Genomic DNA, 55,334 nt, shown 5'->3' on the forward strand with positions numbered 1-55,334 from the left:
GCGGCGGACGCATAGGGGGAGAGAAGTGTCACCTATGTATCCGGTTCAAAGTGTTACCCATCTATCGGCTGGACAAGCCTGGCTGGGACAGCGCCAACGTCCGGAAAGATGGGGGGGAGCGCCCCGGCCGTAAGCGCAGGTCCTGCACGAAAACTGCACATCCCTGCGGAAAACCTCCTCCGCTCCGCCCCGCCGTTTCCATGCGAGCCCGCGACAACAGCGGCATGCAACAACGAGACGCTCACCTTTGGTCCCTGCCCTATCGCCTGCGCAGCGAAAGCTGGTGGTTGGTCGATCCGCCCCGGGCGGCGGCCCGCCCTTACCTGGAAGCGAGCCTGCTCCCTTTTATCCGCCCACCGGCCGAGCGGACCCAGCCCATCAGGAAAATCCGCGCATGACATCGTTTGCAAGCTTTTCCAGCCGCTTCGGCATCGCCGTCCTGCTCGTGGCGCTGGCGGATTTTTTCTTTTACGGCCAGCCCGCCGGGATCACGGTGCTGCTGTTTGCCATCCTGATCGCCGGCGCGGTGGTCGCTGTGCATCCTGCCGCACTGAATTCCACCCGACCCTGGCTCAAGCCGGCCGCTTTGTCCGTCGCGCTGCTGCCGCTGGCCGAGAACGTCAGCCCGCTGTCGGTGGCGATAGCTGTCGTGGCGCTGGTGGTGTTTGCGCTGTCCCTGTCCGGGCGGCTGCGGCACGGCATCGCCCGCATTGCCGGCCAGGTCGCGCTGTTCCTGCTGGCGGCGCCGCTGCGCCTTATCCGTGACTTTTTCCAATGGCGCCGCACGGTGCGCCGGCTTGGCGGCCGCCGCACCCACCTGGCGTCCATCATCGTCTGGGTCATGCCGGTGACGCTGGGCGCGGTGTTCCTGTTCTTGTTCGGCGCCGCCAATCCGGTCATCGAATACTGGCTGTCGCTGATCGACCTGATGAAGCTGCTCGATCTCATCCAACTGGCGCGGATCGTCTTCTGGCTGCTCGTGCTCGCCGGCGTCTGGGCTTTCCTGCGGCCTCGCCTGCCGCGTTTCCTGCGCCGCCTTCCACGCCGCCTTCCACCTTTGACGCCGTCTGCAGCCGTGGCCGCACCGGCCGCGACAAAATCCGCCACGACGATCGAGGCCGTCGTCTTCGGCAAGGCCGCGATCCTGCGCGCGCTGATCGTCTTCAACGCCTTGTTTGCGCTGCAGACCGGGCTCGACGCAGCCTATCTCTGGGGTGGGGTCGCCCTGCCGGACGGGTTGAGCTATGCCGCCTATGCCCATCGCGGCGCCTATCCGCTGATCGCCACGGCGCTGCTGGCCGCCGGCTTCGTGCTGGCGGCGCTGCGGCCGGGCAGCGAAACCTCAGGCGATCCGCTGATCCGCCGGCTGGTCTATGCCTGGGTGGCGCAGAACATCGTGCTGGTCATCTCGTCGATTCTCAGGCTCGATCTCTATATCGGCGCCTATGCACTGACCTACTGGCGCATCGCGGCTTTCGTCTGGATGGGGTTGGTGGCGTCAGGGCTTGTACTGATCATTGCCCGCATCGCGCTTGGAAAATCCAACGAATGGCTGCTCTCCGCCAATCTTGCGACGTTATCGGCGACGCTTTATGCCTGCTGCTTCATCAACTTCGCCGCAGCGATCGCCAACTTCAATGTCGACCATTCCCTTGAAATGACCGGCGACGGCACGCCTATCGATACCGAATATCTGCGCTCGCTCGGCGCTGCCGCCATGCCGGCGCTGGACCGCCTCTACATGCATCAATTCGGAAACCAAACCACCTGTCTGGCCGATCAAATGATGATCGACGACACTATCGCCGAGCAGAAGCAGTGGCGCGCCTGGAGCTTTCGCGGCTGGAGGCTCGTGCAGGTTCTCGACAAGAGAGGTCCGCTCGTGCTTCCTCCACCTACCCAGCCCTCGCAACCTTCAGTGCCGGACCGTTAGATCCATGCCGCATCAGATCCTGGTCGCCGACGACGATCCGCACATTCGCGAGATCATCTGCTTTGCGCTGGAGAGGGCCGGGATGAAGACGCAGGCCGTCGCTGACGGCGCAGCCGCCCTGCAGGCGATCGAGCGCCGCGTGCCCGATCTCGTCGTGCTCGACATCGGCATGCCGGAGATGGACGGGCTGGAGGTCTGCCGGCGGCTCAGACAACGCTCCGATGTGCCGGTGTTGTTCCTGTCGGCGCGTGACGAAGAAATCGACCGTATCCTTGGACTGGAGATGGGCGGCGACGACTATGTGACGAAACCGTTCAGCCCGCGCGAGCTGGTGGCGCGCGTCAACGTCATCCTGCGCCGCGCCCGCCCGGTGGCGCCCGACCCGGTCGACGACAAAAACTTCGCGCATGGCAAGCTCAGCCTGGTGCCGGCCAGCCACGGCGCCAGTTTCGACGGCAAGGCGCTGGCGCTGACGGCGATCGAGTTCTCGATCCTGAAGGGGTTTCTGGCGCGGCCGGCGCATGTGCTGGGCCGCGACCTGGTGGTCGCCAGCGCCTATGCCGCCAACATCCATGTCGCCGACCGTACCGTCGATAGCCACATCCGCAACATCCGCGCCAAGCTGGCGGCGGCGGGCTGTCTCGACGCCATCGAAACCGTGCATGGCGTCGGTTTCCGGCTCGGCCGATGCGGCGCCTGAGCGACGCCAAATGGATCGGCACCAAATGGCGGCCAAGGCTGGCCACGGTGGTCCTCGCCATCCTCATCATGGTGCTGGCGCTGCCGCTGGTCGGCCTGTTCTTCTTCCGGCTCTATGAAAACCAGCTGATCCGCCAGACCGAGGGCGAGTTGATCGCGCAAGGCGCCGTCATCGCGGCGATCTATGCGCAGGATATCAGCGACGCCGGCATTTCCCCGGACAGGCTCGGTGCGCCGATGAACGCGGAGAGCGGCGATGCCAGCCGTGGCGACGACTCGCCTTACCAGCCGATCGAGCCGAGCCTCGATCTCGCTTCCGACTATTTGCTGCCGACCCGGCCCGCCGGCATTGTTGGCGCCACCGATCCGGCCTTTGCGGCGATTGGCGCGCGGCTGTCCGGCATTCTCGACGCCACGCAGAAAACCACCCTGGCCGGCTTCAGGCTGCTCGACCCGCATGGCGTCGTCATTGCCGGACGCGATGAGGTCGGACTGTCGCTCGCCCATGTCGAGGAGGTGCGCACCGCCCTTGCCGGCCACTATGCCAGCGCCCTCAGGCAACGAATTCCCGATCAGCCGCCGCCGCCGCTCTATTCGGTCAGCCGCGGCACGAAAGTTCGTGTCTTCGTCGCCATGCCGATTGCGGTCGCTGGCCACGTCGCCGGCGTGATCTATCTCTCTCGAACGCCGAACAACATCGTCAAGCATCTCTATGGCGAACGCGGCAAGGTGACGCTGGCGGCCATCGCCATGCTGTTCGGCACGCTGCTGATCGCGCTGGTGTTCCTGCGCACCGTCAGCCGGCCGATCTACGCGCTGATGGAGCGCACGAGGCGCATCGCCGCCGGCGACCGCGACGCCATCCGGCCGCTCGACCATCACGGCACGCGCGAAATGGCCGAGCTGTCCGCGGCCTTTCTCGACATGGCCGAAAAGCTGCAGGCGCGCTCCGACTCGATCCAGACCTTTGCCACCCATGTCTCGCACGAGCTCAAATCGCCGCTGACGGCGATCCAGGGCGCGGCCGAACTCTTGCGCGATTCCGGCGAGGCGATGGACGCGGCAGAGCGCAAGCGGTTTTCCGGCAACATCGTCAACGATGCCGGAAGGCTCAATCTGCTGGTGCGGCGCCTGCTCGATCTGGCGCGCGCGGAAAACCTGGCGCCGAGCGGCGAAAGCACATCGCTCGATGCGGCGCTGGCATTGCTGCCGGTGGACGGCAGACTGGCGGTTCGCGTCGAGGCGGGCGGCGAAACCGGTCTGCGCATCTCGGCCGAGAATGCGGCGATCGTGCTTGCCAATCTGATCGACAATTCCGCCAGGCACGGCGCGACCCAGGTTTTGCTGGCGGCTGCCAGCGCCGAAGGCAAGGTGACCATTGCGGTCAGCGACGACGGCACCGGCATCTCGCCGAGCAACAGGGCACGCATTTTCGAGCCGTTCTTCACCACGCGGCGCGAATCCGGCGGGACCGGCATGGGCCTCGGCATAGTGCTGGCCCTCCTGAAAGCGCATGATGGCACGATCGCGCTGGTTGACTCCGGGCGCGGCACGCGCTTCGAGATCATTGTGCCGGGGGCATGAAGGATGCCGGCGGCCGGATCGGAGAAAAACGTGCGCTACGACATCGTCATCATCGGCGGAGCCATCGTCGGCTCCTCGGTCGCCTACTACCTTCGCGAGGAAGGCTTTTCCGGCTCCATCGCGCTGATCGAGCGCGACCCGCAATTCGCCCATGCGGCAACGACGCTGTCCATGGCCTCGATCCGTCAGCAATTCTCGATTCCGGAAAATATCCGGCTGTCGCAGTTCACGCTAAACCTGTTCCGGCGGCTGAAGGAGACCTTCGGCACCGACGCCGATATCGGTTTTCGCGAAGGCGGCTATCTCATCCTGGCCGGCGAGGCCGGGTTGCCGATCCTGAAAGCCAACCACCAAGCACAGGTCGCCGAGGGCGCCGACATTCTGCTCGAGGATGCCGACCAGCTGGCAAAGCGCTTTGCCTGGCTGTCGACCGAAGGCATCAGCGCCGGCGCCTTCGGCCGTACCGGCGAGGGCTGGTTCGACGCTCATGCCATGTTGACGCTGTTTCGCAAGGCATTGCGTGACAGACAAATAGATTTCATCGCCGCCGATGTCACCGGCATTGAGAGGCAGGGCAACCGCGCCACCGGAGTGGACCTCGACAATGGCGAAAGACTGCAAGCCGGCATCGTCGTCAACGCCGCCGGGCCGAATGCCGGCAAGGTGGCCGGCATGGCGGGACTCGTGCTGCCCGTCGAGCCGCGCAAGCGCAACGTTTTCGTCTTCGAGGCGCGGGAAAAATACGTCGACATGCCGCTGCTGGTCGACCCATCCGGCATCTATGTCCGGCCTGAAGGCTCGGTCTATCTCACCGGCGGCGCCGAACCGGAGGAGGGCGATGGCCCCGCCGACCCCAGGGATTTCGACGTCGACTGGCCGCTGTTCGAAGAGGTGATCTGGCCCGTGCTGGCAACCCGCATCCCTGCCTTCGAGGCGATCAAGCCGACACGCGCCTGGGCCGGCCACTACGACTACAACACGCTCGACCAGAATGCGGTGATCGGCCCGCATCCCGAGGTCGGCAATTTTATCTTCGCCAACGGATTTTCAGGCCACGGCCTGCAGCAGGCGCCGGCCGCCGGTAAGGCGCTGGCGGAGTTGTTGGTGCATGGCGGGTATCGGACGGTGGATTGCTCGGCGTTTGGGTACGCCAGAGTGGCTGAGGGAAGGGCGTTCCGGGAATTGAATGTGATTTGAGGCGGCAAAAGCTCACTGTCGAGTTCCCGCCTACCCCCCTCTGCCCTGCCGGGCATCTCCCCCGCAAGGGGGGAGATTGGCAGCTTCGGCGAAGGCGCCATTCTTGCAACGTCGGCGATTGGCGAAAGCGGTCGCGGCATCTGATCTCCCCCCTTGCGGGGGAGATGGCCGGCAGGCCAGAGGGGGGTGCTGTCCCGCGAGAGTCTAAGCAACCATCGCACTGACAGCCATCGCGTTGCCCAGTGCATGCCCGGCGGCCGTGTTGTCGAAAATGCCCCAGACCTCTGCGCCGGAAACTGCCGCTGCTTCCACTTGCCGCGCAAACCGGTCGAGCGTTTCGGCATCGTAGCCCGAATAGTAGATGCGCGGCGCGCCGTGCCAGCGGAAATAGGCAAGGCCGGGCCAGCCACCCGGCCCTGCTGCCTCCGCAACCGGGGTCGGGTCAACGGCAACGCGCGTGATCCGGTTGTCGACAAGGAGTGCGTCGGCCTTGGCGCCGAACCAGCTGGGATGGCGCGGCTCGCATGCCAGCCTTGCCCGGATACGCTTGCCCAACATGTCGAAGAAACCGCCGGCGACCTCCGGCTCGAAGGGCAGGCTTGGCGGCAGCTGCACCAGAAGCACGCTCAGCTTTTCGCCGAGACCTTCGACCTGCCCGAGAAAGTCCTCCGTCAGCCCCTCGCAATCGGCGAGGCGATGCTCATGGGTCATGCTCTTCGGCGCCTTGACCGCGAAGCGGAAGTGCTCCGGCACGGCGTGCGTCCAGCGCTCATAGGTCTCGCGGCGGTGCGGCTTGTAGAACGAGGTGTCGATCTCGACGACCGGAAAGCGTTTTCCGTAACGTTCGAGATGCGACCCGGGCTGCGGAAAGTCAGCCTTGTATCGAGACGGAATTCCCCAGCCGGCGGTGCCTATGAGAGATCGGCGATTTCCCATGCTGGGGATGTGGACCGGATGAAGCGCGGATCAAGGGCGACAAGGAGGCGTTGCTCCGCGGGGTCCTGAACACCGTTCCGCATTGCCGAGAACCTTGCCCGCCTTGACTGCCCAACCCGATCGGCAATTGCGCTCGACGCTCGTCAGCCCTCGCGAGAGAACCAGAACGCGTCGGCCATTCGCGTCATGCCGATACGCTCATAGAAGCCGACTGCGTCGGGCATCGAGATCAGGCTGATGGCGACCGANTGGCGACCGAAGGCCCAAGCTGCCGGCGGGCCGCGTCCATCAGGCCCTTGCCGATACCGAGGCCTTGCGCAGATTGGGATACGGCGAGCTCTGAGACATAGCACACCCAGGAAAAGTCGGTGATGGCCCTGATAACGCCTATCAGCGGCCTGCCTTCGATGTCGAGCCGCGCCGTCAGCACCAGGTTCGCGCCCGAAAGCATCGCCTGCAGCCGGGCGTCGTCATCGACGGGGCGTGTTTCGCCGAGCGTGGATTCGACCAGCACGCGGCGGAATTCAGCGACGTCGAGCTCAGGCTCACTGGCATAGATAATATTCGATTGTGTGGTCATGGGCGCAAGGTGCACCAGCGGCGGCCGGTTTTAAAGACGTTTGCCGCCGATCTTTCGATCGGGCCGCGCACCAACAGTTGCCTTTTATTTGCCGGCGGCTTTGTGTAAACCGGGCGCAGCAAACCCTGACGCAACGAATTCGATCAAGAACGGGCAAAAGCCATGGAAAAATTCACCAAGCTCACCGGCGTCGCCGCACCGATGCCGATCGTCAATGTCGACACCGACATGATCATCCCCAAGGATTATCTCAAGACGATCAAGCGCACCGGGCTCGGCAGCGGCCTGTTCGCCGAAATGCGCTACAAGGACGATGGCTCGGAAAACCCCGACTTCGTGCTCAACAAGCCAGCCTACCGCAAGGCGCAGATCCTGGTCGCCGGCGACAATTTCGGCTGCGGTTCGAGCCGCGAACACGCGCCGTGGGCGCTGCTCGATTTCGGCATTCGCTGTGTCATCTCGACGTCGTTCGCCGACATTTTCTACAACAACTGCTTCAAGAACGGCATCCTGCCGATCACCGTCAGTCCGGAAGATCTGGAGAAGCTGATGGACGACGCCTCGCGCGGCTCCAATGCGACGGTTTCGGTCGACCTCGAGGCCAAGGAAATCCGCGGCCCCGACGGCGGCGTGGTCACCTTCGACCTCGACGACTTCAAGCGCCAATGCCTGCTGAACGGTCTCGACGATATCGGCCTGACCATGGAGAAGGCCGGCGCCATCGCCTCGTTCGAGAAGAAGAACGCTGCCGAGCGTCCTTGGGCCTGAGTGGTACGAGATAGCCCGGCCGCCACAAAGCCGGGTTCGTGGCGGCTGAACGGAGGGGACAGTCATGACACGTTTTCTTCTTGCCGGCGCCTGCGCGCTGGCGTGGATGCTGATGCCGGTGGCCGGCGCGCAAGCACAGACCGACACGGTCCTCGTGCCGGCAGAAGATCCGTCCGCCGCCGATCCGGGCGCGTCGAGCAATGCGGCCCTGGCGGACGATGACAGCCAGGGGCCGGTCCCGTTCGAGGGCGGGCAGCTGACCATCACCCAGCCGGAGCAGGATGGCGAAAAGGTGCTGGCCTATGACGGCAAGCAGCTGGCCAGCAATTACGACGTGTTCTTCGACAGAACAGTCAAGGTCGGCGGCGTCGACGTGGCGCTGGTCGATGTCGGCGACGGCGGCAACCAGTGCGGCCCGGCCAAGGTCATCGTCTGGAAGCCGGAAGGCGGCGAGATAGAAAGCCTCAAGGTCGAACAGGACGAATGCGGCGCGCCGCCGGCGGCGGTGGCCGACAACGCCATCTATTTCGTGCCGTATCTGTTGCCGGGCGATACGAAGCAAGCGCTGCAATGGTCACCCAGCGACGGGCTGACGATCTCGGGCGACCTGACCTACGCGCCGGAGCCGGGTACGGACTGGAAGGACGTCGATCCGGCCAAATACCAGAACATCATCGACGCCTTCCACAATGAGGCCGTCTACAAGGCGGCGCAGACGCTGCTCGGCGACACCATGCCCGACATGGCGACCAGCCTGCTGGTCGGCGGCGGCACCGAAAAGACGGCGTCGGGCGCCTTCTACGCCACCGGCTGCGTGCCGCACGCATGCGGCAGCAATGACGGTTTCATGGCGGTCGACCCGGCCAAGCACACGCTCTACTTCGCCCGGCGCGGCGACAATGGCGAGCCGCAGGCGTGGCCTGACGTGAAGACCTGGCCTGCGGATGTGAAGGAAGCAATGGACAAGGCGCAGGAGTCGGGGAACTAGGGTTCGCGGCAGCGCGGCGAACACTCGGTGTTCATGCTTGTTCCGTCGCGATCCGTCACACCCCCCTCTGCCCTGCCGGGCATCTCCCGCTCAAGGGGGGAGATCAGACGTCACTCTGGCTTTCGCCAATCGCAAATGTGGAAAGCGAGAAAGGCGTCCGAACTGCTAATCTCCCCCCTTGAGGGGGAGATGGCCGGCAGGCCAGAGGGGGGTGCTGTCCCGCCGACGACCAAGATTTGCACCTGACTTGGCCCATGGCCCGGCCGGCCCTTTCCCTGCAAAAGTGTCCGAAACCACAGCGAGGCTCCATGCGCACACTCATCTCCACCGGTTCGCCCTTCGAAAAAACCGCCGGCTATTCGCGCGCGGTGGTGCAGGGCGACTGGTGCTTCGTGTCGGGAACGACCGGCTACGACTATGCGACGATGACCATGCCGGAAACGGTGGAGGCGCAGACGCGCAATTGCCTGGCGACCATCGCGGAGGCGCTGAGGGATGGCGGCTTCGACATGGCCGATGTGGTGCGGGCGCATTACTACATCACAGACCGGGCCATCGTGGACGTCGTCTTCCCCATCCTCGGCGAGGCTTTCGGCGAGATCAGGCCGGCGGCGACGATGATCGTGTGCCAGCTCAACAAGCCGGAAATGAAGATCGAGATCGAAGTCACGGCGCTGCGGCGTACGGCTTGAGGAGGCAAAGCCATGACGGTCCGGCGCATCGTGGCCAATATCGGGACACCAGACGCGGCAGCGGCGAAACGCTTCTATCAGGACGTGCTTGGCCTCGATGTGCTGATGGATCAGGGCTGGATCGTCACCTTAGGCTCCGACGCACGGATGCAGGTGCAGATCAGCTTCATGGCCCAGGGCGGCTCCGGCACGCCGGTGCCGGACCTCTCCATCGAGGTCGACGATGTCGATGCGGCGCTGCAACGCATGAAGGCCGCCGGCTTTGCCATCGAGTATGGTCCCGCCGACGAACCCTGGGGCGTACGGCGGTTTTATGTGCGCGATCCGTTCGGCCGGTTGGTGAATATTTTGTCGCACAAGTGATTTGTTCCTCTCCCCCGCCTCTGGCCACGGCGAGGAACCCAGGTCTTGAGACGCGGGCGCCGTCGTAGCGTTCTTCATCCCCTTGCGCCGCAAGCTCTTGGCGTTTAGCAAGGCCGCGGTTTCTCCAAACAGTGTTGGGACGGTTCTCCATGGCTTCGAAAAATCTTCTCCTGCTCGCCGGCGACGGCATCGGCCCCGAGGCGATGGCCGAGGTGAAGAAGCTGATCGCGGCCATGAACGCAAAGCTCGGCAGCGGTTTTGCCACTGATGAAGGCTTGGTCGGCGGCTGTGCCTACGACGCGCATGGCGCGGCGATTTCGGATGCCGACATGGCAAAGGCGATGGCTGCGGACGCCGTGCTGTTCGGCGCCGTCGGCGGGCCGAAATGGGACAAGGTGCCTTACGAGGTGCGTCCCGAGGCCGGGTTGCTACGGCTGCGCAAGGATATGGAGCTGTTCGCCAATCTCCGGCCCGCCATCTGCTATCCGGCGCTGGCCGCGTCGTCCTCGCTGAAGCAGGAAGTCGTCGAGGGCCTCGACATATTGATCGTGCGCGAGCTTACCGGCGGCGTCTATTTCGGCGAGCCGAAGCAGATCATCGATCTCGGCAACGGCCAGAAGCGCGGGATCGACACGCAGGTCTACGACACGTTCGAGATCGAGCGGATTTCGGGCGTCGCCTTCGAGCTGGCGCGCACGCGCAAGAACCACGTGACATCGATGGAAAAGCGCAACGTCATGAAATCCGGCGTGCTGTGGAACGAGGTCGTCACCCAGACCCAGAAGACTCGCTATGCCGACGTCAAGCTCGACCACATGCTGGCCGATGCCGGCGGCATGCAGTTGGTGCGCTGGCCAAAGCAGTTCGACGTCATCGTCACCGACAATCTGTTCGGCGACATGCTGTCCGACATCGCCGCCATGCTGACCGGATCGATCGGCATGCTGCCGTCGGCCTCGCTCGGCGCGCCCGATGTGAAGACCAGGAAGCGCAAGGCGCTGTACGAGCCGGTGCATGGCTCGGCGCCCGACATTGCCGGACAGGGCATCGCCAACCCGATCGCCATGATCGCGTCGTTTGCCATGTGCATGCGATATTCCTTCGGCATGGTCGATGAGGCCGACAAGCTCGAAGGCGCAATAGCCGCCGTGCTCGACGACGGGCTCCGGACGAAGGATATTTTGTCCGAGGGCATGACCGAAGTCGGCACTGTCGCAATGGGCGATGCCATCATCGCCAAGTTCCTGGCTTAGCGGCCGACTCAGCGGATCTCGCCGGCCAGCCGTTTCAGCAGGCCGACGAGTTGCGCCTCATCCACGGTTGAGAAAAAAGCAGCGTCGGCGGCTTCGACGGCGACGATAGCGCGCTGGACTGCGGCCGTCCCCGTCGTGGAGACGCGGATCACCTTGGCGCGGGAATCCCGCGGGTCGGTGTCCCGCACAATCAGTCCCTTTGCCTCAAGCCGGGCGACGACGTCCGACGTCATCTTCACCTCGGTGCCGGCCTGCGCGGCGAGTTGGACCTGGTTGGGCGGCTCGCCATAGCGGCCGAGCCACATCGCCGAAGCCAGCAGCACGAACTGGACATGGGTAAGGTCAAGCGGGGCCAGCGCCGCCGTCATGACGCGCTGCCAGCGCATGGTGGTTCGCCAGAGCAGCAAGCCGGGGCTCTCGGATGGTCCGCTGAAGCGCGTGTTCAGATCCCCTTGATCAGCCACCGTTCGCCAACACCATTGCCTGCTCGAACAGTTTAGCCATCGAAGTGTCGAAATCGCCGCTGATCTGCGGCCCGAGCTCTGGTCCGACCTCGGCGGCCGATGGGCCGGAAATCTCGAGGCGATGAGTCACTTGAGTGCCACCCTCGACCGGCGTCAGCGTATGCCTGAACAGCAGTTTCGTGTCGCCGAAGAGGTCTCGTCGGCATAGGTTACAGCGTCGACGAGGTCGACGATCGTCGATTCGAAGGTGTCCTGCCCGACGGGCGTTACAGAGACGCGGGTGCCCTTGGCGAACGGGCCGTGCAGCACGAAGGTATCGGAGCCTTCGTAGGTGAGGCGGCCTTCGTGCAGCGCCTTGAGCGCGTTCCAGATGGCCTGCGCCGAAAGGGGGGAAATTGCGGTGTACTCGTTGGTCCACATTTGTCTTGGCTCCATCATCCGTTTTCGATCGTCGATCTGATGATTGCACAGATTGTCTGTGCACAGACTAAATGGCAAGAGAAATATTTCGTTCGTCCGGTCAAAACAGCAGCTGCCTTCCCGGCTGCGACCTAAGCCATTGTTATAGCACGGCTGTCCGCAAACAGCCGGCTGCTCATTTCTTGGCGCGGGTCTAGGCTCCGCCTCCTCCAGGCACCGGCCCCCACTGGTTTTCGTGGGCCTGGGTCGGGATCAATCCGAGTATCAGCGCGAGGATCAGCGTAGCCGGAGCGAACATGAAGGTGATTGCGAAGTAAGGTATTGCCAGCCAGCCGGTCAGGCCGATGTCGTGCAAGCGGCGCACGACGAGCCCGACCCAGGGCAGGAACGTCGCTAGCCAAAACAGCCCCCAGACGCCGATCATCACAATCGGCCAGTTGCCGGCATCGAAATTGCCGACGGCCTGGTCGGCGAGGGCGCCGGCAATTCCGACCAGGATGAAGCTGACGGTCCAGAACAGGCAGTAGCCCCAGAATTCCTTGCGGCGGGCGCGTTCGGCGAAGTTGATGTAGTTGCGCGTCACGCCTCGCCAGAAATAACCCGGCAGTCCGCTATCGCGAACCGCGCCGTCTTCCGCCAGGCGGCCGAAATGCTGTGGGGCGGCTGAAGCGGCAGCCGCCTTGGGCGGCGCGGCGCTTGCCGCTGGCGCAGCGGTGGCGGGACTGGCGGGCTGGGCGCGGATTGAAAAAACGTCGCGCGCCTGACCGCTTGCCGGCAGAAACTCGACCACAGCGCCGTTCGCGATCACGGTATCACGGCGCAGATCCTCGCGCGCGAAGGTGTAGCGGTTGCCGTCCGCCCCGGTGATGAAGCCGAAACCCTGGGCCTCGTCATAGTGAAGAACTTCGCCGCGCATTTAGCCTCGCCCCCGTGCAGGCACAGACTGTTCAAAGTTGCGGCGGACTGCAAGGGGGTGGACGAAATGGAGGGCGAACGGTTCAGGCATGAGTTGCTTTATTTTCCGGTGCGTTGGCGCTGCCCCTCACCTGCCTGCCGGCATCCTCTCCCCGTATAGTGGCGGGGAGAGGGGTCGCTGTTATCGACGATTCCACCAATCGCCAACGTTGCAAGAAGAGCGCCAAGGCTGCGGTCAGCCCTTTCTCCCCGTCACTATACGGGGAGAAACGCCCGGCAGGGCAATGAGGGGCAGCGCCTACATCTGTAATTGGCCGATAAGAGCCTCAAACCGGCCGCTTCTTCGGTTTCTTGTTCTTCGGCGGTCCAGCCTTGTCGAATTTCGGTTTCCCGGCCCAAGGCTTTGCATCGCCGGGGGGCCGTTCCCGCTTCTCGAATTTCGGCTTGTGTGCGCTTTGCGGCGCCTCGAACGGGCGCTTGCCGCGATGCGGCTTCTTGTCGGGCTTCGGCGCCTGGTAGCCGGCCCGCGACAGGTCGGGCGTGCCGTCCAGGCGCTTCACCGCAATGTTGCCCTGCAATTTCTTGTCGGGGCCGACGGCGGCGAGGAAGCGATCGGCCCAGTCGGCCGCGATCTGCACGTAGGTCTCATCCTGCTGCATCTTGATGGAGCCGATCTCGCGCTTGGAGATGTTGCCGGTGCGGCACAGCATCGGGATCAGCCAGCGCGGCTCGGCATTCTGCTTGCGCCCGATCGACAGCGAGAACCAGACGCTGTCGCCGAAATCGTCGCGGCGGCTGGGCGCTTCGTCGCGGCGTTCGAATTTTTCGCCCGCCGGTCTGTCTCGCGACGGCGTGAAGGCCGCGACCTCCGTCAGTTCCTCGGGCGCCGAGCGGCTGGCGCGGCATTGGCGCACGAAGGCGGCGGCCACCTGTTCCGCGCCATGCTTGGCCAGAAGCGCGTCGATGAAGCCGCGCTCGTCCTCGGCAATCGGCTCTTCGAAGGCTGGATCGGCAAGGATGCGCTCGTCGTCGCGCTTGATGACGTCGTCGGCGGAGGGCGGGCTCGCCCATGTCGCCTTCAGCCCGGCATTCTGCAGCAGCCGTTCGGTGCGCTTGCGGGCGCCGTTGGGCACGATCAGCGCGCTGACGCCCTTGCGTCCGGCTCGGCCGGTTCGGCCGCTGCGGTGCAGCAGCGTTTCGGGATTGGTCGGCAGATCGGCGTGGATGACCAGTTCGAGATTGGGCAGGTCGATGCCGCGCGCCGCGACATCCGTGGCAATGCAGACCTTGGCGCGGCCGTCCCGCATCGCCTGCAGCGCGTGGGTGCGTTCGTTCTGGCTGAGCTCGCCCGACAGCGCCACGACGGAAAAATTGCGGTTGTTGAAGCGCGCCGTCAGATGATTGACGGCGGCGCGGGTGTTGCAGAACACCAGCGCGTTCTTCGCTTCGTAAAACCGCAGCACGTTGATGATGGCGTTCTCGCGGTCGGGATAGGCGACATTCAGCGCCCGGTACTCGATATCGAGATGCTGCTTTTCCTCGCCGCCGGCCGAGATGCGTACGGCGTCGCGCTGATAGCCTTGCGCCAGCGTGGCGATCGAGCGCGGCACGGTGGCCGAAAACATCAGCGTGCGGCGCTGAGCCGGTGCGGCATCGAGGATGAATTCGAGGTCCTCGCGAAAGCCGAGGTCGAGCATCTCGTCGGCCTCGTCCAGCACCACGGCTTTCAGCGCCGACATGTCGAGAGAGTTGCGGGTGATGTGGTCGCGCAGGCGGCCGGGCGTGCCGACGACGATGTGGGCGCCGCGCTCCAGCACGCGCCGTTCGGAACGCATGTCCATGCCGCCGACGCAGGACGCGACGGTGGCGCCGGTCGGCGCGTAGAGCCATTGCAATTCGCGCATCACCTGCAGAGCGAGCTCGCGCGTCGGCGCCACGGCCAGCGCCAGCGGTGCGCCAGCCTGGTCAAAACGCTCGGCGCTTCCAAGAAGGGTCGGCGCCAAAGCCAGGCCGAAGGCGACAGTCTTGCCGGAGCCGGTCTGCGCCGACACCAGAGCGTCGGCCTCGCCGAGTTCCAGCACCGCCTTCTGCACCGGCGTCAGCTCGGTATAGCCGCGTTTTTCCAGCGCCTCTGCCAGCGCAGGAACGATACGTTCGAAATTGGACATCTCACTCTTTCGGAATTCGGGGCATGGGCTCATCATGCAGCACATGCCGGGGCTGGCGCCACGCCAGCCAAACACTATTTGGGCGTTCGTACTTCTTGCGGCCGCTATTGTACAGGGCAAGCGAGTGCCTGGCCGCAATTGACTCCTGACGCAAACCGCGTAAAAGCCGGCATCGAACGGGATCATTTTCGATGCGCGGCCTTCTGATGGCTCTTCTTGCATTCGACTTCCCCGGCCACAATCATGGGGCCGGGCGCGTTGGCGCGTCTTACCGTTCCAGCAAAACTATGGCCAAAACCACCACCAAAACGGTGTGATTCCCTTGGCCTAACCACCCTCTCCCGGGTCCGGCCCGGGGGACAAAACCCGCATTGGCCGGCGGGTTTTCTCCAAAAACCAAGCGGAGAGGGACAGGAGATTTCTGATGAGTTTCAAAGTTGCGGTAGTCGGCGCCACGGGCAATGTGGGGCGCGAAATGCTCAACATACTGGAAGAGCGCGGCTTTCCGGTAAGCGAAGTCGTGGCGCTGGCCTCGCGGCGCAGCCAGGGCACCGAAGTGTCGTTCGGCGACCGTTCGCTGAAGGTCAAGACGCTCGACCAGTATGATTTTTCCGACACCGACATCTGCATCATGTCGGCCGGCGGCAACGTCTCCAAGGAGTGGTCGCCGAAGATCGGCAAGCAGGGCTGCGTCGTCATCGATAACTCGTCGGCCTTCCGCTACGACCAGGACGTGCCGCTGATCGTGCCGGAAGTGAACCCGGATGCGATCTCGCTGTTCACCCGCAAGAACATCATCGCCAATCCGAACTGCTCGACGGCGCAGCTGGTCGTGGCGCTGAAGCCGCTGCACGATGTCGCCACCATCAAGCGCGTCGTCGTCGCCACCTATCAATCGGTATCGGGCGCCGGCAAGGAAGGCATGGACGAACTCTTTACACAGACCCGCGCGGTGTTCGTCGCCGATGGCGTCGAGGTCAAGAAGTTCACCAAGCGCATCGCCTTCAACGTCATTCCGCACATCGACGTCTTCCTCGACGACGGCTCGACCAAGGAAGAGTGGAAGATGGTCGCCGAGACCAAGAAGATGCTCGACCCCAAGATCAAGCTGACGGCGACCTGTGTGCGCGTGCCGGTGTTCATCGGCCATTCCGAAGCCGTCAACATCGAGTTCGAAAAGCCGATCACCGCCGACGAGGCGCGCGATATCCTGCGCGAAGCGCCGGGCTGCCAGGTCTTGGACAAGCGCGAGGATGGCGGCTACATCACGCCGCTGGAATCGGCCGGCGAGGACGCCACCTTCATCTCGCGCATCCGCGAGGATTCGACCATCGACAACGGCCTGTCGATGTGGATCGTCTCCGACAATCTGCGCAAGGGCGCGGCGCTCAACGCGGTGCAGATCGCCGAGCTTCTGGTCGAGCGCGGCCTGATCCAGCCGAAGAAGAAGGCGGCCTGACGGCTGGTTTGTTTTCGCTCACGGGGTTCGGCCTTCGGCCGATTCCGTTTATCGCTCACGGGCCGTATCGCCGCTGCCGCGGCTGGCCCTCCGCGGGGCGCCGGAAAGCCGGCGGCCCGTAGTCGCGGGCTCGGCCTTCGGCCGAAGCCTTCCTTCTCCCCGTTCACGGGGAGAAGGTCCCGGCAGGGGGATGAGGGCAGCGCTGACATCTGTTGAGAAACGCCTTTGAACGATCCCACCAAAATCGTGCTGCGCCCCGCCACGGCTTTGGATGCCGCGACCATCGCCATTGTCATGCGGGCCGCACTTGGCTCGTTCTCCTGGATGCCGGTCATCCACACGCCGGATGAGGATCTTGCCTTCATCCGCGAGATCGTGCTGTCCCGGCAGCAGGTGACGGTCGCCGAGGCCGGCACCGGCATTGTCGGCTTCATTGCCCTGAGCGGCGATTGGGTGGAACAGCTCTATCTCGACCCCGCCTGGACGGGGCAGGGCATCGGCAGCCGGCTGCTGGTGCAAGCGACCGCCGCGCTACGGATCGTTAAACTGCATTGCTTCCAGGCCAACACCGGCGCGCGTCGCTTCTACGAGCGCCATGGCTTTCGCCCCGAGGCGTTCGGCGCGGGCACCACCAACGAAGAAGGCCTGCCGGATATTCTCTACCTGCGTCGAGCTTGATATTCAGCCGGCGTTATCCTTGGCCAGTTGGCGCAATAACTCCATCGCTTCCTCGGCCCGCTCAGCGGGCACGAACAGATGGTCATGATAGAAAGCAGAGACCGGATTGACGCCCATGCCGGCGGCGGCAAGCCGGGCGGTGATGGCGGCGAGGAAGCCGACGGCTTCCAGCGAGGAGTGGACGTTCAGGGTGATCATGCGGCAGCGGAACGAAGCGGTCAGCCCGGCCGCCCGTGCCGCGTCCTCGGTCACGATCAGTGTCACACCCTCGCGCTCGCGAAAGACCATCACGGGATCGAGGCCTGCCTGCCGGCTGATTCCAGGTGTGAGCGTAGCGAACACGTAGACGTCCGGCAGCAGTTCCGGCGTCATCGCCGCCAGCAGCTTTTTCAGATCAGTCTCGCCGGCCATTCGCTCGTCTCTCGCCCAGCCCTATCAATAGCCGTGACTGGTGGATGTCGATAGTCCGTCAAGGTGGAGGGACAGCGCCCCCCTCTGCCCTGCCGGGCATCTCCCCCGCAACCAGGGAGATCGGCGGTTTCGATGCTCCGCTCATTCATGGAACATTGCCGAAGCGGTCGAGCGTGTAATCTCCCCCCTTGCGGGGGAGATGGCCGGCAGGCCAGAGGGGGGTGTGAAGGATCGCCACGCAGCGGCTTTTGCTTGCTGCTACCCAAAAAGAATCCGCACCCTGTAGGATCGCCGCCCCATCGCTCGTCCTTGGTCCGAAGCCAGCAAACGGCTCGAACCGCTTAGGAGGGAACACCCGTGAGTATTTCTCAAACCATGCCCGTCTCATCGGGCGCCCTGTGGACCGGCCGCGTGCTCAGCGGCCTCATCATCCTGTTTATGATCTTCGACGGCGTCATCAAGCTGCCGCCGCTCGATGTCGTCACCCAGACCATGGTGCCGCTCGGCTGGCCGGCCGATGTCAATGTCGCGCGCACGCTCGGCATTATCGGGCTGATCTCGACCGCGCTCTATGCGCTGCCCCGCACCTCGGTGCTCGGCGCCATCCTGCTCACCGGCTATCTCGGCGGCGCCATCGCCACAAACATGCGCGTCGGCAGCCCGTTGTTTTCGCACACGCTGTTTAGCGTCTATCTCGGCATCATCCTGTGGGGCGGTCTCTATCTGCGCGACCCAAGCGTGCGCGCCCTGATCCCGTTCAGCCTTAAGCGAGGAGAAAAACATGCTCAGCACCATTCTCATCATCCTGGTCGTCATCATCGCCGCCGTGCTCATCTATGCGGCGACGAGGTCGAATGATTTCGTCACCGCCCGCACCGCCAGCATCAAGGCCGCGCCGGAAGCGATCTTTCCGCTGATCAACAATTTCAAGCACTGGCCGGAGTGGTCACCCTACGAAAAGCTCGACCCCGAGATGAAGCGCACGCTGTCGGGCGCTGATGCCGGCAAGGGCGCCGCCTACGCCTGGGAAGGCAATGCCAAGGCCGGCAAGGGACGCATGGAGATCGTCAATTCCGTGCCATCCTCGCTGGTGTCGCTGAAGCTCGACTTCGAGAAGCCGTTCCGGGCCAGCAACAGCGTCGACTTCACCCTGAAGCCCTCGGGCGACACCACCGCAGTCACCTGGGCAATGCGCGGCAGCCGGCCCTTCATTGCCAAGCTGATGGGCCTGTTCATGAGTTTCGATACGCTGATCGGCAAGGATTTCGAGGCTGGCCTCGCCAATCTGAAAAAGGCAGCCGAAAGGTAGAAAAGCCTGGATTTTCAACAAGCTCGGCGGCGGTCGGCACGAATGTGACCGGCGTGGACACCGCGATCTCTCACGTCATCGGGATCAAATCAGCCGTCTGGGAGTTAGAGCCGTGGCGGCGAGGACGGCGATCCGCGTGAGAGAGGAACGATAATGAAAAGAGCGATGATCATTCTGGTACTGGCGACCGCACTGGGTGCGTGCTCGCAAACCGAAAAGGGTGCCGCGGTCGGCGGCCTCGGCGGCGCGGCGGTTGGCGCAGCTGTGGCAAATGATCCGGTTCAGGGCGCCGTCGTCGGCGGCGCCGTCGGCGCCGTAGCCGGCGCGCTGATCGGCCGTGCCAGCGAAAGCGGTCAATGTCGCTACCGCGGCCGCAACGGGCGCACCTATATCGCCAGCTGCCCCGACGGTTATTGAACACAGCCAGGTCCAACAGCGAAACCGGCGGCTATAGATCGCCGGTTTCGCTGTTGCCCAAGGCCGCTGGACCGTGGCTGCCTGCGCTACAGCAATCCCCGGATATGCTCCCAAGCCAGGCGGCCCAGGCGCGTGTCGGCGTCGTCATTGCCGCCATGGGCATGCAGCCTCGAGCGCGGCGTGATTTCGCCCGGCAGCAGAATGCGGTGGCCGGCGTCGGGCACTGAGACGAGGCAGGTGGTCATTGCGGTGTCCTGGCGACGCCGAACGATCGACTGGGCAAAATCCAGCGATGGCCATAGCGCGTCGTCGCCGCCCGCAACCAGAACAATGTCGGCTGAAATAGCTTCGACGGGAATGGCAGCCTTGGCCGCCGCGTTCTTGAAGGTTTGCAAGGCACGCTGGAAGAGCCCCCGGTAGGACACCAGACCGTCGACATACTCCGCGTTCCAATCGGGATTGCTTGGGACAAACGGGAAAGGAATCCCCTCGAGCGTCCACGACGATCGTTCCGGCCAGCTGACGCCGTCGCGGCCCGGCCCGATATTACCCCAGACCACCGATGTCGGGCTGATCGCAACCACGGCGTCAATGCGTGGATCATGAGCCGCCGCAAGCAGGGAGGCCTCGGCGCCTTTCGAGGTCCCGACATAGACGATGCGCCGGCATCCCATCTGGACAAGATAGTCGGTCGCCGCGAAAAACGTTTCGAGCGGGATCTCGCAAATGCCGGGCACCTGACCTTCGCCGCCAAACCATTGCAGCGCGAGAGCGGATGCTCCTTCCTTGGCAAAGAGCCGGGCGCGGGTGACGTCGATGCGGCCGCTCGATCCGCTGAGCACGACGACGCCTGTCGTGGCGCCGGCGCATCGCAACAGCGTTCCGGCTACGCCGCCGAAAAGGGTCTCTTCCGTGACGGTCCGCTCAGTCATCTTTCGTTCGAACGCATATGACATCGCCGCACATTAGCAAAACGGCGGGCACAGGCCCGCCGTTTTGTCGATGCGATGACGCGATGCTTATTCGGCGGTGGCGGCTTCCGCTTCGGCCGGGGCTGCAGCAGCGGCGGCAACGGCGGCGGCAGCGTCTTCCTGGGCCTTCTTCAGCAGAGAGGCGCGTTCCTGCGCCTTCTTGCCGGGCTCGGCCTTCTTCGGGTTGGAGCGGGCTTCGCGCTTGAGGAGGCCGGCCTCATCGAGGAAGCGCAGCACGCGGTCGGTCGGCTGAGCGCCGTGCGACAGCCAATGCTTGACGCGGTCGGCGTCGACCTTGACGCGCTCGCCGTCCTTGGGCAGCAGCGGGTTCCACGAGCCGATCGACTCGATGAACCGGCCGTCGCGCGGCGAACGGGCGTCGGCAATGACGACGTGGTAGTAAGGGCGCTTCTTCGAGCCCGCACGGGCCAGTCTGATCTTCAAGGGCATTTCATTTCTCCTAAATTTCTGATTTCAGTGTTGGGTTAATGGCTTTGTCTGGTGCAGGTCGTTGTCCCAAAACCGCTGCGCACTTTTGGGCGACATGCACTTTGTTAGCCGGTTTTGCTTGCGCCGTTGGACGCGGCGATCTGCTCGTGATGGCGGATCACTTCGCGGACGACGAAGTTGAGGAATTTTTCCGCGAAATCGGGGTCGAGATGAGCGTCCTTCGCCAGCTGGCGAAGGCGGGTGATCTGCTCCTGCTCGCGCGCCGGGTCGGCGGGCGGCAGGCCATGCTCGGCCTTGAGCACGCCGACCGCCTTGGTGCAGCGGAAGCGCTCGGCCAGCATATGAATGAGGGCGGCGTCGATGTTGTCGATCGAGGCGCGATAGCCGGCCAGGATGGTGCGTGCGTCGGCCATGTCTTTTTCTTCGTTCATAGCGTCCTCACTTCTTCTTTCCGAGGCCGGGCAGACCACCGCCGCCAAGGCCGGGAAGCTTCATGCCGCCGGGCAGACCGGGCAGGCCACCGCCGCTCGGGGTGGGCGGGCCCTTCATGCCGCCAAGGCCGGGCATCTGCTTCTGCAAGGCTTCGAGCTGCTTGGGATCCATCTTGGAGAGGTCGGGCATGCCGCCACCCATCATGCCGCCGGGGCCACCCGGCATCATGCCGCCGAGGCCCATCTTGGAGGCAAGGCCGCCCATCATGCCGCGCATCAGGCCGCCGCCTTTGCCCTTGCCGCCCATCGCCTTCATCATGTCGGCCATGCCGCGATGCATTTTCAAGAGCTTGTTGATCTCGGCCGCATCCGTGCCTGAGCCGGCGGCGATGCGCTTCTTGCGCGAATGTTTCAGCATGTCCGGATTGGCGCGCTCGGCCTTGGTCATCGACGAGATTATGGCGAGTTGGCGGCCGAACATCTTGTCGTCGAGGCCGGCGGCCGCCATCTGGTCCTTCATTTTGCCCATGCCGGGCATCATGCCCATGATGCCGCCCATGCCGCCCATTTTCGACATCTGCTGAAGCTGGCCGGCAAGGTCGTTCAGGTCGAACTTGCCCGACTGCATCTTTTTGGCCATCGCCGCCGCCTGCTCGGCGTCGATGTTTTCGGCGGCCTTTTCGACCAGCGAGACGATGTCGCCCATGCCGAGGATGCGGTCTGCAATACGCTTGGGGTGGAATTCCTCCAGCCCGTCCATCTTTTCGCCGGTGCCGATCAGCTTGATCGGCTTGCCGGTGACGGCGCGCATCGAAAGCGCGGCACCGCCACGGCCATCGCCGTCCATGCGGGTCAGCACCAGGCCGGTGATGCCGACGCGCTCGTCGAAGCTTTTGGCAAGGTTGACGGCGTCCTGGCCGGTCAGCGAATCCGCGACCAGTAGGATTTCGTGCGGGCTCGACATCTTCTTGATGTCGGCCATCTCCACCATCAGCGGCTCATCGATATGGGTGCGGCCGGCGGTGTCGAGGATGACGACGTCATGACCGCCGAGCTTGGCTGCCTGGACGGCGCGCCTGGCGATGTCGACCGGGTTCTGGCCCGCAATGACAGGCAGGGTCGCGACTTTGACCTGCTCGCCGAGCTGGCGCAGCTGCTCTTGCGCCGCGGGCCGCCGCGTGTCGAGCGAGGCCATCAGAACCTTCTTGTTCTGGCGCTCGGTCAGGCGCTTGGCGATCTTGGCCGAGGTCGTCGTCTTGCCGGAGCCCTGCAGGCCGACCATCATGATGACGACCGGCGCCGGCGCATTGAGGTCGATGGCGACGCCCTCGGCGCCGAGCATGTCGACCAACTCGTCATGGACGATCTTGACGACCATCTGTCCGGGCTTGATCGACTTGACGACGGCGGCGCCGACGGCCTTCTCGCGCACCTTGTCGGTGAAGGAACGCACCACTTCCAGCGCAACGTCGGCTTCGAGCAGCGCACGGCGCACCTCGCGCAACGCCGCCGAGACATCAGCCTCCGACAGCGCGCCGCGGCCTGTCAGGCCGTTCAGGATGGAGCCAAGGCGCTCCTGAAGTGATTCAAACATTGGTCAACCCGCCGCGCGAGAGCGCCTTGGATTCATGGTGATCCCTGTCGGGCCGATGGCCCTCCACGCCTCTTGTGCGCTCCTGCAGCGATTCAAACATTCCGTTTCCTTTTTCTCAGGCACCCCGATGGTGCCCGAGAGGTAGTGCGTTCGCGCCGCTCATCCAAGCAAAGCTCAAAACCAAAAAGCACCCGGGGGCGCTCAGCGCTGCCGGGTGTTGGCCTCCAGGATCTGTTTACAGCACCCACCTCAAAAGGTTTTGGCGTCCTGGTCGGCTTGCTCGGAGGGATACTCGTCGCGGATTTCGGGGCTGTAGACAGGAAATCGGCCGAAGAGTCAAGACAAGGGCGGCTTCCCGGTCTCTGGATCGGTCCCTGTTTAGTTCACCCTGCATCCCGAGGGTCGGCCGTAACCTTCAGCGGCGAGCGCGGGTGCAGAAGCAGCAGGATCGTCAGCAAGGTGCAGACGATACCGATGGCGGCGATGATGACGGCATCCGCCGTCGTCCAGCCCGGACCTTCCAGCGGCTTGGCGTTGAACAGGGCGAAGGAATTGTAGTTCTCCTGATGCGAGATCAGCAGGAAGCCGGTGAGATTGTTGCCGAGATGGGCGCCGAAGGCGGCGCCGAGATTGCCGGTGACATAAACCACCAGCGTCAACAGCAAGGCGAAGGCGGCGATCGAGGCCAGCACGCAGGCGTTGATGGCGGGGGTCGAGCCCGGGCTCCAATGCAAGGAGGTGAACAGCAAAGCGGGCAATAGCGCCCACACGTAAGGGCTCTCGAAGCGCCTGGCCAGGCCGCGCAGCAGATAGCCGCGAAACAGCATCTCCTCGGACGAGGTCTGCAGCAGGGTCAGCGCCACGATCGGGAGCAGGAACAGCAGCCAGGTCGACAGGTTGATCGTGCCGCGGGCGATTTCGGGCTGTAGCCAGTAGAGCAGGATTTCGGAAAGCGCCGATGTGATCAGCACCGCGACCAGGCCCTTGAGGAAGCCCGACAAGGACACGCGGCGACTGGCGCCGAAAAGCGCCGAGAGCGGCTCGCCATGGACGAAACGCATGGCAAGCCAGAGGCCGAGCCAGATGCCGGTAAACGAGGTGAGTGCGGCGAGTATGCCGATGGGCGAGGCCAGAAAGCCCTGAAGCGGCCCGCGCGGATCGTCCGGCAATACATGCCAGACGATCGCGACATAGGTGCCGCCAAGCACCACAACCAGGGTGATCGCCACCCAGAACAGGACGACGACCGCCGTTCCGATTATCAGCCGCGGCAGGTTCGTCTTTTCGGTGGCCGTGTTGCTATAGCGCTCGAAGGCGGCTGGATCTGATATCACGCGAGTTCCTCTGCCGAACGCATCGGGTCGCATGATCTAGGGGATCGTCGGCTCTCGCGCAATTGCTGCTGTTCAGCGACCCTTTTGCCGCCCTCAGCCTCGGCAGGAGGGCGGCACGAGTTCACTTGTCATTCTTTCCAGGCAAAATCAGCGCACGACGTACATGATGCGCCGTGTCTGCGGGTCGACCAGCGCCTGCTGGCCATTCACATAGACGTAGCGGTAGCGGTAGTCGGGGATTTCGCGCAGTTCGACCGTGTCGGGCAAGGTGGCACCGGTCACCACCTCGCCCTCGAGATAGACAGGATCGAGCCGGTGCGTGCTGACATAGGTGCCGACTTCCGCCGGTGGCCTGTCGATGGCGTCGACGGGGCCGTCGTCGGACAGAATCGCACCGGTATAGGTATCGGGATAATCATCCTGCGGCGGTGTAACCACGGTGATGGCGGCGTCGGCGGGGCGGCGTGTCAGAACGACCCGGTTGCCGCCGAAATCGGCCGTGACATAGTCGGAATAGACCCAGCCCTGGCCTCCGGCTTCGGCAATGGTGCACCATTTGCTGTTTTCGATGCAGCCATTGAGCGTCGCCGACTGGCCGGCGGCGAGCACGCCGATCACAGGATATTGCGGGCCGGGGCCGGCGCGCACATTAAGATCGGTGACGGCCGAGACGGCGGTATCGGCGAGTGCCGCACCCGACATCGCGACAAGCGCCCCGGCGACGGCCGGAAACAATATGCGTCTCATGGTTTCTCTCCCTTTCATGGTCCCTCGCGACACCAAACGAAACCAGAACGCATGCGTTCCGGCTAAAATACCGACGCCAGCTCACGATTTGTTCCGGTTTCTTTCGGCAAACCGGTCAAAAGCTCATGCACGAAGCTGAGTTTCTGCGCCGTCACGTCCGAAATGACGAAGGGATAAAGGTCGGGCAGGCCCATGCAGCGGTTGATCGAGTTGGAGGCTTCCGAGAGTACCAGCCAGCGGGCGAGAATCTTTTCGAAGGGCTCGGGCACGGCGTCAGGTTCCGCGGGCGCCGCCTGCAACCGGCCGCCGGTGTCGCCTTGCGGCAGCACATTGGTCTCCATCGTCTCAAGCTGGCCGAGTGGAAAATTCAGCGCGTGCACCATCTCCAGCGTGTCGGTGATGTGGAGATGGTGCGCCCAGGTCTCGGCCCAGTCTTCCCATGGATGCGACGTCGCATAGGCGGAGATGTGGTTCTGCTGCCAGTCGGGCGCAGCGCCATTGGCGTAATAGGCCTTCAGCGCCTGCTCGTAGTCGGGGCGTTCGTCGCCGAACAGCGCCCGGAAGGCATCGAGCCGTTGCGGCTCGTCGCGGATCAGCCGGTCCCAGTAGTAATGGCCAAGCTCATGACGGAAATGACCGAGCAGCGTGCGGTAATTTTCGCCCATCTCGACGCGACGCCGCTCGCGCTCGGCCGAGTCCGCCTCGGCGACGTTGAGCGTGATCAGGCCGTTGTCGTGGCCGGTAAGGATGCGTTCGCCGCCGGGACCGCCGCCGATCGGATCGGCAATGAAGTCGAAGGCGAGGCCGATTTCGTCGCCGTGCTTGTGCTTGGGCGCGACCGGAAGGCCGAAGGCGAGCAGCGAATAGACGGCGCGCTTCTTGGCCGCCTCGACGCGAATCCAGCGGCGGCGGTTGCCGTCGACGGAGAGGTCGGGGATCAGCTGGTTCAGCAAGCAGGCGCGGCAGTAGGTATGGCCCGGTTCGGCCATCCAGTTGCAGGCGCATTCATCCGCATTGGTGCAGTGGAAGATGCCGTCGACGTCAGACAAGGCAAAGCGCGCATGCTCGGGATCGTAAAGCACGAGACTCCCGCAATTCAGGCACTGCGCATTCTCGAAGTAGAGGCGGTGGCCGCAATGCGGGCAGTCGAACAGTTTCATGTCGATCTCGATGCGTCAGGCGTTGGCGTATGGCGTCAGAGGAGGAATATGGTGCGGAGCGGCGCCTCGCCCAAACGCCCGCCACGGGCCGCCGTTCCATGCCCCCGTCACCTCTTTTTACCCGAGCAGCGAATTCGCCTGCCCGGCGCCCGGGCGTTTCGGCCACAATAAGCACTTGATCGTAAGCAAATTCCGCTGCATTGGCCAGGGTAGCGCCGGGGGTACGGTGACAATGGCGCGTTTCGCTGGCAAGTTCGCAACCGGGACGTGATTCAGGCAATCAGGAGAAAAAGCATGGCATTGCTTGCCAAGGGAAAGATTATTGCTGCCGCGGTGGTCGCGGTACTTGCGCTGGCGACGGGCGCGCAGGCGGCGGCCAGCTGCGGCAAGACCGGCGCGGGCTTCGAAGCGTGGAAGCAGGACTTTGCCGCGCAGGCCAGGTCCGAAGGTGTTGGTGGGAAGGGTCTGGCTGCTCTGGCCGGTGCCAGCTACGCGACAAAGACAATCTCCGTCGACCGCGCCATCCACAAGGCGTTCAGCGGTTCGGTGGACGCCTTCATGAAGCGCCGTGGCGGAGCTGCGATCATTTCCAGGGGCCGTGCGCTGAAGAAGTCGAATGCGGCGATGTTCGACAGGATCGAGAGCAATTACGGGGTGTCGCCGGGCGTGTTGCTGGCCATCTGGGGCATGGAAACCGGCTTCGGAGCCTCCCTGGGCAACCAGAACACGGTCTCCGCCATTCTGACGCTTGCCTATGATTGCCGTCGCCCGGGGTTCTTTTACCCGCACGCCATTGCGGCGCTGAAGCTGGTCGATCGCGGCGCGCTGAGCGCCTCGTCGGTCGGCGCTGCGCATGGCGAGATCGGCCATACGCAGTTCCTGCCCGGCAATGTCCTGAAGTATGGCGTCGGCAACGGAAATCTGCGCGACAAGGCGACGGCCTTGGCTTCGACGGCCAACTTCCTCAAGGCTCATGGCTGGCGGGCGGGTGCGAGCGCGAGTGCGAATATGGGGGCCATCGCCGGCTGGAATTCCGCCAGCGTCTACCAGCAGGCCATCGCCCAGATCGCCGACGCGATCGACGGCGGCTGACAGAAATATCCAGATCGAAGAACGGAAAGCCCGGCCATGCGCCGGGCTTTTCTGCAAGGACTGGAGCTTTTGGCGGTCAAACCGTTCAGCAGCCAAGCGGCTACCCGCCTTTTATGACCTTCCAGATGTCCGTGGACTGGTCGAACTGGAGGCGGTTTATGTCGGAGAAGGTCAGCCGGCCGGTCTTCATGGCATCGACAAGGCGGCGGCACAGCAGTGGCGGCATGCGCTCCAGGGAAACGTCCATAAAAGCGGCGATCTCGTGTTTGGCCGATATATTCGATATGGCCACCTTGCTGACGCAGCGATCGAATGCCGCCTCGGGATCCTGACTCACTTGCTCCTGCCCAGTCTGGCAACCGGCCAGCATGACGACCATTGCAGGCAGGGCCACAAACCACGGCTTCATTGTCAGCTGCCCCCATCGATTGTGAGGAGGCTAGATAAGGGCCCGAAAAGATCAAGCAGGAAAAGCACTGAGTTCTTTGCCGCCGCTCTATTTCTTTGTTTTTACGCAGTTACGGACAAAGTCGGGCATGCTCTTTCTCGAATTGCTCGATCGTTGGCGCAAATGCCGGCTGAGCGCCTGGGCTCTCAATAATGTGCGTAGCCGCTCAACGGGCACTTCTGGGAAATAGGAACCTCGAAGGCGCCTTCAGTACCTTTGCAGCTCCGGAATTTGGAGTTGCGCAGCACCGGCGCGGCCCTGGCAGCCGCCTTTGACTTGCCCTTGATGACCAGCCATATCTCGGTCGGCAGGTCTAGCTGCACTCTGTTCAAATCGGAGTAGCTGATCCGCCCGCTGCGTACTCCTTCGGTGATGCGCTGGCAGAACAGGGCCGGCATGCGCTCCTGCGAGACGCCCATGAAAGAGGCGATTTCGTGCTTGAACGTGATGCTCCATAGATGGACGGCGGAGATGCACCCGTCCTGCTCGCGTTTTGCGGCCGCCTGCGAGGACTGGCATCCGGTAAAGACGATGGCCGCCGCAAGCATGAGAAAAATGGCGTTTTTCACGATCAGAATCCCTCCGTCCCGAGAAGGAATTTAGATGAGGCTTTTAAAAGGTCAAACGGAAACCATGTCAGCCAGCTTGGTCTCTTATATTAGAGGTACCAAATAAAAACCTTGCGTGACCGCCGGGTTTTCCTGGAACACTAGTTTGGTTCACCCTTGCGGCTCCTTGCCGCCAGCGTCCTCAGCCGCAGCGCATTGAGGCGGATGAAGCCGGCGGCGTCCTTCTGGTCGTAGGCGCCGCGGTCATCCTCGAAGGTGACCAGCGCGTCGGAATAGAGCGTCTTCTTGGATTTGCGGCCGGTGACCATGACATTGCCCTTGTAGAGTTTCAGGCGCACCGTGCCTTCGACGTCTTCCTGGCTCTTGTCGATCATCGCCTGGAGCATCAGCCGCTCGGGCGAGAACCAGAAGCCGTTGTAGATCAGCTCGGCGTAGCGCGGCATGAACTCGTCCTTGAGGTGGCCGGCGCCGCGGTCGAGCGTGATCGATTCGATGGCGCGGCGGGCGACGATCAGGATGGTGCCGCCGGGGGTCTCGTAGACGCCGCGCGATTTCATGCCGACGAAGCGGTTCTCGACCAGGTCTAACCGGCCGATGCCATTGTCGCGGCCAAGATCGTTAAGCGCCGTCAGCATGGCGGCCGGCGACAGCTTCTTGCCGTTCAGTGCAATCGGATCGCCCTTCAAAAATTCGATCTCGATCTCGGTGACCTTGTCCGGCGCCTCCATCGGCGAGACGGTGCGCTGATGGACGAATTCCGGCGGCTCGCTCCACGGGTCTTCCAGCACCTTGCCCTCGGAAGAGGAGTGCAGAAGGTTGGCGTCGACCGAGAACGGCGCCTCCCCCCGCTTGTCCTTGGCCACCGGGATCTGGTGCTGCTCGGCGAAGTTGATCAGGTCGGTGCGCGACTTGAACGACCAGTCGCGCCACGGCGCGATGACCTTGATGTCGGGATTCAGCGCATAGGCCGACAGCTCGAAACGCACTTGGTCGTTGCCCTTGCCGGTGGCGCCGTGCGCAATGGCATCGGCGCCGACCTCCTGGGCGATCTCGACCAGGTGCTTGGAAATCAGCGGGCGGGCGATCGAGGTGCCGAGCAGGTAGGTGCCTTCATAGACGGCGTTGGCGCGAAACATCGGGAAGACGAAATCCGAGACGAATTCCTCGCGCACATCGACGACGCGGATATCCTTGATGCCCATCATCTCAGCCTTCTGGCGCGCCGGCTCCAGCTCGCCACCCTGGCCGAGATCGGCGGTGAAGGTGACGACTTCGGCGCCGAGCTCGGTCTGCAGCCATTTCAGGATGATGGAGGTGTCGAGACCGCCGGAATAGGCGAGCACGACCTTCTTGACGTCTTTTGTCTTGGGCATTGCTGGGGACATTTTGGCGGTTCCGCGCGTGAGTTTCGCGGGCGAGGTATCACGGCATTTCCGGCCAGCGCAAGGGATGAACGGGCGCCGGCCGCCGCAGCCGCTGGACCAGATGCCCACGCCAGTCAGTTGCTGGCGTGAGCGGGGAGGCTGCGTTATAGACCGACGATCATTCGCCAGGGGCCGCCGATGTCCTTCATTCCCGACACCACGACGCTGATCCAGTTCGCCATCGCCACCATGATCCTGGCGATCACGCCGGGGCCTGATATGACGCTTTTCGTCTCGCGCACGCTGAGCCAGGGCCGCGCCGCCGGCTTTGCCTCGCTGGCCGGGGCGCTGTGCGGCACGCTGATCCACACAACTTTGGTGGCGGTCGGCATCTCGGCGCTGATCGTCGCCTCGCCAATGGCCTTCCTGGTGCTGAAAATCTTCGGCGCCGTCTATCTGGTGTTCCTGGCCTGGCAGGCGATGACCAAGGGCTCGGCGTTTTCACCGCAGAAGAAGAATGGCCCGCAGATTTCGCTGTTCCGCAGCTGGGCCGCCGGACTCGGCGTCAATTTGCTCAACCCGAAGATCATCCTGTTCTTCATGACGTTTCTGCCGCAGTTCGTCTCGGCTCACGATCCGAACGCGCCGGGAAAACTGTTCTCCCTCGGCCTCATGTTCATCGTGCTGTCGATCCCTGTGACGGCGCCGATGGTGTTTGCCGCGGAAAGGTTTTCGGCGGCGATGAAGGCCAGCCCGCGCGTAACGCGGGTCGTCGACTATCTCTTTGCCGGTGTGTTTTCGGCCTTCGCGCTCAAGATCCTGACCGCTCAGGCGAAGTAGCGGCCTGCCACCAGCTTCCGGCCCAGCGGCCGGCGCTTAGCCAGTAGAAGATGCCGCCGACCATGCCGCAGCCGATCACCGCGGCGATGGCGCGCGGTTCGGTGACGTCGAAATCCACGTTCTGGTGGACGAAGCCGAGGAAGGCCGCGGCCACCAAGCCGCCCGCGAGTGCATAGAACAGCCAGTCGCGGCGGCTGAGGACCTCGGAGATCAGGATTGCGACCACCGCCGGTATGAAAGCGAAATAGGCGACAAACAGCGCCACGAACGGGATCGAAAAATACAGCGCCGCGGCCGCCGCTGGGTGCGCATCGTCCGGCATATAACCGACGGAAGCCAGGAACAGCACGTTGAGAAAGGCGCTCGCCGCCAATGAGGCGACGACATAGCCGAACAGGATGACAGCGAAACGGAGGATATAGGCGAAGAGGCGGCTCACGCCTCGCCATGCCCCGCAATCATCATGGCTTCCAGCGCCAGGCGGTCGACCTTGCGCATGCGTTCGGAGTCGGATTTGAGCTGCCCGCAGGCGGCCAGGATGTCGCGGCCGCGCGGCGTGCGGATCGGCGAGGCATAGCCGGCATTGTTGATGTAGTCGGCAAACTTCTCGATCGTCTCCCAGTCCGAGCACTGATAGTTGGTGCCCGGCCACGGGTTGAACGGGATCAGATTGATCTTGGCCGGAATGCCTTTGAGCAGCTTGATCAGCCCCTTGGCGTCCTCGATGGAATCGTTGACGTCCTTCAGCATCACATATTCGAAGGTGATGCGCTTGGCGTTGGACAGGCCGGGATAGGCGCGGCAGGCCTCGATCAGTTCCTTCAGCGGATACTTCTTGTTGATCGGCACAAGCAGGTCGCGCAGATCGTCATTGGTGGCGTGCAGCGAGATCGCCAGCATGACCCCTATCTCCTCGCCGGTGCGGAAGATCTCGGGCACCACGCCGGAGGTCGAGAGCGTAATGCGGCGCTTCGACAGCGACAGTCCGTCGCCGTCGGAGGCAATCAGCAGCGCCTTCTTCACCGCCTCGAAATTGTAGAGCGGCTCGCCCATGCCCATCATGACGACGTTGGAGACTTTTCTGCCCTCGGCAGGGACGATGGCGCCGTCGGGTGTGTCGCGGTCGGGGAAATCGCCGAGCCGGTCGCGGGCGGTGAGCAATTGCGCCAGGATCTCTTCCGCCGTCAAATTGCGCACCAGCTTCTGCGTGCCGGTGTGGCAGAACGAACAGGTCAGCGTGCAGCCGACCTGCGAGGAGATGCAGAGCGTGCCGCGGCCTTCTTCGGGGATGTAGACGGTCTCGATCTCGACGGGACGGCCGGCACCGCGCGGCGGAAAGCGGAACAGCCACTTGCGCGTGCCGTCGGAGGAAATCTGCTCCTCGACGATTTCGGGCCGGGCGACGGTAAAATGCTTGTCGAGTTCGGCGCGCAGATCCTTGGAGATGTTGAACATGCCGGCAAAATCGGAGACGCCGCGCACATACATCCAGTGCCAGAGCTGCTGGGCGCGCATTTTCGCCTGGCGCTCGGGCACGATGCCGGCACTGACAAGGGCTTCACCGAGCTCGGCCCGGGTCAGGCCGATCAGCGACGGCTTCTCGGGCGTGGCGCGAGCGCGCAACGCGTCGCGTGCGCCCTCAGTGGTGAGATCGAAGGAAAGGGTCATATCAGCGCCAATATAAGCGAATTGCGGCCGATTTCATCCATCGTGCCGAAAAGAAGCGCGGCGCATAGCACAGGTTGCGGCGAGAGTCATGCGGCGGGAACCGCGCTAGCCTACTTGCACTTGGCGATCGACGTCAGCGCGGCCGAGATGCCTTTCAGCGAAAACACATAGGTCGTCGGATTGCCGCGGCCAGACTTCGCCGAGACCTTCATGTCGGTGCCGGTCTTCATGGCGGCGATCAGCACCGGCTCTTCGGCGGCGTTCTCGACCCAGGCCGACTTGCCGCGGGTGAACATCGAGAACGTCTTCTTGTCGATGGTGACGGTGGCCTTGGAGCCTTCCTGGAATGTGTAGCCGGCGATGAATTGCGGCTCGTAGGACACTTGCTGGCCCGGCCGCTGGCTGACGAAGAAGAACATGTCGCCGTGATCGAGCGTCGGCGGCTGCTTGTCGGTCGGCACGGTGAGCACATAGCAGACCTTGCCGCCCTGCGCCTGGTAGCTGTAGGTGCCCCAGGCATTGTGCTGGCCGATCTTGGTCGCCTGCTGCGCCAGCGCCGGCGCGGCAAAAGCCACCAGGACCAGGCTCGAGACTAGTGCAATCAATCCGCGCATCGCTTTTCCCGTATTCCAAATGGTGCGGGGCAGGCCGGCTTGGCGTCCTGCCCGTCGCTTCATTTTGATTTAATCTGGGTTACCAAACGGTGAATTTCCCTCGGAAAAGGACATTCACCCATGGAAACCACCGCCATTTCCGCGCCGCTTCTTGAAAAAACGGCTTTCGCAATGTCCCTGCGGCGACTTGGAGGCCACGAAAGCGGCAAGAGTTTGACTTTTCCAACGGCCGCAGCGGAACCCGAAGCCCAGCCGCTATCGTCCTGTTTGAGCGGAGGATTTCTTCTGAACCAAGTTGCCAACGCGACGCCGATTCAGCTCTTGTCGGCGATCGCCTCCTTGGCGGCCTTGCGGTGCGCAGGGGTGATATGGGCGCTTACCGTGGAGATCGCGGCGGTCAGCACGGCGATGTCGTCGGTGAAGCCGAGGCCGAAGACGAAATCGGGTATGACGTCGACCGGCAGCACGAAATAGCCAAGCGCTGCCAGCAATATGCCCTTGGCACGCAAAGGCGTCTTCCTGTCGAGCGCGCAATAATAGCCGGCGACGACCTCTTCCATGAACGGAATCTGCCGGGCGGCCTTCTTGGCCGTGCGCCAGAATTTGGCGCGCACTTCACTCTCGTCGCCGAGCTTGCTGCCGAAGCCGAAGAAATCAAAACCGGGCTGCTGCGCCATCAATCCTCTCCTTGCCGGCCGTCGCGCTACGCGTTGCGCGCGGCCGCCACGGAAAATGTGGTGAAAGTCCCGGTCCACTGCAAGAGGATGGCGCCGATTTGGCGTTGCCGCCCCAGCGTTCAGCCGCCAGCATACCCATTCATCTTCTTGGCCAGCGCGATGTCGAGCGCAGTGACACCACCGGCATCATGGGTGTTGAGCGTCACGTCGACAGTCTTGTAGACGTTCGACCAGTCGGGATGATGGTCCATCTTCTCGGCGGCCAGCGCGACGCGGGTCATGAAGGCGAAGGCTTCGGAAAAATTCTTGAAGTCGAAGCTGCGCTTGATGGAGGCGCCATCGGCTGCCTGCGACCAGCCGGCCAGTTCGGCCAGTGCGGCGGCGATGGCGTCCTTGCTGAGTTTCTCTCTCGTCATGATGATTTCCCGTGCTATCCCAGATATCGACCCTCACCATAATGCAAGTCGCCCAAAAGTCCTTTGCGTTTTGGGCTTCCAAATGCACGAACGGCGCATATCGAATGAGCGTAAAGCCGATAAATTCCATACTCTTCGTCTGCCTCGGCAACATCTGCCGTTCACCCCTGGCCGAAGGCGTGTTTCGCGCCGTGCTGGCGGAGCGCGGCCGCGACATGGTGCTGGACGATATTGTGCTGGACTCTGCGGCGACCGGCGGCTGGAACCTCGGCGAAGCGCCCGACCCGCGCTCGATCGCGATTGCGGCCCGCCACGGCATCGACATATCAGGGCAGCGGGCACGCAAGGTCGGGCCGGGGGATTTTCGCGCTTCGACCTGATCCTCGGCATGGATCGGCAGAATGTCCGCGACCTCAAGGCGTTGGCGCCGGCCGGTGCGCGCGAACGTATTCATCTCTTGGCAGAGTTTGCGCAGGGCAAAACCCGCGACGTGCCGGATCCCTATTATGACGGGGCCGAAGCGTTCGCTTCGGTCTACCGCATGATCCGCGAAGCGTCGGAGGCGCTGGCGACGAGATTGGTGGCGCGGGCGTCGACGCCGGAGAGCGGCCACGCCTCCTCGACAATGTAGGGACCGCCGCCGACCGAATCGCGCGACGACATCAGCACGAAGCGGCCGACGCGAAACGGTAGCGTCGCAAAATTGCCGCGCGCCGACAGGTACTGGGCGACGTCGAGCGGGCTCGAATTGCGCAAGCGTGCCAGCGTAACATGCGGGGTGAACTTGCGCGGGTCGGCGGGCAGGCCGAGCCGCTGGCAGATGCGGTCGATTTCGCTCTGCAGCGCCGAAAGGTCGGGCGAGGCGAAGACGCCGGCCCAGACGGCGTGCGGCTTCTTCTGGCCGAAAGCGCCAACTCCGGACAGGGTGAGCGAGAAGGATGGGCGGTGCACCCGGTCGAGTGCGTTGGCGATTTCGTCGGCGATATGGCCTTCGACGTCGCCGATGAAGCGCAGCGTCAGATGGTAGTTTTCGACATCGATCCAGCGGGCTCCGGGCAGGCCGCCCCTGAGCAGGGACAGCGAAAGAGCGGCGTCACGCGGTATTTCGAGGGCGGTGAAAAGACGCGGCATGGTGAGCCTCCCTTCCTCGAATCGAACTGTGCCCCTAGCGAATCATCGATAGTCAAACGGGGCAAGTGGTTTGTTGGTTGCAGGCATTTTTACGAACAGGCGACCCGGGCCCTCTGCAGCCCGGTCTTTTGTTTCAAGGTTCGCGCGAGGCGAACAGCGTCCTCTCTCTTGATGATAATGGCCATATGACCCTCCTTTTGGAGGCTATATGTCCTTTTTGGCCACACCGGTCAAAATGATCGCCGCGTGTTATTCTCGTCACGCCGGCGTTCAACCGCCACCCTGAACTGCCGCAATCGCCTTCTCCACGGCGGGCAGGATGCGCTCGACCATCGCTGCGACGCCCTTCGGATTGGGATGCAGGCCATCCTCCAACTGCAGGCCGGACTGCCCGGCGACGCCATCGAGAAAAAACGGATAGAGCGGCACATCGTATTTCGCGGCAAGCTTTGGATAGATCGCATCGAAGGCGTTCTGGTAGTCGGCGCCGAGATTGGGAGCGGCGCGCATGCCGGCCAAAAGCACCGCGATCTTGCGCGCTTTCAGCTTCGCCAGCATGTCGTCCAGGTTCTTTTCCGTAATGCTGGGCGAGACGCCGCGCAGCATGTCGTTGGCGCCGAGTTCGAGGATAACCAGCCTTGTCCCATCCGGCACCGACCAGTCAAGCCGCGCCAAGCCGCCGCTCGAGGTGTCGCCTGAAACGCCGGCGTTGGCGACGGTGACGTCATGGCCATTGGCGCGCAGCGCAGCCTGCAATTTGTCGGTAAAGCCATCGCCAGGCCCGAGGCCGAAACCGGCCATCAGGCTGTCGCCGAAGCCGACGATGGTGAACGTCTCGGCGCGCACAGACGAAATGGCGCCGCAAAGGGTGACGAAAAGGACGAGCCCTGCGGCATTCAAGCGTTTGAAAGATATCTTGCGTTTGAAAGACATGTGGCAGGCCCCATATACCCGAGGAATTCTTCCGGCGACGGCTTCCGGCAAGCAGAGCCTTCATCCTGATATAGGACGCTTTAATTGTGACAGAAGCCGTCATCGCGCTGAAAGACATATCCCTGACCCTGGGCCAAGGGGCTTCGTCCGTGCATGTGCTGAAAGGCGTCAGCCTTGACGTGACGCGCGGCGAGGCGACCGGCATTGTCGGCCCTTCGGGTTCAGGCAAGTCGACCTTGCTGATGGTGCTGGCCGGGCTTGAGCGGGTCGATTCGGGGACGGTGCGGATCGCCGGCGAATTGCTGAACGGCAAAAGCGAGGACCAGCTCGCCTCGTTTCGGGGCCGAAACATTGGCATCGTCTTCCAGTCCTTCCATCTCATTCCCAACATGACGGCGCTCGAAAATGTCGCGGTGCCGCTGGAACTGGCCGGCCATGCCGATCCGTTCGGCGTCGCCGCGCAGGAGTTGGCGGCCGTCGGCCTGAGCGACCGCGTCACCCACTATCCCGGCGAACTCTCCGGCGGCGAACAGCAGCGCGTGGCGATCGCCCGCGCGCTGGCGCCGTCGCCGCGCATTCTGATTGCCGACGAGCCGACCGGCAATCTCGACCAGGCGACGGGGCGGCAGGTCGCCGACCTTTTGTTCGCCAAGGCGGCCGAGCGCGGCATGACCTTGGTGCTGGTCACGCACGATCCGGCCCTTGCGGCGCGCTGCTCGCGCCAGGTGTCGATGCGCTCCGGCCGCATCGAGGATGCGCCGGTAGCGCAGGTCAAGGTGCCGGCCTGATGCCACTGTCGCAGACGCTGAAGCTCGCGTTCCGCTTTTCGCTGCGCGAGATGCGCGGCGGACTGTCCGGCTTCATGATCTTCCTTGCCTGCATCGCGCTCGGCGTCGCTGCAATCGGCGGGGTCAATTCGGTGGCGCAGGCGATCACCGCAGGCGTTGCCGACCAGGGCCAGACGCTGCTTGGCGGCGACTTGCGCTTCCAGCTCAACCAGCGCGATGCGACGCCAGCCGAAAGCACCTTCCTCGACCGCCTCGGCACTGTGTCGCACAGCGCCAATATGCGCTCGATGGCGCGGCTGGAAGACGGCTCCGACCAGGCGCTGGTCGAGGCCAAGGCCGTCGACGACGCCTATCCGCTCTATGGCGCGATCGAGACCGCGCCGCAGCTTGGCAGAAAGGATTTGTTCGGCGAGAAATCAGGCGTCTTTGGCGCCGCCGCGCCCGACCTGTTGTTCGACCGGCTGAATGTGGAGATCGGTGACCGGCTGAAGGTCGGCAGCGCGACATTCGAATTGCGGGCCAGGCTGGTGAGCGAACCGGATGCGGTGTCGGACGGTTTCGGCTTCGCGCCGCGGCTGATGGTCTCGACCGCGGGGCTTGCCGCGTCCGGGTTGATCCAGCCGGGCAGCCTGGTCGAGAATGCCTACAAGGTTCGGCTGCCGGCCGGCGCCAGCCAAGCCGATCTCAAAGCCATCCAGGATCGGGCGGCGAGCGATTTCCCTGAAGCCGGCTGGTCGATCCGCACGCGTTCCAATGCGGCGCCGGCGCTGTCGGCCAACATCGAGCGCTTCTCGCAATTCCTGACGCTGGTCGGGCTGACGGCGCTGGTGGTCGGCGGCGTCGGCGTTGCCAATGCGGTGCGCGCCTATCTCGACGGCAAGCGCGGCGTCATCGCCACCTTCAAGAGCCTTGGCGCCTCGGGCGGCTTCGTCTTCACCGTCTATCTCGTGCAAATCCTGATGATCGCCGGCCTCGGCATCGCGCTTGGCCTCATCCTCGGCGCCGCCATGCCGTTTGCAGCCAGCGCTGCGCTCCAGTCGGTCATTCCGGTGCCGGCTGAAGGCGGCTTCTATCCCGGTGCGCTGGCTCTTGCCGCGCTGTTCGGGCTGCTGGTGACGCTGGCCTTCGCGCTGTTGCCGCTCGGCCGCGCCCGCGATGTGCCGGCGACCGCGCTGTTTCGCGAAATGGGTTTTGAGGGCCGAGGCTTTCCACGCCTGCCCTATCTTGCCACGGCGGTCGGCATCGCGCTCGCTTTGGCGGCTTTGGCCATCCTGTTTTCCGGCGACCGGCGCATCGCCTTGATCTTCGTCGGCGCGACGGTCTTTGCCTTTCTGGTGTTGCGCCTGGTCGGTGCGCTGGTGCAGTGGGTGGCGCGCAAAAGCCCGCGTGTGCGCTCGGTCGCGCTCAGGCTCGCCATCGGCAACATCCACCGGCCCGGCGCGCTGACGCCGTCCGTCGTGCTGTCGCTGGGCCTCGGGCTGACGCTTTTGGTGACGCTGGCGCTGATCGACGGCAATCTCAGGCAGCAGATCTCCGGCAGTCTGCCGGAACGGGCGCCGAATTTCTTCTTCGTCGACATCCAGAATAGCGAGGTCGATGCCTTCTCGACACTGATCGGCAAAGAGGCGCCGAAGGGAACGCTGGTCAAGGTGCCGATGCTGCGCGGCCGGGTGATGGCGCTGAACGGCGTTAGTGTCGACAAGGCCAATGTGCCATCGGAAGGCGCATGGGTGCTGCGCGGCGATCGCGGCCTGACCTACGACGCCAAACAGCCGGCCAATGCGACATTGACCGAGGGCAGCTGGTGGCCGGAGAACTACAGCGGCGAACCGCTGGTCTCGTTCTCCAACGATGAAGGCAAGGCGCTCGGCCTGAAGCTCGGCGATACCGTCACCGTCAATGTGCTCGGACGCAATGTAGCGGCCAGGATCGCCAATTTCCGAGAGGTGCAATGGGAGACGATGGGCATCAACTTCGTCATGGTGTTCTCGCCCAACACTTTTGCAGGCGCGCCCCATGGCTGGCTGGCGACGCTGACCGAAAAGGATGCCACGGCAGCAGAGGATGCCCGCCTGCTCAACGCCGTCACCCGCGCCCTCCCGGCGGTGACGACAGTTCGGGTCAAGGACGCGCTCGACGTCGTCAACCGGCTGGTCGGCCAGCTCGGCACGGCGATCCGGGCGGCGGCCGGCGTGGCGCTGATCGCTTCGGTGCTGGTGCTGGCCGGCGCGCTCGCCGCGGGAAATCGCGCCCGCATCCACGATGCCGTGGTGCTGAAGACGCTGGGCGCCACGAGGCGCACGCTGATCGCGGCGTTTTCGCTGGAATACATGCTGATCGGCCTGGCCACCGCGGTGTTTGCGTTGGCTGCCGGCGGCATCGCCGCCTGGTACATCGTTGCCCGCATCATGACGTTGCCGTCGCATTTCATGCCGGAGGTGGCAGTGGCGACCTTGGTGTTTGCGCTGGTGATCACAGTCGGCATCGGCCTTGCCGGCACCTGGCGGGTGCTCGGGCACAAGGCGGCGCCGGTGCTGCGCGACCTCTAGGCCCCAAACGGCAAGGTTGGCCGAATCTGCCGTTTCCGATTAAATCTTGGTAATGTGCAGTCATGGAAGCCCAAGAAAACCGGCTTCCGGAGATTCACCAAGCGTTGCAGCCCGTTACGGTCTTGTTCTTGACGTCAAGAACCATCATATTTCGCCACAGGCAGGCTGGAGCCCCGCCAGCGGCGCCCAGGTCCGAAAGGGCCTGACACCGTACGGGGCAGAAGCAACAGAGGATTCCAATGGCTGAGCCCATTCGCAACTACCAGACTTCGGCCGTGCCGGGCGCGCGCGCCGACATCGACCAAGGCCTGCGCACTTACATGCTCAAGGTCTACAATTTGATGGGGCTTGGCCTCCTCATCACCGGCGTCGCCGCCTGGGGCGCTTTCCAGCTCGCCGTCACCGGCGACGGACAGCTGACCGCTTTCGGCACGCTGATCTATGCCAGCGCCTTCCGCTGGGTGGTCATCCTGGCTCCGCTCGCCGCCGTCTTCTTCCTGTCGTTCAGGATCCAGTCGATGAGCGTGGCCGCGGCGCAAACCACCTTCTGGGTCTATTCGGGCCTGGTCGGCCTGTCGCTGTCGACCATCTTCCTGGTCTACACCGGCGCCTCGATCACCCAGACCTTCTTTGCCACGGCGGCCGCCTTCGGCGCGCTGTCGCTCTACGGCTACACGACAAAGCGTGACCTTTCGGCCTTCGGCTCGTTCCTGGTCATGGGCGTGGTCGGCCTTGTGATCGCCATGCTGATCAACATCTTCCTCCAGTCGTCGGCGCTCGGCTTCGCCATCTCGGCGATCGGCGTGTTGATCTTCGCCGGCCTCACCGCCTACGACACGCAGACCATCAAGGAAATGTACTACGAAGGCGATCAGGCCGACGTTGCCGGCCGCAAGGCGATCATGGGCGCGTTGAGGCTATATCTCGACTTCATCAACCTGTTCATGTTCCTGCTGCAGTTCATGGGCGATCGCCGCTAGGCGGTCTTCCCATCAGGCAACTGGACCAGCTGATATCAAGAGGGCGGCCAACGGCCGCCCTTTTCTTTTGTGCCGGCCTTTGCTGTCATGGAGGGATGAATCGTCTGCATAAATCATGAGCACTATTTCCATCCGCGCGGCCTTGGAAGGCGACCTCGGCCGAATCACCGAGATCTACGCCGATGCCGTGACGCATGGCACCGCGAGCTATGAGCTGGAGCCGCCCAGCCGCACTGAGATGGGTGGGCGCTTCGACAGCCTGACGGCGGGGGGCTTTCCCTATCTGGTGGCGGAACGAGATGGCGCGCTGCTCGGCTACGCCTATGGCGGCGCGTTCCGGCCTCGCCCGGCCTACCGCTTCATCGTAGAGGATTCCGTCTATGTCGCGCCTGATGCGAAGGGCCAGGGCGTCGGGCTGCTGCTGATGCAGGCGCTGATTGAAGCCTGCCGTATGGCGGGCTTTCGCCAGATCATAGCTGTGATCGGCGACGGCCATGCAGACAGCGCCTCGGTGCGGCTGCATGAAAAGCTCGGCTTTCGCCATTCCGGTCGCCTGGAAGGCTCCGGCTACAAGCATGGGCGCTGGCTTGACACGGTGTTCATGCAGCTGTCGCTGAATGGCGGCGTAACGGTTCCGCCCGATCCGCATTCGCTGCCGGAGCGGAAGTTTCGTGAGAGCCTGAGGAGGGGAATTGAGGAGAACTGAAGAGAACTGAAGAATTGAGGATCTGAATAGCTGAGAACAAACCCGGCGGTATTTCGACCGTTACCTCCTCTTTTTTCAATTCTTCAGCTCTTCAATTCCCCAATTTTCAATTAGGCCTGGACAATCTTCAGCTTAGCATCGAAGACGTTGAGCACGCGACCGAGTTCCTGGCCGCGCTTGAGGATTCGGCCGCCGGCGGCGATGACGGCGAAGGCGCCTTGCCGGCGTGCCAGTTTCGGATCCTTGACGATCTGGAACAGCGGCACTTCGCTGGCCCGGCGGAAGACTGAAAACACAGCCCGATCAGACAGATGATCGATGGCATAGTCGCGCCATTCGTTGGCGGCGACCATGCGTCCGTACAGCCTCAGGATCTCGTCGAGTTCACGCCGGTCGAAACGGACCGGCTGGTCGAGGCGTTCGCGTCGCGCCTCGTGCAGCGGGATCAATATTGCGGATGCGTCCCCATCCTCCGTCCCACCGCTGCGATCGGTCATCCCGCGATCCCTTTGAAAATGAATCTCGCTTGCAGAAGTTGGCGTGTTCGCCGTGGAATTGCAAGGCCCGGCTAACCATCCCGGGACCGCGCTGTTTTCGCAACGTCCAGTCACTTTTATAAAACGCGGTGTTTGAATTGGTGATGCCTCGCCACATTTCCGCCATTTTTTATCCGCGCTCATGCCCCAATGTCCGACGAATTTACCGGCGTTGCCTGAGACGGTTCGGTCCGGCACCGGCTCGTAAACCCCAAGCCCCCCGCCCACGGGTCTGCGTCGGATCGAACCAACCTCGGACTTTCCTCAGGGAGAGACCGGGTGCGACGATCCCAAAACCTAAATGACCGACGTCAGAAGCAAGCTGACGTCGGTTTTTTTGTTTTTGGCTGCTTGAAGAATTTGCTGGAGGCTGCGGTGCCCAGTTTGCGGGCGCATCCCCTCACCCGGATTGCCAGCCGAATTGCAACAGCAATTCGGGCCAATCCGACCTCCCCCGAGCGGAGAGGAGTTCGCGCCAGCGCTGATTCAGCCTCTTCTCCCCTCGGGGAGAAGGTGGCCGAGAGCGGCCGGATGAGGGGGCCTCTTAAGGCTTGTGAATAAACGCCGCGCCCAGAATAGGCCCCGGCAGGCCGTCCTTGCCGACCGATTGCAGCAGCACGGCGCAGCCGCCTTTCTTGGCGATCTCGGTCATCGGCAATTCGTAGCGCTGCGCCTTGCCGTGCCACATGCCGGCGGTCTGGATGCCGGTGACGGCGTTCCAGTAGGTCATGCTGCGGCCGGTGTTCTCGCCCTTGGCGATGGTCACCGTCTGCGGTGGTTCGAAATAGACGATGACGACATGGGCGTCGCTGGGGCCGCTACCGGCGTCGCCGGCATCGATCATGACGCGATCGCTGGTGCGGCTGACCTTGACGCTGACCCGCATGCCTTCACCGGATTTCTCCATGCGGGCAAGCGCGCCGTCGACCTCCTTGCGGCTGGCGCCGTTGACATGGCTGCGACCATTGATGACGGCTTGCGGCGTGTAGACGGAGCGGGTGCCGAAGGCGCGCATATAGTCATATTGCCGGTCGGTATTGTCCTTGCTGCTCAGCGTGTCCTGCCAGCCGAGATAGTCCCAGTAATTGACGTGGTAGGCGAGCGCGACGACGTTGTCCTTGGCCGCCAGCTCGGCAAAGAAAGCGTCCGCCGGCGGGCAGGAATTGCAGCCCTGGCTGGTGAACAGCTCGACCACGCCCAAGGGCCTGTCAATCTGCGGTTTGTCGGTCTGGGTCGTTCCCGATTCCTCGGCGAACCCGGTCCCGGCAAGCGCCGAGAAGGCCAGCGCAAAAGCCGCAAGCCGGAGAGGGTGTCGAGGTGCCATGATCGTTCCGATTCCCGCCGGTGACGCCGGCCTTGTTCTGGTTGCCCAGATTTGTGGCAGAAGCGACAGTCAACGGGAAGTCACGTTGCGGTGAAATTTTTGCTGCCGCAACCATGGGTATGGCCATCACAGGGGGAGCACTTCACCGCCCGGTTCGATCGGGAGCATGGCATCAGGAGCGTGGGGCAGATCTTGCTGAGCCCAGCCGGTTTTTACTCCTGTCGGACAGGGCGGGGCTTCGATCGGGTCGGGCAATGCTTTGGAAAGACTGGGAGTAGGGAGTAGGGAGTAGGGAGTAGGGAGTAGGGAGTAGGGAGTAGGGAGTAGGGAGTAGGGAGTAGGGAGTAGGGAGTAGGGGATGTCGTTCCCCGCTACCGCCCAATCCCTACTGCCTAAGCCCTGGCCGCTACGCGGCCAGATCGCGCAGCACGTATTGCAAAATGCCGCCATTCTTGAAGTAGTCGAGTTCGTCCAGCGTATCGATGCGGCAGATGATCGGCACGTTCTTCACGGTGCCGTCGCCATAGGTCACCTTGGCGATCATCGTCTGGCGTGGCTTGATGGTGCTTATGCCGTCGATCTCGACCAGCTCGTCACCCTTGAGGTTGAGCGAGGCCCATGAGGTGCCTTCCTCGAAGACGAAGGGGATGACGCCCATGCCGACCAGGTTGGAGCGATGGATGCGCTCGAAGGACTGGGCGATGACGGCACGGACACCGAGGAGATTCGTTCCTTTAGCTGCCCAGTCGCGCGAGGAGCCGTTGCCGTATTCGACGCCGGCGAAGATGACCAGCGGCACGCCTTCCTTTTTGTATCTCATCGCCGCGTCGTAGATCGATTCCTCTTCCTTCGACGGGTAGTGGATGGTGTAGCCGCCCTCGCGGCCGTTCTCGCCCAGCATGTGGTTGCGGATGCGGATGTTGGCGAAGGTGCCGCGCATCATCACCTCATGGTTGCCGCGCCTTGTGCCGTACTGGTTGAAGTCGGCAACGCCGACGCCATGGTCGGTGAGGTATTTGCCGGCCGGGGAAGCGGCCTTGATCGAACCCGCCGGTGAGATGTGATCGGTGGTGATCTTGTCGCCGAACAGGCCGAGCACGCGCGCGCCCTTGATGTCGCCGATCTTGCCGAAACCGGAGGTCATGCCGGCGAAATAGGGCGGGTTCTGCACATAGGTCGAGTTGTCGTCCCAGGCATAGGTCTGGCCTTCCGGCGCCTTGACGTTCTGCCAGTATTCGTCGCCCTTGAAGACGTCGGCATATTTGCGGGCGAATAGCTCACGTGTGACGTTCTTCTCGATGAACTCCTGGATCTCGGCCGAACTCGGCCAGATATCCCTGAGATAGACCGGCTTGCCGTCGCGGCCTTCGCCGAGTGGCTCGGTGGTCAGGTCCTTGGTGACGGTGCCGGCCAAAGCATGGGCTACCACCAGCGGCGGCGACGCCAGATAGTTCGCCTGCACGTCAGGTGAAACACGGCCTTCGAAGTTGCGGTTGCCGGAGAGCACTGCGGCGGCGATCAGGCCCTTATCATTGATGGTCTTGGAGATCGGCGCCGGCAGCGGGCCGGAATTGCCGATGCAGGTGGTGCAGCCGAAACCAACCAGGTTGAAGCCGATCTGGTCGAGCTCCTTCTGCAGGCCGGACTTTTCCAGATATTCGGCGACCACCTGGCTGCCCGGCGCCAGCGAGGTCTTCACCCACGGCTTCTGCTTGAGGCCGAGCCGGTTGGCGTTGCGCGCCAAAAGGCCGGCGCCGATCAGCACGCTCGGGTTGGAGGTGTTGGTGCAGGACGTGATGGCGGCAATGACGACATCGCCATGACCGAGATCATGGTCGGTGCCTTCGACGGCATAGCGCTTGTGGATTTCGGCAGCCTTCTTGTACTCGGTTTCCATCGCCTTTGCGAAGCCGGCCGGAATGCCTTCGAGCGGAACGCGGCCTTCGGGGCGCTTGGGACCTGCCATCGACGGCACGACGCTGTCGAGCTCGAGTTCGAGCAGGTCAGTGAAGACAGGGTCGGCCGAGCCGGCGTCACGCCACATGCCTTGCGCCTTGGAATAGGCCTCGACCAGGGCGATGCGGCTTTCCTCGCGGCCCGACATTGTGAGGTAGCGGATGGTCTCGCCGTCGACCGGGAAGAAGCCGCAGGTGGCGCCATACTCGGGCGCCATATTGCCGATGGTGGCGCGGTCGGCCAGCGTCATGTTGGACAGGCCCGGGCCGAAGAACTCGACGAACTTGCCGACGACGCCCTTCTTGCGCAGCATCTGGGTGACGGTCAGCACCAGGTCAGTGGCGGTGATGCCTTCCCTCAGTTTGCCGGTGAGGCGGAAGCCGATGACTTCGGGCAACAGCATGGAAACCGGCTGGCCGAGCATCGCCGCCTCGGCCTCGATGCCGCCGACGCCCCAGCCGAGCACGCCAAGGCCGTTGATCATGGTGGTGTGCGAATCGGTGCCGACGCAGGTGTCGGGATAAGCGGTGGTTTCGCCGTCTTCCGTGTTGGTCCAGACGACCTGACCGAGATATTCGAGGTTGACCTGATGGCAGATGCCGGTGCCGGGCGGCACGACGCGAAAATTGCGGAACGCCTGCTGGCCCCATTTCAGGAATTTATAGCGCTCTTCGTTGCGCTCATATTCGAGCTCGACATTCCTGGCAAAGGCCAGTGGCGTGCCGAATTCGTCGACGATGACGGAGTGGTCGATGACGAGGTCGACCGGCACCAGCGGATTGATCTTCTGCGGATCCCCGCCGAGCGCCTTGAGGCCGTCGCGCATGGCGGCCAGGTCGACCACCGCCGGGACGCCGGTGAAATCCTGCATCAGGACACGCGCGGGGCGATAGGCGATCTCGACGCCGGCGGTGCCCTTGTCGGTCAGCCAGCCGGCCACAGCCTGGATAGAGTCCTTGGTGACGGAGCGGCCGTCTTCATTGCGCAAAAGGTTTTCCAGCAGCACCTTCATCGAATAAGGCAGCTGGGCAATGCCGGTGAGGCCGTTCTTCTCGGCCTCGACCAGATTGTAATAGACATAGTCCGCGCCACCCACGGTGAGGGTGCGGCGGCAATTGAAACTGTCGAGGGATTTTGACACGTGCGGTCCGTCCTTGTCTGTTCAGCCTGAAAGGGAACGGACGCCGATGGGCATGCAATCACGCGCAAAGGTGCGGGTACGGCCATTTCCGCTGTCCGTTCCCAGCCAACCCGAGCCGTTCAAGGCGGCGCGTGCGCTGGTTCGGCGCAAATTCTGTTCCCGTGCCGACCGCTGGCACGGATGTTCCGCATATAGAGAATTTTCTGGAATAGTTCTAGACAGTTGCGGAGCAAATTTGTGCGATGCGGCAGCTATCGCGCGGTAAAGTTTTCGGGACGAGCAGGCATGCGGCTGATTGCCGAAAATCTGGGCGGCGAACGCGGCGGCGAGACGGTCTTTTCCGGCATCGGTTTTGCGCTCGACAAGGGCCAGGTGCTGGTCGTCACCGGGCCGAACGGCTCGGGCAAATCGACGCTGCTCAGGGTCATCGCCGGGCTGCTGCCGAAGGCACAAGGCGATGTGCGCATCGAGGGCGGCGGCGAGACGTTTCCGACGACCGCTTCGGCGGTCCACTATCTCGGCCACCTCAATGCAATGAAGACGGCGCTCAGCGTGGCGGAGAATCTGCGCTTCTGGCACGATTTCAACGGCGACGGGCAGTCGGGTGTGGGGGAGGCGCTGGAGACGGTTGGTCTCGGCGGCATCGGCCATCTGCCTTTCGGATATTTGTCGACCGGGCAAAGGCGGCGGGCGGCGATTGCGAAATTGCTGGTCAGTCATAAGCCGCTGTGGCTGCTGGATGAGCCGACGGCTGGGCTGGACAAGGCCTCGGAGGCGCGGTTTGCGGGGCTGATGACGAGGCATTGCGCGGAGGGCGGGATTATTGTCGCGGCGACGCATTTGCCACTGGGATTGGATGGGGCGAAGGAATTGAGGATGGGAGCAATAGGGTGATGTCGGCATTCCCGCCCACCCCCCTCTGTCCTACCGGGCATCTCCCCCGCAGGGGGGGAGATCAGATGTCATGCCGGCTTTCGCCAATCACCGGCATTGAAAAAGAGGCGTCAGCAACGGAACTGCCAATCTCCCCCCTTGCGGGGGAGATGTCCGGGAGGACAGAGGGGGGTGTGAAGGAACGCCACCTTCGGCAAGATGGCGATCAAACCGCAGGCGCGGCTCGCCAATGCTAGCCCTCTTCCTGCGCGACGTCCGTCTCTCAATCCGTGCCGGGGGCGGGGCGCTCACCGGCGTCATCTTCTTCCTCGCCGTCATCGCCACCATCCCCTTCGGTGTCGGACCGGACCTGAAGCTGCTCGCCCGCATCGGTCCGGCGATCCTTTGGATCGGCGCTCTGCTCGCCTGCCTGCTCGGCCTCGACCGGCTGTTTCAGGCCGATCGCGAAGACGGTTCGCTCGATCTTCTGGTGCTGGGCAATGACCGCCACATGCTGGCGCTGACGGTGCTGGTGAAGTGCCTGGCGCACTGGATGGGCAGCGTTCTGCCGCTGGTGGTTGCGGCACCTCTGCTCGGCCTGTTCATGAACATGGAGCCGCTCAGCATCGGCGCCACCGCGCNTGCCGCTGGTGGTTGCGGCACCTCTGCTCGGCCTGTTCATGAACATGGAGCCGCTCAGCATCGGCGCCACCGCGCTCACGCTGCTGGTCGGCACGCCGGCCATCACTTTCATCGGCGCGGTCGGGGCGGCGGTGGCGGTGGCGCTGCCGCGCGGCGGGCTGCTGATCTCGGTGCTGGTGTTGCCGCTGACCATCCCGGTGCTGATCTTCGGGGTGTCGGCGAGCTACGGCGCGGTGGCCGACCCTGATCCGTTCCTGCAGCCCTTCCTCATTCTTGCCGCGCTGACGCTGTTTCTTGCCGTGCTGGGTCCGGTGGCGGCAGCACTGGCGCTGCGGCATGGAACGGATTGATATGACCGCTGCGGCGCGACGATCAATTGCGAAGCCCCAGCCGCAAAGCTAAGAAAGCCGCAAAGCTATGGGAAGGCCATGATCGAGCACGACGAAGTGACGGTGGAAGGGGAGCGAAGCGCATGAGTGCACACGCACTCTATGTCGCGGCCGCCTATGGCATCACGGTGATCGTGCTGGCCGGGCTGATCGGCTGGATCCTGCTCGACCAGCGGACCTGCAAGCGCGAACTGGCAGACCTCGAAGCGGCCGGCGTGCGGCGTCGCTCGGACAAAGCCGGTACTGGGGCCAGCACTGGGGCCAGCAAGCCATGAGCACGGAAAGCGAAACGCCGGCGTCGCCGCGCCGCCGCCTGATCGTGCTGTTGCCGCTGCTGGTTTTTCTCGGCCTCGCCGGATTGTTCCTGTCGCAGCTTTTGTCGGGACGCGATGAGGCGGCAGTGCCGTCGGCGCTGATCGGCCTGCCGGCGCCGCAGACCAACCTGCCGGCGCTGGAAGGGTCAAACCTGCCCGGGCTGGATTCGAAAGCCTTCGCCGGCAAGGTAACGCTGGTCAACGTGTTTGCATCGTGGTGCGCGCCGTGCCGGGAAGAGCATCCGGTGCTCTTGGCGCTGTCGCAGGACAAGCGCTTCGTCATGGCCGCGCTAAACTACAAGGACCAAGCGCAAAACGCGCGCCGGTTCCTTGGTGATCTCGGCAATCCGTTCCAGGCGATAGGTGTCGACGAGGCCGGCCGCACGGCCATCGACTGGGGCGTCTACGGCGTGCCGGAAACCTTCGTCATCGGCAAGGACGGCAAGATTGCCTACAAGCATGTCGGGCCGCTGACAGGGGAGTCGGCGAGGGATGTTCTGTTGCCGCAGATTGAAAAGGCGCTCGCGGCACCGGGCTGACGTTGGCGCCATGCCCCCTCATCCGGCCGCTACGCGGCCCCCTCCTCCCCGTGGGGGAGAAGAGGGAAGCATCGGCACAGGCTAGCTCCTCTCCCCGGGGGGAGAGGTCGGATTGCCCGAATTGCTCATGCAATTCGGTTTGGCAATCCGGGTGAGGGGCGGTGCCCCGCTGAGGTCTGAAATGCTCAGCCGTAGATCTGCCTGTGGACCTGGTAGAGCATTTCCGAGCGGTCGGCGCGCAGATCGGCCAGATCGCGGCTCGTCAGGTTTTCGATTTCCGCGACGAGGCGGTTGTAGTGGCGGCGCTTGGCCATCGAGGAGCGCGCGCGGGAGAAGAGGTTGTCAAAAGCCATAGCAAGGGTCCTTTCGTGCCGCATATCAGCGGTGAATTTGTTCCTCCCTTGGTCGTTCGCAACATGACATAGGAATGGTGCGATGCAAAAAGAAGATGTTGCAATGCACCATTGCACAGGGCGCATAGCGGGTTAATATAGCGCTACAGCACCATAAACGGCCGGACAGGCTGGCGGGCCATGCCGGCCGGGCACCTTTTGTCTTACAAATTGCGCCTGCGCCACCTTGCCATCGCGCCCGCAGGCTGGCTTGATCCGCGCGTCACGTGATGCCCGGAGGAAATGCATGGCGACCGCAGACTATTACGAAATTCTCGATCCGCGTTTCGCGCGGCTGTTCAACGGCAACGCCCAGGTGGAAAAGCTGTTTACCGGATGTCAGTGGGCGGAAGGGCCGGCCTGGTTCGCCGCCGGCCGCTATGTCGTCTGGTCCGACATCCCCAACAACCGGATGCTGCGCTATGACGAGACCGACGGCAATGTGAGCGTCTTCCGTCAGCCCTCCGGCAATTCCAACGGCAACACCGTCGACCGCCAGGGCCGACTGGTGACGTGCGAGCATTCCGGCCGCCGCGTCAGCCGCACCGAGCATGACGGTTCCGTCACCACCATCGCGGCCGAATGGAAAGGCAAGCGGCTGAATTCGCCCAATGACGCGGTCGTGAAATCCGACGGCTCGATCTGGTTCACCGATCCGAGCTACGGCATCGACACCGACTATGAGGGCGACAAGGCCGAAAGCGAGATCGGCGCTTGCAATGTCTACCGGGTCGATCCGGATACGGGCGAGGTCGAGGCCGTCATCACCGACATGGTCCGGCCGAACGGGCTTGCCTTTTCGCTCGATGAAAGCCAGCTCTATGTCGTCGACACCGGCCGCACGCATGGCGCGCAGAATCCGGCGCATATGCGGGTCTTCAACGTCGGCAAGCACGGCAAGAAGGTGTCGGGCGGCAAGGTGTTCGCCGACTGCACGGCCGGCCTGTTCGACGGCTTCCGGCTCGACGAGGCCGGCCGCATCTGGACCAGTGCCGCCGACGGCATCCATTGCTACGATCCCGACGGCACGCTGATCGGCAAGGTCAAGGTGCCGGAAGTGACCGCCAATTGCGTGTTCGGCGGCAACAAGCTGAACTGCCTCTACATCGCCGGCACCACGTCGCTCTACATGGTGCGGCTGATGGTGAACGGGGCGAAGACGTATTGAGGCTGCTGCAAACGCTTCTCTGGCGGCCCTTGATGGCGTTTCTGCGCCTGCCGGCGGCGCCTGTTGCGCTGCGGCCGCCGGAACCACCGCCAAGCGGTTCGCCGGAGCGGATTTCGAAGCCGCCCAGCGGCGGCGGTATCAGACACACTTCAAGGGGAGGACATCATGCCATTCGTCAACATCCGCATCGTCAAGGAAGTGATCGCCGCTGATCCCGCTGGCAAGAAGGCCGACATTGCCAAAAAGGTCACGGCGGCCATCATGGACGCCACCGGGCTTAGCAATGACGACGTCTGGGTGGTGTTCGAAGAGGTCAACGCGCGCGACTGGTATGTCGGTGTGACCGATGTCGAGACGTTGCGGAAGGGGTAGCACAGCGGCACGTTGGGGTGCGCCGCACCCTTTCGTTCGTCATCCTAGGGTCTGCGCCGCGTCGCTTCGCTCCTTGCTCCGCCCTAGGATGACGAGGCAACGTTTGCGCGTATAAAACTCGCGAAAACCTGCACCGCTTCGCGCATGGTCCGCAGGTTCTCGTCCTCTCCCAGGATCGCTTCCATCTCCGGCGGTTTCTTGCCGAGCAAGGCAATCTCCAGAACCGCATTCTCACAAAGCGCGAACGACATGGTGCGCATGATCTCGGCCAGCGCGGCGCGGGCGTAGAGCGAGCGCGCGGAGGCGTGGGCCAGCATGGCGGGCTTGGCGACTGCGGCGTCGCGCGAGACCAGCCAGTCGAGCGCGTTTTTCATGCCGCCGGGCACGCCATGGGCATATTCGGGGCAGGAGAGGATGATGCCGTCGGCGCTGGTGACGGCATCGATCAGCCGCATGGCCTCGGCCGGTGTGCGCTCGCCTTCGTCATCCGGGTTGAAGATCGGCAGCAGGCCGAGCCCGTCATAGACAGTTACGCGGCAATCCGAAGGCGCGTTCGCGGACAGCGCCGCCAGCAGCGCCGAATTGGTCGAGGCGGCGCGCAGGCTGCCGGAGATGGCGAGGAGTTCGATCAAGGGCAAACAGGGCTAGGGAAAACCGGCAAAGGACCGCAATGGCGAATCGTACCCGAAATCTACCACAGGGTCTTGCTGTAGGCTTCGTCCAGCGAGCGGTCGAAATCGTCGGCAGTTTCGGCATGCGCCATCTGATCGGACAGGATCTGACCCAGCGTCGGCAACGTCGCGCGGTCGTGCCAGCTGTCCGGCTTCCACAATTCGGAGCGCATGAAGGCCTTGGCGCAGTGCATGTAAGCGGCCTTGACGCTCACCACGACGACGCTTTGCGGTTGCTTGCCGTCGACGGTGAGGCGCTCGCGCAAACCGGCATCGACGGTTATGCGGGCGTCGCCATTGATGCGCAGCGTCTCGTTCATGCCGGGGATGAGAAAAAGCAGCCCGACCGAAGGGTTGAGCAGGATGTTTTCCAGCGTGTCCAGCCGGTTGTTGCCGGGCCGGTCGGGAATGGCGATGGTCCTGTCGTCGAGGACAAGGGCAAAGCCCGGTCTGTCGCCTTTCGGCGTCACGTCGGAATTTCCGGCGCCGTCGGAAGAACCAATCAGCACGAAAGGGTTCTTGCCGATGAAGGAGCGGCAGTGGCCGTCAAGCGCCTTGAGCTCCTTGCGCATCGATGCGTCGGTCGGCCGCGGCGTTTTGTAGATCGCCCTCAGTTCATCGCGCGTGGTAACGAATTCCATGGCCGTCTCCGTTTATTCGGACGCAATTCCGGACGGAAAACCGCTTCACACTTTTCCTGGAATTGCTCTACTTGCCGGCTTCTTCCACCTTCTCGGTCTTATCCTCGATCGAATGGTGCAGGATCAGCGGCATCTGGCTGAAGGTGAACAACAGGGTGATCGGCATGATGCCCCAGACCTTGAAGGTAACCCAGAAGTCGGTGGAAAAATTCCGCCACACCACTTCATTGGCAAGAGCCAGGAACAGGAAGAACAGGCCCCAGCGGAAAGTCAGCTTGCGCCAGCCTTCGGCATCGAGGCGAAAGGCCGAATCGAAGACATAGCCGAGCAGCGATCGGCCGAAATACAGACCGCCGAGCAGCACGCCGCCGAACAGGGTGTTGACGATGGTCGGCTTCATCTTGATGAACACGTCGTCCTGCAGATAGAGCGTCAGCGCGCCGAAGATGAAGACGACGACGCCCGAGACCATCGGCATGATCGGCAAGGTGCGCAGCAGCAGCCAGGAGGCGATCAGCGCGATCGCCGTCGCCGCCATGAAAAGGCCGGTGGCGACGAAGATCGGCCCGCCGAATTCGGCCAGGACAGGAAATTTCTGCACCAGCCAGGCGCCGCGTGCATTGGCGAAGAAGAACACCATCAGCGGCCCGAGTTCCAGCACCAGCTTGAGCAGCGGATTGACGCTTTCTTTCTTCTTTCGCGGATCGGACGGGTCGCGTTCGAGGATGGGTGAGTTCATGACTTCCTTCTGACGCATGATCTTGTCCAAAAAGCCGTCAGCTCTTCGGGATCATTGCCTGTTACGCCACGCCGGCGATCGCCCTGGCGAATTCGCCGGCCGAGAATGGTTCGAGGTCGTCGACCTGTTCGCCGACGCCGATGAAGTAGACCGGCAGTTTGTGCTTTGCCGCGATCGCGACCAGAATACCGCCGCGCGCCGAGCCGTCCAGCTTGGTCATCACCAGGCCGTTGACGCCGGCGACATTGCGGAAGATCTCGACCTGATTGAGCGCATTCTGGCCGGTGGTGGCGTCGACCGTCTGCAGCACGGTATGCGGCGCTTCCGGATCGAGCTTGCCCAGCACGCGCACGATCTTTTCCAGCTCCGCCATCAGTTCGGTCTTGTTTTGCAGCCGGCCGGCGGTGTCGATGATCAGTACGTCGGAGCCGGCCTCCTTGGCGCGTTCGAAAGCGTCGTAGGCGAGGCCGGCGGCATCCGCGCCTATCTTCGAGGCGATGACCGGCGACTTCGTCCTCTCGCCCCAGATCTTCAGCTGCTCGATGGCCGCAGCGCGAAACGTGTCGCCGGCGGCCAGCATCACCGACAGGCCACCATCGGTCAGTTTGGCGGCGAGCTTGCCGATGGTCGTGGTCTTGCCGGTGCCGTTGACGCCGACCACCAGAATGACATGCGGCTTGTGCGACAGGTCGAGCTCCAGCGGCATGGCGACATGGGCCAGCACCTTCTCCACCTCGGCCGCCATGATGGTGCGGACATCCGCGACGGAGACATCCTTGCCATAGCGGCTGGCGGCGAGCGCATCGGTGACGCGCAAGGCTGTTTCCATGCCGAGATCGGCGCGGATCAGCACGTCTTCGAGGTCCTGTAGCGTCTCTTCGTCGAGCTTTCGCTTGGTGAAGACGCCGGCAATGTTGCCGGTGAGTTCTTTCGAGGAGCGGGCAAGCCCGTCGCGCATGCGCTGGAACCAGGAGCGTCGCGGCGCCGGTTCGGGCTTCTTTTGCGGCTCGGCTTTCTGCTCGACCTTTTTGGTGACGGTGACTTTGCCGGGAGCTGGTTTTGACTGTGGCGAAGGTTGCGGGGCCGGCGCGGGCGCTAGCTCGGCAACGATGGTCTTGGCTTCGACCGGCGCGGGTACAGCTTCAACCGACGTGCGCTTTACCTCCCCCTTGATGGGGGAGGTCCCAAGCGAAGCTTGGGGGTGGGGGTGATTTGCGCTGGCGTCGGCGCCATCACCCCACCCCGCCGCTTCGCGTCGACCCTCCCCATCGAGGGGAGGGTGGGGCGCCTCGTCCTTCTCCCCGTGGCTATACGGGGAGAAGGTGCCGGCAGGCGGATGAGGGGCGGCGCTGACCTCTGAGGTAGGCTGTGCGGGAGGCGCGGACGGTTGCGGCACTTCGATCGGGGCGGCCGGTTCTGCTGGAGTCTCGGCAGGCGTCGGCACTTCGACGGGAGCGGGCTCCAGCTGCGGTTCCGGACGCGATGGTTCGATCTCCGGCTCGGCCGGCGCCGGCGGCACTTCTTGGGGCTGCGGCTCGGGAGCCGGCTCCGGAACGGCTGGCGGCGCAGGAACTTCTTCCGGTGCAGGCGGCTCGGGTATCTCCGGCTCAGGCTGCGGTTCTTCTACCGGCGCGGGCTCCGGCAACGGTTCCGGCTCGGATGGGACGACCGGTTCCGGCGCGGGCGGGATGGTCGGCGTGGGTTCGGGCTTCGGTTCTTCTGGCGCCGACTGCGGCGCAGGCTTTACCTCCCCCTCGATGGGGGAGGCCCCAAGCGAAGCTTGGGGGTGGGGGTGAGTGGCGTCGGCGTCGGCGCTCTCNGACCCTCCCCATCGAGGGGAGGGTGGGGCGTCGGCGGCTCGGGCTCCTCGCGCTTCAAGAACTCCGGAACGACCTGCTCGGCCGCCGGCTTCAGCGCCTCAAGCGCATCCCATTTGATCGGCGGCAGGGGAGCGGTTTCGTCGATGCGCTCCTCGACGACTTCCTTCTTGCCGAACGAAAATATGTTCTTGAAAAAACCGGCCATGCTTCAATCGTCTCAGGCGGCGCGGGCAGTGAGCGGGGCCGCTATCAGGCGCACGCCGTCATGGCCGGTGATGTCTGCCTCGACGATCTCGCCCGGCGCGCCTGTGCCGAGCCCGGCAAGCGTGAACCCTTCGGTGCGGCCGACGCCGTCGCGCTCGATAAGGATCGTTTGGCGCGTTCCGGGAAGCGACGACAGATGGCGGCGATACGCAGCCTCACCAGCGGCGCGCAGCTGGGCCGCGCGCTGCTTGACCAATTCGCGGCGGACCTGCGGCATGCGCGCGGCGGGCGTGCCTTCGCGCGGCGAAAACGGGAAGACATGCAGGTGCGTCAGCCCACATTCCTCGACGATCTTTATCGAATTCTGAAACATTTCCTCGGTCTCGGTCGGGAAGCCGGCGATGATGTCGGCGCCGAAGACGATTGCCGGGCGCAATTTGCGCACATCCTCGCAGAAGCGGATCGACTGGTCGCGCAAATGCCTGCGCTTCATGCGCTTCAGGATCATGTCGTCACCTGATTGCAGCGACAGATGCAGATGCGGCATCAGCCTGGGCTCGGTGGCGATGGCGTCCAGCAGATCGTCGTCGGCCTCGATCGAATCGATGGAGGACAGCCGCAGCCGCCTCACATCAGGCACCTGCTTCAGGATGGTCTTCACCAGCTTTCCCAGCTTCGGCGCGCCCGGCAGGTCGGCGCCGAAAGAGGTCATGTCGACGCCGGTCAGCACGATCTCGGCGTAGCCGTTGCCGACGAGACGCTTGACCTGCTCGACCACGGCGCCCATCGGCACCGAGCGTGAGTTGCCGCGGCCATAGGGGATGATGCAGAAGGTGCAGCGATGGTCGCAGCCATTCTGCACCTGGACGAAAGCACGCGCCCGGCCCTCAATGGCGTCGACCATGTGGCCGGCGGTC

At 63.7% G+C, this 55,334-nt stretch carries 58 protein-coding genes and 3 pseudogenes (1 of these 61 running past the window's edge); 27 read left to right on the forward strand and 34 right to left on the reverse strand.

The annotated features are described in order from the left end of the window. Positions 1-394: 394 nt before the first annotated feature. From X757_RS153670 to X757_RS153655, 4 genes are read left to right on the forward strand one after another with little or no spacing between them, the layout of a single operon-like run. On the forward strand, positions 395-1,933 hold the full coding sequence (locus tag X757_RS153670) for a DUF4173 domain-containing protein (RefSeq protein ID WP_023726007.1): 1,539 nt from the start codon (positions 395-397) through the stop codon (positions 1,931-1,933). Positions 1,934-1,937: 4 nt separating this feature from the next. Further along, positions 1,938-2,633, forward strand: a complete 696-nt coding sequence (locus tag X757_RS153665) for a response regulator transcription factor (protein WP_023726008.1) — start codon at positions 1,938-1,940, stop codon at positions 2,631-2,633. Further along, entirely contained in the window at positions 2,621-4,216 is a 1,596-nt protein-coding gene (locus tag X757_RS153660) for a HAMP domain-containing sensor histidine kinase (protein WP_023726009.1), read from the forward strand. The genes X757_RS153665 and X757_RS153660 overlap by 13 nt, the downstream gene beginning before the upstream one ends. 30 nt (positions 4,217-4,246) lie before the next feature. Beyond that, positions 4,247-5,413 carry an FAD-binding oxidoreductase gene (locus X757_RS153655; protein ID WP_023726010.1) on the forward strand — a complete coding sequence of 389 codons (1,167 nt, stop codon included), beginning with the start codon at positions 4,247-4,249 and terminating at the stop codon, positions 5,411-5,413. Between the two features lie 204 nt (positions 5,414-5,617). Here X757_RS153655 and X757_RS153650 read toward each other — a convergent pair whose 3' ends face one another. Further along, positions 5,618-6,349: a DUF72 domain-containing protein gene (locus X757_RS153650; protein WP_023726011.1), complete on the reverse strand. Its 732-nt coding sequence runs from the start codon at positions 6,347-6,349 to the stop codon at positions 5,618-5,620. Between the two features lie 229 nt (positions 6,350-6,578). Then, a complete protein-coding gene (locus X757_RS01000000164720) occupies positions 6,579-6,929 on the reverse strand; it encodes a GNAT family N-acetyltransferase (protein ID WP_306413614.1) in 351 nt (116 codons plus the stop codon). Between the two features lie 162 nt (positions 6,930-7,091). Here X757_RS01000000164720 and leuD point away from each other — a divergent pair, with 162 nt between their 5' ends. The 5 genes from leuD to leuB all read left to right on the forward strand — a co-directional run bounded on the left by leuD (position 7,092) and on the right by leuB (position 10,993). Further along, positions 7,092-7,697, forward strand: a complete 606-nt coding sequence (gene leuD, locus X757_RS153645) for a 3-isopropylmalate dehydratase small subunit (protein WP_023715740.1) — start codon at positions 7,092-7,094, stop codon at positions 7,695-7,697. Between the two features lie 64 nt (positions 7,698-7,761). Then, positions 7,762-8,685 (forward strand): hypothetical protein, encoded by a 924-nt coding sequence (locus tag X757_RS153640; RefSeq protein WP_023715741.1) that lies wholly within the window; start codon positions 7,762-7,764, stop codon positions 8,683-8,685. 308 nt (positions 8,686-8,993) lie between these two features. Further along, positions 8,994-9,377 carry a RidA family protein gene (locus X757_RS153635; protein ID WP_023683820.1) on the forward strand — a complete coding sequence of 128 codons (384 nt, stop codon included), beginning with the start codon at positions 8,994-8,996 and terminating at the stop codon, positions 9,375-9,377. Positions 9,378-9,389: 12 nt separating this feature from the next. Beyond that, positions 9,390-9,740, forward strand: a complete 351-nt coding sequence (locus tag X757_RS153630) for a VOC family protein (protein WP_023683821.1) — start codon at positions 9,390-9,392, stop codon at positions 9,738-9,740. Between the two features lie 149 nt (positions 9,741-9,889). Beyond that, positions 9,890-10,993: a 3-isopropylmalate dehydrogenase gene (gene leuB, locus X757_RS153625; protein ID WP_023683822.1), complete on the forward strand. Its 1,104-nt coding sequence runs from the start codon at positions 9,890-9,892 to the stop codon at positions 10,991-10,993. A gap of 8 nt (positions 10,994-11,001) precedes the next feature. Here the strand turns inward: leuB and X757_RS153620 are convergent, their stop codons facing one another. The 5 genes from X757_RS153620 to X757_RS153610 all read right to left on the reverse strand — a co-directional run bounded on the left by X757_RS153620 (position 11,002) and on the right by X757_RS153610 (position 14,960). Next, positions 11,002-11,457 (reverse strand): MarR family winged helix-turn-helix transcriptional regulator, encoded by a 456-nt coding sequence (locus X757_RS153620; RefSeq protein ID WP_023715742.1) that lies wholly within the window; start codon positions 11,455-11,457, stop codon positions 11,002-11,004. After that, complete coding sequence (locus tag X757_RS1000000168885) at positions 11,450-11,587, reverse strand: hypothetical protein (RefSeq protein WP_023683824.1); 138 nt, start codon at positions 11,585-11,587, stop codon at positions 11,450-11,452. The genes X757_RS153620 and X757_RS1000000168885 overlap by 8 nt, the downstream gene beginning before the upstream one ends. 23 nt (positions 11,588-11,610) lie before the next feature. After that, on the reverse strand, positions 11,611-11,877 hold the full coding sequence (locus tag X757_RS1000000168890) for a hypothetical protein (protein ID WP_023683825.1): 267 nt from the start codon (positions 11,875-11,877) through the stop codon (positions 11,611-11,613). A gap of 193 nt (positions 11,878-12,070) precedes the next feature. Next, positions 12,071-12,793: a DUF805 domain-containing protein gene (locus tag X757_RS153615; protein ID WP_023683826.1), complete on the reverse strand. Its 723-nt coding sequence runs from the start codon at positions 12,791-12,793 to the stop codon at positions 12,071-12,073. Between the two features lie 325 nt (positions 12,794-13,118). Further along, positions 13,119-14,960: a DEAD/DEAH box helicase gene (locus tag X757_RS153610; protein ID WP_023710257.1), complete on the reverse strand. Its 1,842-nt coding sequence runs from the start codon at positions 14,958-14,960 to the stop codon at positions 13,119-13,121. Positions 14,961-15,384: 424 nt separating this feature from the next. Here X757_RS153610 and X757_RS153605 point away from each other — a divergent pair, with 424 nt between their 5' ends. Both X757_RS153605 and X757_RS153600 read left to right on the forward strand, forming a co-directional pair. Continuing rightward, positions 15,385-16,419, forward strand: a complete 1,035-nt coding sequence (locus X757_RS153605; RefSeq protein ID WP_023671698.1) for an aspartate-semialdehyde dehydrogenase — start codon at positions 15,385-15,387, stop codon at positions 16,417-16,419. 225 nt (positions 16,420-16,644) lie between these two features. Continuing rightward, positions 16,645-17,097, forward strand: coding sequence for a GNAT family N-acetyltransferase (locus tag X757_RS153600; RefSeq protein WP_023726012.1), 453 nt, complete (start codon positions 16,645-16,647; stop codon positions 17,095-17,097). Between the two features lie 3 nt (positions 17,098-17,100). Here X757_RS153600 and X757_RS153595 read toward each other — a convergent pair whose 3' ends face one another. Further along, complete coding sequence (locus tag X757_RS153595; protein ID WP_023671700.1) at positions 17,101-17,508, reverse strand: ACT domain-containing protein; 408 nt, start codon at positions 17,506-17,508, stop codon at positions 17,101-17,103. A gap of 357 nt (positions 17,509-17,865) precedes the next feature. Here X757_RS153595 and X757_RS153590 point away from each other — a divergent pair. The 3 genes and pseudogenes from X757_RS153590 to X757_RS153580 all read left to right on the forward strand — a co-directional run. After that, positions 17,866-18,270 (forward strand): annotated as a pseudogene (locus tag X757_RS153590) (DoxX family protein); the annotation flags it as partial. Positions 18,271-18,289: 19 nt separating this feature from the next. After that, the gene (locus X757_RS153585) at positions 18,290-18,817 is read left to right on the forward strand and encodes an SRPBCC family protein (RefSeq protein ID WP_023726014.1); all 528 of its coding nucleotides are present in this window, start codon (positions 18,290-18,292) and stop codon (positions 18,815-18,817) included. 153 nt (positions 18,818-18,970) lie between these two features. Continuing rightward, on the forward strand, positions 18,971-19,234 hold the full coding sequence (locus X757_RS153580) for a YMGG-like glycine zipper-containing protein (protein WP_023687657.1): 264 nt from the start codon (positions 18,971-18,973) through the stop codon (positions 19,232-19,234). An 86-nt stretch (positions 19,235-19,320) separates the two neighbouring features. Here X757_RS153580 and X757_RS153575 read toward each other — a convergent pair whose 3' ends face one another. From X757_RS153575 to X757_RS153545, 7 genes are all read right to left on the reverse strand, one after another. Continuing rightward, positions 19,321-20,166, reverse strand: a complete 846-nt coding sequence (locus X757_RS153575) for an acyl-CoA thioester hydrolase/BAAT C-terminal domain-containing protein (RefSeq protein ID WP_023726015.1) — start codon at positions 20,164-20,166, stop codon at positions 19,321-19,323. Positions 20,167-20,253: 87 nt separating this feature from the next. Further along, complete coding sequence (gene rpsP / locus X757_RS153570) at positions 20,254-20,655, reverse strand: 30S ribosomal protein S16 (protein WP_023671705.1); 402 nt, start codon at positions 20,653-20,655, stop codon at positions 20,254-20,256. 104 nt (positions 20,656-20,759) lie between these two features. Beyond that, complete coding sequence (locus tag X757_RS153565; RefSeq protein WP_023671706.1) at positions 20,760-21,086, reverse strand: chorismate mutase; 327 nt, start codon at positions 21,084-21,086, stop codon at positions 20,760-20,762. A gap of 7 nt (positions 21,087-21,093) precedes the next feature. After that, the gene (ffh, locus tag X757_RS153560) at positions 21,094-22,680 is read right to left on the reverse strand and encodes a signal recognition particle protein (protein ID WP_023671707.1); all 1,587 of its coding nucleotides are present in this window, start codon (positions 22,678-22,680) and stop codon (positions 21,094-21,096) included. A 383-nt stretch (positions 22,681-23,063) separates the two neighbouring features. Beyond that, positions 23,064-24,014 carry a CPBP family intramembrane glutamic endopeptidase gene (locus X757_RS153555; protein ID WP_023726016.1) on the reverse strand — a complete coding sequence of 317 codons (951 nt, stop codon included), beginning with the start codon at positions 24,012-24,014 and terminating at the stop codon, positions 23,064-23,066. A gap of 147 nt (positions 24,015-24,161) precedes the next feature. Further along, a complete protein-coding gene (locus tag X757_RS153550; protein ID WP_023683834.1) occupies positions 24,162-24,761 on the reverse strand; it encodes a DUF1236 domain-containing protein in 600 nt (199 codons plus the stop codon). A gap of 62 nt (positions 24,762-24,823) precedes the next feature. After that, the gene (locus tag X757_RS153545) at positions 24,824-25,921 is read right to left on the reverse strand and encodes a putative zinc-binding metallopeptidase (RefSeq protein WP_023726017.1); all 1,098 of its coding nucleotides are present in this window, start codon (positions 25,919-25,921) and stop codon (positions 24,824-24,826) included. A 294-nt stretch (positions 25,922-26,215) separates the two neighbouring features. On the opposite strand from X757_RS153545, the gene X757_RS153540 reads away from it, so the two are divergent. Continuing rightward, positions 26,216-27,013 carry a lytic transglycosylase domain-containing protein gene (locus X757_RS153540; RefSeq protein ID WP_023671711.1) on the forward strand — a complete coding sequence of 266 codons (798 nt, stop codon included), beginning with the start codon at positions 26,216-26,218 and terminating at the stop codon, positions 27,011-27,013. 100 nt (positions 27,014-27,113) lie between these two features. On the opposite strand, the gene X757_RS153535 is transcribed toward X757_RS153540, so the two are convergent. The 3 genes from X757_RS153535 to X757_RS153525 all read right to left on the reverse strand — a co-directional run bounded on the left by X757_RS153535 (position 27,114) and on the right by X757_RS153525 (position 29,403). Further along, entirely contained in the window at positions 27,114-27,422 is a 309-nt protein-coding gene (locus X757_RS153535; RefSeq protein WP_023726018.1) for a hypothetical protein, read from the reverse strand. A 185-nt stretch (positions 27,423-27,607) separates the two neighbouring features. Beyond that, complete coding sequence (locus tag X757_RS153530; RefSeq protein ID WP_023710248.1) at positions 27,608-28,030, reverse strand: hypothetical protein; 423 nt, start codon at positions 28,028-28,030, stop codon at positions 27,608-27,610. 140 nt (positions 28,031-28,170) lie between these two features. Next, the gene (locus X757_RS153525; RefSeq protein ID WP_023726020.1) at positions 28,171-29,403 is read right to left on the reverse strand and encodes an argininosuccinate synthase; all 1,233 of its coding nucleotides are present in this window, start codon (positions 29,401-29,403) and stop codon (positions 28,171-28,173) included. Between the two features lie 189 nt (positions 29,404-29,592). Here X757_RS153525 and X757_RS153520 point away from each other — a divergent pair, with 189 nt between their 5' ends. Next, positions 29,593-30,234: a LysE family translocator gene (locus X757_RS153520; protein WP_023726021.1), complete on the forward strand. Its 642-nt coding sequence runs from the start codon at positions 29,593-29,595 to the stop codon at positions 30,232-30,234. Here the strand turns inward: X757_RS153520 and X757_RS153515 are convergent. The 5 genes from X757_RS153515 to X757_RS153495 form a co-directional block, all read right to left on the reverse strand. Beyond that, positions 30,206-30,673, reverse strand: coding sequence for a hypothetical protein (locus X757_RS153515; RefSeq protein WP_023694539.1), 468 nt, complete (start codon positions 30,671-30,673; stop codon positions 30,206-30,208). The genes X757_RS153520 and X757_RS153515 overlap by 29 nt on opposite strands. Next, positions 30,670-31,902, reverse strand: a complete 1,233-nt coding sequence (gene rlmN, locus X757_RS153510) for a 23S rRNA (adenine(2503)-C(2))-methyltransferase RlmN (protein WP_023710246.1) — start codon at positions 31,900-31,902, stop codon at positions 30,670-30,672. Before rlmN ends, X757_RS153515 begins: the two co-directional genes overlap by 4 nt. A gap of 110 nt (positions 31,903-32,012) precedes the next feature. Beyond that, positions 32,013-32,516, reverse strand: a complete 504-nt coding sequence (locus tag X757_RS153505) for an invasion associated locus B family protein (RefSeq protein WP_023671718.1) — start codon at positions 32,514-32,516, stop codon at positions 32,013-32,015. Between the two features lie 314 nt (positions 32,517-32,830). Next, positions 32,831-33,193 carry a YkvA family protein gene (locus X757_RS153500; RefSeq protein ID WP_023671719.1) on the reverse strand — a complete coding sequence of 121 codons (363 nt, stop codon included), beginning with the start codon at positions 33,191-33,193 and terminating at the stop codon, positions 32,831-32,833. A 119-nt stretch (positions 33,194-33,312) separates the two neighbouring features. Next, positions 33,313-33,609 (reverse strand): 4a-hydroxytetrahydrobiopterin dehydratase, encoded by a 297-nt coding sequence (locus X757_RS153495; protein ID WP_023671720.1) that lies wholly within the window; start codon positions 33,607-33,609, stop codon positions 33,313-33,315. Positions 33,610-33,713: 104 nt separating this feature from the next. Between X757_RS153495 and X757_RS01000000164730 the strand changes: the two are divergent. Next, positions 33,714-34,240 (forward strand): annotated as a pseudogene (locus tag X757_RS01000000164730) (low molecular weight protein-tyrosine-phosphatase). On the opposite strand, the gene thpR reads toward X757_RS01000000164730, so the two are convergent. Next, positions 34,144-34,740 carry an RNA 2',3'-cyclic phosphodiesterase gene (gene thpR, locus X757_RS153490; RefSeq protein WP_023671722.1) on the reverse strand — a complete coding sequence of 199 codons (597 nt, stop codon included), beginning with the start codon at positions 34,738-34,740 and terminating at the stop codon, positions 34,144-34,146. The pseudogene X757_RS01000000164730 and the gene thpR sit on opposite strands and share 97 nt — an antisense overlap. 270 nt (positions 34,741-35,010) lie before the next feature. Then, positions 35,011-35,673 carry an arylesterase gene (locus X757_RS153485; RefSeq protein WP_373432831.1) on the reverse strand — a complete coding sequence of 221 codons (663 nt, stop codon included), beginning with the start codon at positions 35,671-35,673 and terminating at the stop codon, positions 35,011-35,013. An 86-nt stretch (positions 35,674-35,759) separates the two neighbouring features. On the opposite strand from X757_RS153485, the gene X757_RS153480 reads away from it, so the two are divergent. From X757_RS153480 to X757_RS153465, 4 genes are all read left to right on the forward strand, one after another. Further along, complete coding sequence (locus tag X757_RS153480) at positions 35,760-36,461, forward strand: ABC transporter ATP-binding protein (RefSeq protein WP_023726024.1); 702 nt, start codon at positions 35,760-35,762, stop codon at positions 36,459-36,461. Next, on the forward strand, positions 36,461-39,010 hold the full coding sequence (locus X757_RS153475; protein WP_023726025.1) for an ABC transporter permease: 2,550 nt from the start codon (positions 36,461-36,463) through the stop codon (positions 39,008-39,010). The genes X757_RS153480 and X757_RS153475 overlap by 1 nt, the downstream gene beginning before the upstream one ends. A 239-nt stretch (positions 39,011-39,249) precedes the next feature. Continuing rightward, positions 39,250-39,990, forward strand: a complete 741-nt coding sequence (locus X757_RS153470; RefSeq protein ID WP_023671726.1) for a Bax inhibitor-1/YccA family protein — start codon at positions 39,250-39,252, stop codon at positions 39,988-39,990. A 115-nt stretch (positions 39,991-40,105) separates the two neighbouring features. Then, the gene (locus X757_RS153465) at positions 40,106-40,696 is read left to right on the forward strand and encodes a GNAT family N-acetyltransferase (protein ID WP_023726026.1); all 591 of its coding nucleotides are present in this window, start codon (positions 40,106-40,108) and stop codon (positions 40,694-40,696) included. Positions 40,697-40,806: 110 nt separating this feature from the next. On the opposite strand, the gene X757_RS153460 is transcribed toward X757_RS153465, so the two are convergent. The 3 genes from X757_RS153460 to acnA all read right to left on the reverse strand — a co-directional run bounded on the left by X757_RS153460 (position 40,807) and on the right by acnA (position 45,653). Next, entirely contained in the window at positions 40,807-41,193 is a 387-nt protein-coding gene (locus X757_RS153460) for a DUF2794 domain-containing protein (RefSeq protein WP_023683844.1), read from the reverse strand. A gap of 583 nt (positions 41,194-41,776) precedes the next feature. Then, positions 41,777-42,556: a thioredoxin family protein gene (locus X757_RS153455; RefSeq protein ID WP_023683845.1), complete on the reverse strand. Its 780-nt coding sequence runs from the start codon at positions 42,554-42,556 to the stop codon at positions 41,777-41,779. 406 nt (positions 42,557-42,962) lie between these two features. Then, positions 42,963-45,653, reverse strand: coding sequence for an aconitate hydratase AcnA (gene acnA, locus X757_RS153450; RefSeq protein ID WP_023726027.1), 2,691 nt, complete (start codon positions 45,651-45,653; stop codon positions 42,963-42,965). Between the two features lie 285 nt (positions 45,654-45,938). On the opposite strand from acnA, the gene ccmA reads away from it, so the two are divergent. From ccmA to X757_RS153435, 4 genes and pseudogenes are all read left to right on the forward strand, one after another. Next, positions 45,939-46,547, forward strand: coding sequence for a heme ABC exporter ATP-binding protein CcmA (gene ccmA / locus X757_RS153445; RefSeq protein ID WP_023726028.1), 609 nt, complete (start codon positions 45,939-45,941; stop codon positions 46,545-46,547). Positions 46,548-46,776: 229 nt separating this feature from the next. After that, positions 46,777-47,518 (forward strand): annotated as a pseudogene (gene ccmB, locus X757_RS1000000168895) (heme exporter protein CcmB). 122 nt (positions 47,519-47,640) lie between these two features. Further along, complete coding sequence (ccmD, locus tag X757_RS153440; RefSeq protein ID WP_023726029.1) at positions 47,641-47,832, forward strand: heme exporter protein CcmD; 192 nt, start codon at positions 47,641-47,643, stop codon at positions 47,830-47,832. Then, a complete protein-coding gene (locus X757_RS153435; protein ID WP_023726030.1) occupies positions 47,829-48,410 on the forward strand; it encodes a DsbE family thiol:disulfide interchange protein in 582 nt (193 codons plus the stop codon). The genes ccmD and X757_RS153435 overlap by 4 nt, the downstream gene beginning before the upstream one ends. Before the next feature lie 185 nt (positions 48,411-48,595). Here X757_RS153435 and X757_RS1000000168500 read toward each other — a convergent pair whose 3' ends face one another. After that, on the reverse strand, positions 48,596-48,763 hold the full coding sequence (locus X757_RS1000000168500; RefSeq protein WP_023687680.1) for a hypothetical protein: 168 nt from the start codon (positions 48,761-48,763) through the stop codon (positions 48,596-48,598). A gap of 286 nt (positions 48,764-49,049) precedes the next feature. On the opposite strand from X757_RS1000000168500, the gene X757_RS153430 reads away from it, so the two are divergent. After that, complete coding sequence (locus X757_RS153430; protein ID WP_023671738.1) at positions 49,050-49,970, forward strand: SMP-30/gluconolactonase/LRE family protein; 921 nt, start codon at positions 49,050-49,052, stop codon at positions 49,968-49,970. A 165-nt stretch (positions 49,971-50,135) separates the two neighbouring features. Then, positions 50,136-50,342: a 4-oxalocrotonate tautomerase family protein gene (locus X757_RS153425; RefSeq protein WP_023683852.1), complete on the forward strand. Its 207-nt coding sequence runs from the start codon at positions 50,136-50,138 to the stop codon at positions 50,340-50,342. A gap of 83 nt (positions 50,343-50,425) precedes the next feature. On the opposite strand, the gene X757_RS153420 is transcribed toward X757_RS153425, so the two are convergent. The 5 genes from X757_RS153420 to mtaB form a co-directional block, all read right to left on the reverse strand. Next, complete coding sequence (locus tag X757_RS153420; RefSeq protein ID WP_023726031.1) at positions 50,426-50,974, reverse strand: NADPH-dependent FMN reductase; 549 nt, start codon at positions 50,972-50,974, stop codon at positions 50,426-50,428. A 59-nt stretch (positions 50,975-51,033) separates the two neighbouring features. Beyond that, positions 51,034-51,654, reverse strand: a complete 621-nt coding sequence (locus X757_RS153415; protein WP_023726032.1) for a pyridoxamine 5'-phosphate oxidase family protein — start codon at positions 51,652-51,654, stop codon at positions 51,034-51,036. A gap of 67 nt (positions 51,655-51,721) precedes the next feature. Next, the gene (locus X757_RS153410) at positions 51,722-52,393 is read right to left on the reverse strand and encodes a septation protein A (protein WP_023726033.1); all 672 of its coding nucleotides are present in this window, start codon (positions 52,391-52,393) and stop codon (positions 51,722-51,724) included. Between the two features lie 61 nt (positions 52,394-52,454). Continuing rightward, positions 52,455-54,152 (reverse strand): signal recognition particle-docking protein FtsY, encoded by a 1,698-nt coding sequence (gene ftsY, locus X757_RS1000000169680; RefSeq protein WP_373432833.1) that lies wholly within the window; start codon positions 54,150-54,152, stop codon positions 52,455-52,457. A gap of 278 nt (positions 54,153-54,430) precedes the next feature. Continuing rightward, positions 54,431-55,334, reverse strand: the 3' portion of a protein-coding gene (gene mtaB, locus X757_RS153400; RefSeq protein WP_031251240.1) for a tRNA (N(6)-L-threonylcarbamoyladenosine(37)-C(2))-methylthiotransferase MtaB. 416 nt of this gene lie beyond the right edge of the window; only the last 904 of its 1,320 coding nucleotides appear in the window; the start codon falls outside the window, past its right edge; its stop codon occupies positions 54,431-54,433.

Source organism: Mesorhizobium sp. LSHC412B00 (genome assembly GCF_000503035.1).
GTDB lineage: Bacteria > Pseudomonadota > Alphaproteobacteria > Rhizobiales > Rhizobiaceae > Mesorhizobium.

Excerpts from the sequence above, each read along its gene's own strand:
- X757_RS153670 (WP_023726007.1), top strand. The coding sequence starts at position 395 with ATGACATCGTTTGCAAGCTTTTCCAGCCGCTTCGGCATCGCCGTCCTG.
- X757_RS153665 (WP_023726008.1), top strand. The coding sequence starts at position 1,938 with ATGCCGCATCAGATCCTGGTCGCCGACGACGATCCGCACATTCGCGAG.
- X757_RS153660 (WP_023726009.1), top strand. The coding sequence starts at position 2,621 with ATGCGGCGCCTGAGCGACGCCAAATGGATCGGCACCAAATGGCGGCCA.
- X757_RS153650 (WP_023726011.1), bottom strand. The coding sequence starts at position 6,349 with ATGGGAAATCGCCGATCTCTCATAGGCACCGCCGGCTGGGGAATTCCG.
- leuD (WP_023715740.1), top strand. The coding sequence starts at position 7,092 with ATGGAAAAATTCACCAAGCTCACCGGCGTCGCCGCACCGATGCCGATC.
- X757_RS153640 (WP_023715741.1), top strand. The coding sequence starts at position 7,762 with ATGACACGTTTTCTTCTTGCCGGCGCCTGCGCGCTGGCGTGGATGCTG.
- X757_RS153635 (WP_023683820.1), top strand. The coding sequence starts at position 8,994 with ATGCGCACACTCATCTCCACCGGTTCGCCCTTCGAAAAAACCGCCGGC.
- X757_RS153630 (WP_023683821.1), top strand. The coding sequence starts at position 9,390 with ATGACGGTCCGGCGCATCGTGGCCAATATCGGGACACCAGACGCGGCA.
- leuB (WP_023683822.1), top strand. The coding sequence starts at position 9,890 with ATGGCTTCGAAAAATCTTCTCCTGCTCGCCGGCGACGGCATCGGCCCC.
- X757_RS1000000168890 (WP_023683825.1), bottom strand. The coding sequence starts at position 11,877 with ATGTGGACCAACGAGTACACCGCAATTTCCCCCCTTTCGGCGCAGGCC.
- X757_RS153615 (WP_023683826.1), bottom strand. The coding sequence starts at position 12,793 with ATGCGCGGCGAAGTTCTTCACTATGACGAGGCCCAGGGTTTCGGCTTC.
- X757_RS153610 (WP_023710257.1), bottom strand. The coding sequence starts at position 14,960 with ATGTCCAATTTCGAACGTATCGTTCCTGCGCTGGCAGAGGCGCTGGAA.
- X757_RS153605 (WP_023671698.1), top strand. The coding sequence starts at position 15,385 with ATGAGTTTCAAAGTTGCGGTAGTCGGCGCCACGGGCAATGTGGGGCGC.
- X757_RS153595 (WP_023671700.1), bottom strand. The coding sequence starts at position 17,508 with ATGGCCGGCGAGACTGATCTGAAAAAGCTGCTGGCGGCGATGACGCCG.
- X757_RS153585 (WP_023726014.1), top strand. The coding sequence starts at position 18,290 with ATGCTCAGCACCATTCTCATCATCCTGGTCGTCATCATCGCCGCCGTG.
- X757_RS153580 (WP_023687657.1), top strand. The coding sequence starts at position 18,971 with ATGAAAAGAGCGATGATCATTCTGGTACTGGCGACCGCACTGGGTGCG.
- X757_RS153575 (WP_023726015.1), bottom strand. The coding sequence starts at position 20,166 with ATGACTGAGCGGACCGTCACGGAAGAGACCCTTTTCGGCGGCGTAGCC.
- rpsP (WP_023671705.1), bottom strand. The coding sequence starts at position 20,655 with ATGCCCTTGAAGATCAGACTGGCCCGTGCGGGCTCGAAGAAGCGCCCT.
- X757_RS153565 (WP_023671706.1), bottom strand. The coding sequence starts at position 21,086 with ATGAACGAAGAAAAAGACATGGCCGACGCACGCACCATCCTGGCCGGC.
- ffh (WP_023671707.1), bottom strand. The coding sequence starts at position 22,680 with ATGTTTGAATCACTTCAGGAGCGCCTTGGCTCCATCCTGAACGGCCTG.
- X757_RS153550 (WP_023683834.1), bottom strand. The coding sequence starts at position 24,761 with ATGAGACGCATATTGTTTCCGGCCGTCGCCGGGGCGCTTGTCGCGATG.
- X757_RS153545 (WP_023726017.1), bottom strand. The coding sequence starts at position 25,921 with ATGAAACTGTTCGACTGCCCGCATTGCGGCCACCGCCTCTACTTCGAG.
- X757_RS153540 (WP_023671711.1), top strand. The coding sequence starts at position 26,216 with ATGGCATTGCTTGCCAAGGGAAAGATTATTGCTGCCGCGGTGGTCGCG.
- X757_RS153535 (WP_023726018.1), bottom strand. The coding sequence starts at position 27,422 with ATGAAGCCGTGGTTTGTGGCCCTGCCTGCAATGGTCGTCATGCTGGCC.
- X757_RS153525 (WP_023726020.1), bottom strand. The coding sequence starts at position 29,403 with ATGCCCAAGACAAAAGACGTCAAGAAGGTCGTGCTCGCCTATTCCGGC.
- X757_RS153520 (WP_023726021.1), top strand. The coding sequence starts at position 29,593 with ATGTCCTTCATTCCCGACACCACGACGCTGATCCAGTTCGCCATCGCC.
- rlmN (WP_023710246.1), bottom strand. The coding sequence starts at position 31,902 with ATGACCCTTTCCTTCGATCTCACCACTGAGGGCGCACGCGACGCGTTG.
- X757_RS153505 (WP_023671718.1), bottom strand. The coding sequence starts at position 32,516 with ATGCGCGGATTGATTGCACTAGTCTCGAGCCTGGTCCTGGTGGCTTTT.
- X757_RS153500 (WP_023671719.1), bottom strand. The coding sequence starts at position 33,193 with ATGGCGCAGCAGCCCGGTTTTGATTTCTTCGGCTTCGGCAGCAAGCTC.
- X757_RS153495 (WP_023671720.1), bottom strand. The coding sequence starts at position 33,609 with ATGACGAGAGAGAAACTCAGCAAGGACGCCATCGCCGCCGCACTGGCC.
- thpR (WP_023671722.1), bottom strand. The coding sequence starts at position 34,740 with ATGCCGCGTCTTTTCACCGCCCTCGAAATACCGCGTGACGCCGCTCTT.
- X757_RS153485 (WP_373432831.1), bottom strand. The coding sequence starts at position 35,673 with ATGTCTTTCAAACGCAAGATATCTTTCAAACGCTTGAATGCCGCAGGG.
- X757_RS153475 (WP_023726025.1), top strand. The coding sequence starts at position 36,461 with ATGCCACTGTCGCAGACGCTGAAGCTCGCGTTCCGCTTTTCGCTGCGC.
- X757_RS153470 (WP_023671726.1), top strand. The coding sequence starts at position 39,250 with ATGGCTGAGCCCATTCGCAACTACCAGACTTCGGCCGTGCCGGGCGCG.
- X757_RS153465 (WP_023726026.1), top strand. The coding sequence starts at position 40,106 with ATGAGCACTATTTCCATCCGCGCGGCCTTGGAAGGCGACCTCGGCCGA.
- X757_RS153460 (WP_023683844.1), bottom strand. The coding sequence starts at position 41,193 with ATGACCGATCGCAGCGGTGGGACGGAGGATGGGGACGCATCCGCAATA.
- X757_RS153455 (WP_023683845.1), bottom strand. The coding sequence starts at position 42,556 with ATGGCACCTCGACACCCTCTCCGGCTTGCGGCTTTTGCGCTGGCCTTC.
- ccmA (WP_023726028.1), top strand. The coding sequence starts at position 45,939 with ATGCGGCTGATTGCCGAAAATCTGGGCGGCGAACGCGGCGGCGAGACG.
- ccmD (WP_023726029.1), top strand. The coding sequence starts at position 47,641 with ATGAGTGCACACGCACTCTATGTCGCGGCCGCCTATGGCATCACGGTG.
- X757_RS153435 (WP_023726030.1), top strand. The coding sequence starts at position 47,829 with ATGAGCACGGAAAGCGAAACGCCGGCGTCGCCGCGCCGCCGCCTGATC.
- X757_RS1000000168500 (WP_023687680.1), bottom strand. The coding sequence starts at position 48,763 with ATGGCTTTTGACAACCTCTTCTCCCGCGCGCGCTCCTCGATGGCCAAG.
- X757_RS153430 (WP_023671738.1), top strand. The coding sequence starts at position 49,050 with ATGGCGACCGCAGACTATTACGAAATTCTCGATCCGCGTTTCGCGCGG.
- X757_RS153425 (WP_023683852.1), top strand. The coding sequence starts at position 50,136 with ATGCCATTCGTCAACATCCGCATCGTCAAGGAAGTGATCGCCGCTGAT.
- X757_RS153415 (WP_023726032.1), bottom strand. The coding sequence starts at position 51,654 with ATGGAATTCGTTACCACGCGCGATGAACTGAGGGCGATCTACAAAACG.
- X757_RS153410 (WP_023726033.1), bottom strand. The coding sequence starts at position 52,393 with ATGAACTCACCCATCCTCGAACGCGACCCGTCCGATCCGCGAAAGAAG.